General features: G+C 58.9%; 53 protein-coding genes, 1 tRNA gene and 3 pseudogenes (1 of these 57 running past the window's edge). 25 read left to right on the top strand and 32 right to left on the bottom strand.

What is annotated here, in order from left to right; all coding sequences use genetic code 11:
* From BUB53_RS19065 to BUB53_RS19045, 6 genes are all read right to left on the bottom strand, one after another.
* Positions 1-217 carry the start of a replication initiator protein A gene (locus BUB53_RS19065; RefSeq protein ID WP_073037140.1) on the bottom strand. It extends 956 nt beyond the left edge of the window, so only the first 217 of its 1,173 coding nucleotides appear in the window; it begins with the start codon at positions 215-217; its stop codon lies off the left edge, out of view.
* An 18-nt stretch (positions 218-235) separates the two neighbouring features.
* Entirely contained in the window at positions 236-517 is a 282-nt protein-coding gene (locus BUB53_RS19060) for a helix-turn-helix transcriptional regulator (RefSeq protein WP_011747831.1), read from the bottom strand.
* A gap of 137 nt (positions 518-654) precedes the next feature.
* Positions 655-1,050, bottom strand: a complete 396-nt coding sequence (locus BUB53_RS19055; protein WP_084729342.1) for a DUF2285 domain-containing protein — start codon at positions 1,048-1,050, stop codon at positions 655-657.
* Between the two features lie 70 nt (positions 1,051-1,120).
* Positions 1,121-1,429 (bottom strand): transcriptional regulator domain-containing protein, encoded by a 309-nt coding sequence (locus BUB53_RS23520; RefSeq protein ID WP_373285799.1) that lies wholly within the window; start codon positions 1,427-1,429, stop codon positions 1,121-1,123.
* A 107-nt stretch (positions 1,430-1,536) separates the two neighbouring features.
* The gene (locus BUB53_RS19050; RefSeq protein ID WP_073037136.1) at positions 1,537-1,806 is read right to left on the bottom strand and encodes a DNA -binding domain-containing protein; all 270 of its coding nucleotides are present in this window, start codon (positions 1,804-1,806) and stop codon (positions 1,537-1,539) included.
* Between the two features lie 99 nt (positions 1,807-1,905).
* Positions 1,906-2,154: a helix-turn-helix domain-containing protein gene (locus BUB53_RS19045; RefSeq protein WP_021120486.1), complete on the bottom strand. Its 249-nt coding sequence runs from the start codon at positions 2,152-2,154 to the stop codon at positions 1,906-1,908.
* A gap of 296 nt (positions 2,155-2,450) precedes the next feature.
* Between BUB53_RS19045 and BUB53_RS19040 the strand changes: the two genes are divergently transcribed.
* Complete coding sequence (locus tag BUB53_RS19040) at positions 2,451-3,326, top strand: DMT family transporter (RefSeq protein WP_073037134.1); 876 nt, start codon at positions 2,451-2,453, stop codon at positions 3,324-3,326.
* 80 nt (positions 3,327-3,406) lie between these two features.
* On the opposite strand, the gene BUB53_RS19035 is transcribed toward BUB53_RS19040, so the two are convergent.
* From BUB53_RS19035 to BUB53_RS19025, 4 genes are read right to left on the bottom strand one after another with little or no spacing between them, the layout of a single operon-like run.
* Positions 3,407-3,808, bottom strand: coding sequence for a GFA family protein (locus tag BUB53_RS19035; RefSeq protein WP_084729338.1), 402 nt, complete (start codon positions 3,806-3,808; stop codon positions 3,407-3,409).
* Positions 3,792-3,989, bottom strand: a complete 198-nt coding sequence (locus BUB53_RS23060; RefSeq protein ID WP_200797826.1) for a hypothetical protein — start codon at positions 3,987-3,989, stop codon at positions 3,792-3,794. Before BUB53_RS23060 ends, BUB53_RS19035 begins: the two co-directional genes overlap by 17 nt.
* 8 nt (positions 3,990-3,997) lie before the next feature.
* Entirely contained in the window at positions 3,998-4,384 is a 387-nt protein-coding gene (locus BUB53_RS23055) for a hypothetical protein (RefSeq protein WP_200797825.1), read from the bottom strand.
* Between the two features lie 35 nt (positions 4,385-4,419).
* Positions 4,420-5,304, bottom strand: a complete 885-nt coding sequence (locus BUB53_RS19025; protein ID WP_073037130.1) for a DMT family transporter — start codon at positions 5,302-5,304, stop codon at positions 4,420-4,422.
* Between the two features lie 195 nt (positions 5,305-5,499).
* Here BUB53_RS19025 and BUB53_RS19020 point away from each other — a divergent pair, with 195 nt between their 5' ends.
* Positions 5,500-5,961 carry an Lrp/AsnC family transcriptional regulator gene (locus BUB53_RS19020; RefSeq protein ID WP_073037128.1) on the top strand — a complete coding sequence of 154 codons (462 nt, stop codon included), beginning with the start codon at positions 5,500-5,502 and terminating at the stop codon, positions 5,959-5,961.
* Positions 5,962-6,207: 246 nt separating this feature from the next.
* On the opposite strand, the gene BUB53_RS19015 is transcribed toward BUB53_RS19020, so the two are convergent.
* Positions 6,208-7,623: an MFS transporter gene (locus BUB53_RS19015; RefSeq protein ID WP_073037126.1), complete on the bottom strand. Its 1,416-nt coding sequence runs from the start codon at positions 7,621-7,623 to the stop codon at positions 6,208-6,210.
* Between the two features lie 68 nt (positions 7,624-7,691).
* On the opposite strand from BUB53_RS19015, the gene BUB53_RS19010 reads away from it, so the two are divergent.
* Positions 7,692-8,102: a helix-turn-helix domain-containing protein gene (locus tag BUB53_RS19010; RefSeq protein ID WP_073037124.1), complete on the top strand. Its 411-nt coding sequence runs from the start codon at positions 7,692-7,694 to the stop codon at positions 8,100-8,102.
* Positions 8,103-8,220: 118 nt separating this feature from the next.
* Here BUB53_RS19010 and BUB53_RS19005 read toward each other — a convergent pair whose 3' ends face one another.
* The 3 genes from BUB53_RS19005 to BUB53_RS18995 all read right to left on the bottom strand — a co-directional run bounded on the left by BUB53_RS19005 (position 8,221) and on the right by BUB53_RS18995 (position 11,950).
* Positions 8,221-8,544 carry a DUF736 domain-containing protein gene (locus BUB53_RS19005; RefSeq protein WP_073037121.1) on the bottom strand — a complete coding sequence of 108 codons (324 nt, stop codon included), beginning with the start codon at positions 8,542-8,544 and terminating at the stop codon, positions 8,221-8,223.
* Positions 8,545-9,441: 897 nt separating this feature from the next.
* On the bottom strand, positions 9,442-10,914 hold the full coding sequence (locus BUB53_RS19000; RefSeq protein ID WP_073037165.1) for an RES family NAD+ phosphorylase: 1,473 nt from the start codon (positions 10,912-10,914) through the stop codon (positions 9,442-9,444).
* Between the two features lie 124 nt (positions 10,915-11,038).
* Positions 11,039-11,950: an ArdC family protein gene (locus tag BUB53_RS18995; RefSeq protein WP_073037119.1), complete on the bottom strand. Its 912-nt coding sequence runs from the start codon at positions 11,948-11,950 to the stop codon at positions 11,039-11,041.
* Between the two features lie 521 nt (positions 11,951-12,471).
* On the opposite strand from BUB53_RS18995, the gene BUB53_RS18990 reads away from it, so the two are divergent.
* From BUB53_RS18990 to BUB53_RS18950, 9 genes are all read left to right on the top strand, one after another.
* Positions 12,472-13,569, top strand: coding sequence for an AlbA family DNA-binding domain-containing protein (locus BUB53_RS18990; RefSeq protein ID WP_159437875.1), 1,098 nt, complete (start codon positions 12,472-12,474; stop codon positions 13,567-13,569).
* Positions 13,570-13,719: 150 nt separating this feature from the next.
* Complete coding sequence (gene dcm / locus BUB53_RS18985) at positions 13,720-14,988, top strand: DNA (cytosine-5-)-methyltransferase (protein WP_073037114.1); 1,269 nt, start codon at positions 13,720-13,722, stop codon at positions 14,986-14,988.
* Positions 14,981-15,439, top strand: coding sequence for a very short patch repair endonuclease (locus BUB53_RS18980; RefSeq protein ID WP_073037112.1), 459 nt, complete (start codon positions 14,981-14,983; stop codon positions 15,437-15,439). The genes dcm and BUB53_RS18980 overlap by 8 nt, the downstream gene beginning before the upstream one ends.
* Complete coding sequence (locus BUB53_RS18975) at positions 15,436-16,797, top strand: type II restriction endonuclease (RefSeq protein ID WP_084729334.1); 1,362 nt, start codon at positions 15,436-15,438, stop codon at positions 16,795-16,797. Before BUB53_RS18980 ends, BUB53_RS18975 begins: the two co-directional genes overlap by 4 nt.
* Positions 16,798-16,823: 26 nt before the next feature.
* Entirely contained in the window at positions 16,824-19,001 is a 2,178-nt protein-coding gene (locus BUB53_RS18970; RefSeq protein ID WP_073037110.1) for an ATP-binding protein, read from the top strand.
* Between the two features lie 157 nt (positions 19,002-19,158).
* On the top strand, positions 19,159-19,722 hold the full coding sequence (locus tag BUB53_RS18965) for a hypothetical protein (RefSeq protein ID WP_143163284.1): 564 nt from the start codon (positions 19,159-19,161) through the stop codon (positions 19,720-19,722).
* Entirely contained in the window at positions 19,719-21,089 is a 1,371-nt protein-coding gene (locus BUB53_RS18960) for a 7-cyano-7-deazaguanine synthase (RefSeq protein ID WP_073037106.1), read from the top strand. The genes BUB53_RS18965 and BUB53_RS18960 overlap by 4 nt, the downstream gene beginning before the upstream one ends.
* Positions 21,086-22,270 carry an XRE family transcriptional regulator gene (locus BUB53_RS18955; protein ID WP_073037104.1) on the top strand — a complete coding sequence of 395 codons (1,185 nt, stop codon included), beginning with the start codon at positions 21,086-21,088 and terminating at the stop codon, positions 22,268-22,270. The genes BUB53_RS18960 and BUB53_RS18955 overlap by 4 nt, the downstream gene beginning before the upstream one ends.
* A complete protein-coding gene (locus tag BUB53_RS18950; protein ID WP_073037102.1) occupies positions 22,248-22,865 on the top strand; it encodes a hypothetical protein in 618 nt (205 codons plus the stop codon). The genes BUB53_RS18955 and BUB53_RS18950 overlap by 23 nt, the downstream gene beginning before the upstream one ends.
* Positions 22,866-23,391: 526 nt before the next feature.
* Here BUB53_RS18950 and BUB53_RS18945 read toward each other — a convergent pair.
* Positions 23,392-25,131 (bottom strand): SulP family inorganic anion transporter, encoded by a 1,740-nt coding sequence (locus tag BUB53_RS18945; RefSeq protein WP_073037100.1) that lies wholly within the window; start codon positions 25,129-25,131, stop codon positions 23,392-23,394.
* Positions 25,132-25,431: 300 nt separating this feature from the next.
* Between BUB53_RS18945 and BUB53_RS18940 the strand changes: the two genes are divergently transcribed.
* On the top strand, positions 25,432-26,670 hold the full coding sequence (locus BUB53_RS18940) for a lytic murein transglycosylase (protein ID WP_073037098.1): 1,239 nt from the start codon (positions 25,432-25,434) through the stop codon (positions 26,668-26,670).
* On the opposite strand, the gene arsJ is transcribed toward BUB53_RS18940, so the two are convergent.
* The 9 genes from arsJ to BUB53_RS18895 all read right to left on the bottom strand — a co-directional run bounded on the left by arsJ (position 26,659) and on the right by BUB53_RS18895 (position 36,235).
* Positions 26,659-27,894 carry an organoarsenical effux MFS transporter ArsJ gene (gene arsJ / locus BUB53_RS18935; protein ID WP_073037096.1) on the bottom strand — a complete coding sequence of 412 codons (1,236 nt, stop codon included), beginning with the start codon at positions 27,892-27,894 and terminating at the stop codon, positions 26,659-26,661. The genes BUB53_RS18940 and arsJ overlap by 12 nt on opposite strands.
* Positions 27,895-27,917: 23 nt before the next feature.
* Positions 27,918-28,916, bottom strand: coding sequence for an ArsJ-associated glyceraldehyde-3-phosphate dehydrogenase (locus BUB53_RS18930; RefSeq protein WP_073037094.1), 999 nt, complete (start codon positions 28,914-28,916; stop codon positions 27,918-27,920).
* Positions 28,913-29,755 (bottom strand): arsenate reductase/protein-tyrosine-phosphatase family protein, encoded by an 843-nt coding sequence (locus tag BUB53_RS18925; RefSeq protein ID WP_073037091.1) that lies wholly within the window; start codon positions 29,753-29,755, stop codon positions 28,913-28,915. The genes BUB53_RS18930 and BUB53_RS18925 overlap by 4 nt, the downstream gene beginning before the upstream one ends.
* A gap of 50 nt (positions 29,756-29,805) precedes the next feature.
* Positions 29,806-30,543, bottom strand: a complete 738-nt coding sequence (locus BUB53_RS18920; protein WP_073037089.1) for a heparan-alpha-glucosaminide N-acetyltransferase — start codon at positions 30,541-30,543, stop codon at positions 29,806-29,808.
* A gap of 66 nt (positions 30,544-30,609) precedes the next feature.
* The gene (locus tag BUB53_RS18915; protein ID WP_229709593.1) at positions 30,610-31,056 is read right to left on the bottom strand and encodes a hypothetical protein; all 447 of its coding nucleotides are present in this window, start codon (positions 31,054-31,056) and stop codon (positions 30,610-30,612) included.
* A 140-nt stretch (positions 31,057-31,196) separates the two neighbouring features.
* A complete protein-coding gene (locus BUB53_RS18910) occupies positions 31,197-32,069 on the bottom strand; it encodes a sulfotransferase domain-containing protein (RefSeq protein WP_073037085.1) in 873 nt (290 codons plus the stop codon).
* Positions 32,062-32,895 (bottom strand): sulfotransferase domain-containing protein, encoded by an 834-nt coding sequence (locus BUB53_RS18905; RefSeq protein ID WP_073037083.1) that lies wholly within the window; start codon positions 32,893-32,895, stop codon positions 32,062-32,064. The genes BUB53_RS18910 and BUB53_RS18905 overlap by 8 nt, the downstream gene beginning before the upstream one ends.
* Positions 32,896-33,039: 144 nt before the next feature.
* On the bottom strand, positions 33,040-34,302 hold the full coding sequence (locus BUB53_RS18900; protein ID WP_073037080.1) for a porin: 1,263 nt from the start codon (positions 34,300-34,302) through the stop codon (positions 33,040-33,042).
* Between the two features lie 622 nt (positions 34,303-34,924).
* Entirely contained in the window at positions 34,925-36,235 is a 1,311-nt protein-coding gene (locus tag BUB53_RS18895) for an NAD(P)/FAD-dependent oxidoreductase (protein WP_073037077.1), read from the bottom strand.
* A 222-nt stretch (positions 36,236-36,457) separates the two neighbouring features.
* Here BUB53_RS18895 and BUB53_RS18890 point away from each other — a divergent pair.
* Positions 36,458-36,533, top strand: a tRNA-Thr gene (locus BUB53_RS18890).
* 345 nt (positions 36,534-36,878) lie between these two features.
* On the top strand, positions 36,879-37,724 hold the full coding sequence (locus BUB53_RS18885) for a hypothetical protein (RefSeq protein ID WP_229709594.1): 846 nt from the start codon (positions 36,879-36,881) through the stop codon (positions 37,722-37,724).
* Positions 37,725-37,760: 36 nt separating this feature from the next.
* On the opposite strand, the pseudogene BUB53_RS18880 reads toward BUB53_RS18885, so the two are convergent.
* Positions 37,761-37,880: pseudogene (locus BUB53_RS18880) on the bottom strand (GapR family DNA-binding domain-containing protein); the annotation flags it as partial.
* Positions 37,881-38,167: 287 nt separating this feature from the next.
* Between BUB53_RS18880 and BUB53_RS18875 the strand changes: the two are divergent.
* The 3 genes from BUB53_RS18875 to BUB53_RS18865 are packed head-to-tail and all read left to right on the top strand — an operon-like array spanning position 38,168 to position 43,686.
* The gene (locus BUB53_RS18875; RefSeq protein ID WP_073037073.1) at positions 38,168-39,601 is read left to right on the top strand and encodes a site-specific integrase; all 1,434 of its coding nucleotides are present in this window, start codon (positions 38,168-38,170) and stop codon (positions 39,599-39,601) included.
* Positions 39,582-42,968, top strand: a complete 3,387-nt coding sequence (locus BUB53_RS18870) for a VPA1269 family protein (protein ID WP_073037070.1) — start codon at positions 39,582-39,584, stop codon at positions 42,966-42,968. Before BUB53_RS18875 ends, BUB53_RS18870 begins: the two co-directional genes overlap by 20 nt.
* Positions 42,940-43,686 (top strand): hypothetical protein, encoded by a 747-nt coding sequence (locus BUB53_RS18865; RefSeq protein WP_143163283.1) that lies wholly within the window; start codon positions 42,940-42,942, stop codon positions 43,684-43,686. Before BUB53_RS18870 ends, BUB53_RS18865 begins: the two co-directional genes overlap by 29 nt.
* A gap of 254 nt (positions 43,687-43,940) precedes the next feature.
* On the opposite strand, the pseudogene BUB53_RS23050 reads toward BUB53_RS18865, so the two are convergent.
* Positions 43,941-44,240 (bottom strand): annotated as a pseudogene (locus tag BUB53_RS23050) (IS5/IS1182 family transposase); the annotation flags it as partial.
* Positions 44,235-44,405, bottom strand: a pseudogene (locus BUB53_RS23045) (IS256 family transposase); the annotation flags it as partial. The pseudogenes BUB53_RS23045 and BUB53_RS23050, both read right to left, overlap by 6 nt.
* Positions 44,406-44,715: 310 nt before the next feature.
* Here BUB53_RS23045 and BUB53_RS18850 point away from each other — a divergent pair.
* A complete protein-coding gene (locus BUB53_RS18850; RefSeq protein WP_229709595.1) occupies positions 44,716-45,687 on the top strand; it encodes a DMT family transporter in 972 nt (323 codons plus the stop codon).
* Positions 45,688-45,734: 47 nt separating this feature from the next.
* Here BUB53_RS18850 and BUB53_RS18845 read toward each other — a convergent pair whose 3' ends face one another.
* Complete coding sequence (locus BUB53_RS18845; protein ID WP_073037064.1) at positions 45,735-45,956, bottom strand: hypothetical protein; 222 nt, start codon at positions 45,954-45,956, stop codon at positions 45,735-45,737.
* A 214-nt stretch (positions 45,957-46,170) separates the two neighbouring features.
* Here BUB53_RS18845 and BUB53_RS18840 point away from each other — a divergent pair, with 214 nt between their 5' ends.
* From BUB53_RS18840 to BUB53_RS23040, 3 genes are all read left to right on the top strand, one after another.
* Positions 46,171-46,410: a FitA-like ribbon-helix-helix domain-containing protein gene (locus BUB53_RS18840; RefSeq protein ID WP_073037158.1), complete on the top strand. Its 240-nt coding sequence runs from the start codon at positions 46,171-46,173 to the stop codon at positions 46,408-46,410.
* Entirely contained in the window at positions 46,407-46,838 is a 432-nt protein-coding gene (locus tag BUB53_RS18835) for a type II toxin-antitoxin system VapC family toxin (protein WP_229709596.1), read from the top strand. Before BUB53_RS18840 ends, BUB53_RS18835 begins: the two co-directional genes overlap by 4 nt.
* Positions 46,839-46,905: 67 nt before the next feature.
* The gene (locus tag BUB53_RS23040; RefSeq protein ID WP_188745034.1) at positions 46,906-47,073 is read left to right on the top strand and encodes a hypothetical protein; all 168 of its coding nucleotides are present in this window, start codon (positions 46,906-46,908) and stop codon (positions 47,071-47,073) included.
* A 387-nt stretch (positions 47,074-47,460) separates the two neighbouring features.
* Here BUB53_RS23040 and BUB53_RS18830 read toward each other — a convergent pair whose 3' ends face one another.
* The 4 genes from BUB53_RS18830 to BUB53_RS18815 all read right to left on the bottom strand — a co-directional run bounded on the left by BUB53_RS18830 (position 47,461) and on the right by BUB53_RS18815 (position 52,646).
* Positions 47,461-48,117: a hypothetical protein gene (locus tag BUB53_RS18830; protein ID WP_073037061.1), complete on the bottom strand. Its 657-nt coding sequence runs from the start codon at positions 48,115-48,117 to the stop codon at positions 47,461-47,463.
* Complete coding sequence (locus BUB53_RS18825; protein WP_073037059.1) at positions 48,117-50,372, bottom strand: Mov34/MPN/PAD-1 family protein; 2,256 nt, start codon at positions 50,370-50,372, stop codon at positions 48,117-48,119. The genes BUB53_RS18830 and BUB53_RS18825 overlap by 1 nt, the downstream gene beginning before the upstream one ends.
* Positions 50,373-50,380: 8 nt before the next feature.
* Positions 50,381-51,556, bottom strand: a complete 1,176-nt coding sequence (locus BUB53_RS18820) for a ComEC/Rec2 family competence protein (protein WP_073037057.1) — start codon at positions 51,554-51,556, stop codon at positions 50,381-50,383.
* 589 nt (positions 51,557-52,145) lie between these two features.
* The gene (locus BUB53_RS18815) at positions 52,146-52,646 is read right to left on the bottom strand and encodes a hypothetical protein (protein WP_073037054.1); all 501 of its coding nucleotides are present in this window, start codon (positions 52,644-52,646) and stop codon (positions 52,146-52,148) included.
* Here BUB53_RS18815 and BUB53_RS22860 point away from each other — a divergent pair.
* The 3 genes from BUB53_RS22860 (at position 52,645) to BUB53_RS18805 (ending at position 57,579) form a co-directional block, all read left to right on the top strand.
* A complete protein-coding gene (locus BUB53_RS22860; protein WP_159437874.1) occupies positions 52,645-52,818 on the top strand; it encodes a hypothetical protein in 174 nt (57 codons plus the stop codon). The genes BUB53_RS18815 and BUB53_RS22860 overlap by 2 nt on opposite strands.
* A 117-nt stretch (positions 52,819-52,935) precedes the next feature.
* Positions 52,936-55,206 carry a type I restriction-modification system subunit M gene (locus BUB53_RS18810; RefSeq protein WP_073037052.1) on the top strand — a complete coding sequence of 757 codons (2,271 nt, stop codon included), beginning with the start codon at positions 52,936-52,938 and terminating at the stop codon, positions 55,204-55,206.
* Positions 55,207-55,215: 9 nt separating this feature from the next.
* Positions 55,216-57,579, top strand: coding sequence for a type I restriction endonuclease subunit R (locus BUB53_RS18805; RefSeq protein WP_073037050.1), 2,364 nt, complete (start codon positions 55,216-55,218; stop codon positions 57,577-57,579).
* The last annotated feature ends 92 nt before the right edge of the window (positions 57,580-57,671 follow it).

Below are 57,671 nucleotides of genomic sequence, written 5' to 3'. Positions count from 1 at the left end.
CCCAGATCGTGGCCATACCGTGATCGGGAACCGCTTCGACCCGGATGCTGACGCTGCCAGCGGCAAAGTCGATCGGTGCGACCCGTTTCGACTTGGCGAGAGAAAAGAAGGGGTAGGCCATGAGGTCCTGCGCATCTCTGGGGGCGAAATCCCCGGGCAGCGCGCGGAACAGATCGAGCTGCCCGCGCTCGGAACGGGGTCTGCGTCCATCGGTCATGAAGGTGTCGCCCCCGCGTCAGCGCACGAATCGGCCGGGCTGCGGGAGGTTGGCGAGCGTGCGGCGTTTCGCCGGCAGCACTTGCCCGCGCGGGTCGGATGTCGAGGTGACGGCGCCGCGTCCGACCCAGGCCTGCAGGTCCTCGATCGCATAGACCACGCGTCCGCCCAGCTTGTGGTAGGCGGGACCGGTGCCATAGGTCCGGTGCTTCTCCAGCGTCCGAGCCGACAGGCTGAGGAAATGCGCGGCTTCCTTGGTGCGCAGATAGCGCGGGGGAAGTTCGGTTGAGATGGCGGACATCGGGCGTCTCCCTGCTGTGTGTGACCAGTGCCGCGAAACAGCGGCGGATGACGGTCATGATGGCGAAGCGCGTCTCGTCAGATGCAGTGGGGATTTGGCAGGGGTAAATTCGCACACCGCGGCGCGGGATCGCCGACCTAGAGGCGGCGCTGGTGACGCAGGAGCTTGCGATAGCCGCCGGCGATCAGGTCACGCCCCTCACGAAGGAGACTGGAGACGGCAAAACGGGCTGAGGAGACCTGCCATTCATCGCGGTCCAGGCGACCGGTACGGAACAGCACATCGGCGATCTGCTTCTGGGTCGCGCCGTCGAAGGCGGCGTCGGAGGCCTGGAGGACACGCCGCAGGCGCGCTTTCTGCTGCGCGGTCAGGCGGGTGTCGCGCGGGATTGAACGACGTCGATGCTGGTCCGCCAGAAGCCGCTGGATCGCTTCGATGCGATCAAGGCCCTCGGGGCCGAGAGGAACAGTGGCAACAAGCCGTCCACAGTGCTTCAGAGGAGCAACGAGATGCAGGTATGTTCCGTCCGGCAACCTGTGCCGCAGGTGCTTGCCAATGGGGGATGCCCTGCCCTTCGGGGCGACTATCTCACCGCCGGGAGTATCAGTCTCTCCGGCGAGTGCCCCGGGGGCAACCGCGAGGATCACGGCGCTGGTATCGATTTCGGGGCGCCAGAATATCTCTGCGACAGTCGCGGTCAGACCGGGGCGAACCGGGAAAGCACAGACCCCATCGACGGCCGACCTGATCCCTCAGGTCAGCCCTGTCAGGTGGTCCCCCTGCAAGCTCTGCATAGTCATGTTGATATTCGGGATTGCGACGCAGGCATTCCCAGCCGAGTTCCGGCGCGGCCAGATCATCGAGATAGTCATAGGCCGCCTGGTTACGCCAATTCGAGCGGTCGGGTTGCATGGCATCGCCTCTCCCCTGGGTTGATCTCAGGAAAAGGATTCCGAGAGATCAATCACTTGGGAAGTCCGCCGCAAGGCATCAGGTGATGCGTGGGACGCATCACCTTCTCAGTTGGTTCGCCCCGCCGCCAATTGCCGGTAGCCTTCGGAACTCAGCCAGTGTGCGCGTTCAAGATGGGCGTCGTGGACCAGGCGCGCCCGCTCCGGCTCTTTCTGCGCATCGAGGCCAAGGATGATCTGCGCCGCCTCCTGCCAGCTCGCGCCCTCGCCCGCAGCATCGAGCAAACGCATATACTGCGCCATGTGGCGACGGTCATAGTCCGTCACCACGGCCCCCTGCGGCGGCACATCCTGCAAGCTGCTGATCGTCACACGCATCCCCACTGCGGCTTCTGTACATTCCTAGCACAGAAGGTTGACGTTTTCGTGAGCACGGCAATAGCGCAATTCCGTTCACCACGAAACCTGCCGGAATAGTCAGCTCTTAGCGACGGCCTTCGCCTGCACATGCATCACTCCAATCCCCTGGTCGGAGTTCAGGAGCAGAATGCCATTCGCTTCGAAAGCCCGTCGAACCTGATCGCGCGTGGTCTCATAGACCTCCAGCCCGCTTTCGGACTCGAGGCGTTTGAGTGCGGTCAAAGATACCCGGGCCTCATCCGCAAGCTGCTCCTGTGTCCAGCCAAGAAGCGCCCGCGCCGCCCGTGATTGTCGGGCGGTGATCATGCAGATCACCTCCCATCCGGCCCGGCGCGCACGCCAGAACTACGACTATTATAGTCGCATTCCTAGGCTGAACCAAGTTAATTGAGGCGAGATATCAAAGGGAAGACCGAAACACGGAAAAACTGATTCGTTCGCGCTTCGACGGTGGAGGCACGCGAAAGTGGCGGGTTGCACTCTTTTAGAACAACTCTAAAGTGGTCGCCAATCACAAGCGCCTTGATGCGCTTTTACGCAAGCCCAACATCCCGAAACTCAAATCGGCGATGGAGCCAGCATTTTGAGAACGGGCTTTCGACATGCACAACACAATTCCCCGCAAGGTAAACAGCGCAACGATCGGCCTCGCGCTCATGGCATCGGCGTCATTGATCGTCCCGATTGTGGACGGCATCGCGAAGCTGCTGGGAGAAACGCTGTCGCCCCTGCTGGTCGCCTGGGCAAGATATGCGGCGGCAACACTTGTCGTCTTGCCGATCGCTCTCGCGGCGCGGGGCCGAAGAGTCTTTCCACGACAGGGCATTACCATGCAGTTCTTGCGAACGCTTTGCCTGGTCTTCGCGATGACCCTCTTCTTCGTCTCATTACAATGGACGACCCTCGCCGCCGCCATTGCGGCCTACTTTTCCGGGCCCATCGTCGCCATGCTGCTGTCGGTTCTGTTCCTCAATGAACGGCTGACCATCGCGAAAGGCACGAGCCTCGTCCTTGCGGTCTTTGGCGCCTTGATCGTGCTGCAACCGTTCGGCGGTGGCAGTCTGGGCGCAGGCATCGCTCTCTTGGCCGGATGCTTTCATGGCGTTTACCTCGTCGTCACCAAGCTCTCCGCGTCCCGCAGCGACTCCCTTCAGACGCTGTGCTTTCAATGCCTTGTCGGAACGCTTCTGCTCAGCCCGCAAGCGGCCCTCACATTTGAAGTACCCTCCGTTGACCTGCTTTGGTTGATCCTGTCCATGGGGGCCATCTCCGCCCTCGCCCACTTCCTGACCATTCAGGCCTTTCGTTATGCAGAGGCCAGTAGCTTGTCTCCGCTGGTCTATCTGGAACTCGTTGGCGCGATCGCATTCGGTGCCGCGGTATTCGGCGATCTTCCCGGCCCAGCAACACTCATCGGCGGCACCCTGATCGCACTGTCAGGCCTGATGTTGCACAGATCGGAAACGGCGCGCGATTGACTAGATCGCGCGCGGACTTCGGGGGCCTGCGCCCTGACGGTCAGCGCCACGACACGCCCGCGCGTTGCAATTGGCAAGGGTCACCCTACTTCGAAGGAGCCCGCATCGGCAGGGACAGGGTAATAGTTCCCCTTACTGGCGACATAGATGTGCTTGCCGATGCGCAGTCCATTGGTGACATCCAGGCACCCCGCCGCGATCCCGATCCCACGTTCACCGTTCATGCGGTAGAATAGGCTGGAACCACATTTGGCGCAGAACCCGCGTTTTGCCGTCTCTGACGAGGCATACCACCGAAGCCCTGAATCTTGCGTGAAGGTCAAGTCGTCGAACGCCGCATGCGTCGAGGCCCAAAGATGTCCACTGGTCCGGCGGCACTGACTGCAATGGCAGACTGTGACGGTCTCCCGAACGTGTTTAACCTCGAAGGCCACCCCGCCGCATTCACATCTGCCCGTCAGCATTTCAATTTTCCCGGTCATCGCCAAGCACCTTTCTCATGATGGGCCGCGTGTCGGATCGCCGGGCGACCTCGGCAAACCCTGCCTGCCGGAACGTTCCCACGAACCCCGTCCAGGCATAGACCGACGGGTATTTCTGGCGCGGCGTGTCGATTGGGTAACCCTCGATAATGGTTGCGCCGCGGCTGTGCGCCCAGTCCACGGCCGCGTTCAGAAGTTTGAGCGAGAGGCCAGTGCGCCTGAACCGCTTGGCGATGAAAAAAGCAAAACGGACCAGACATCCAGTTCAGCCACCGGCTTGAGTACCCGTGAGGAGGCAAGACGCGGAAACAAGGCCCCGCGATCGATCTGGATCCAGCCAATGACGTCCGCGCCCGCCTTGGCGACAAGCCCGGGGGCCTCGCCCTTATCGAACAGTGCCTTCATCGCCGGCCGGTTTCCTTCGCCTTTCCCAGCCTCCATCTCCTCGGCCGTGCGCCGCCACAACATGCACCAGCAGCCGCCGCAGCCCCCTTTCTCACCCATGAGGGCTTCGAAATCAGCCCAGATTGCGGGCCGGATCTCTATCGCATTTGCGGTTTCAAAAGATGAGACCATGTCCGCACTCCCTTTTTTTCCTTTGCCTCGGCACTCTATGAACCGGCTTGTCTCTGGTCACGCAGGATGTTGAAGACGCCACTTGCGATGATGATCGCCGCGCCGAGAAATGTCATCGCGCCCGGACTCTCGCGCCAGATGAGCCAGCCGAAAAGCGTGGCCCAGAGAAGGGCGGTGTAATCCAGCGGCGCCACCACGACCGAAGGAGCGAGGCGGAAGGCCTGCGTCATCATCGTCATCCCGGCGGTGCCGAACAAGGCAATGGCGGCGAACAGCCACAGATCGCCCAATCTGACGGGAACCCAGACGAACGGCACGATCAGCGCACTCAGCAACGCCCCCGCCCCGGTCAGATACACGAGCAGGGTCCACACGCTTTCACGGGGGTCGACCCAACGGGCGCTCAGCATCAACAGGGCATAGACGAGTGCCGTCGCGACGGGCAGCAGCGCGATGAGCTGAAACGTCGCCGCTCCGGGGTGGATGATCACGAGCACCCCAAGGAACCCCGCCAGTACAGCCAACCAGCGCCGCCAACCGACCTCCTCCCCCAGGAAGAGGGACGAAATCAAGATAATGAAAAACGGGGCAACGAAGATCAACGCGGTGGCTTCGGCCAACCCGAGATAGATGAAACTCGTGAAGAACATCATTGTTGCGACGACCCAGAGCGCACCGCGCATCAGATGCGTAACGGGCCGGTACGAGCGCAGGGCCGACGGGCCGCCCATGACCAACGCAATGACTATGGTGATCGGCAGGGCGATCACATTGCGCAGGAACAGGATCTGCAGTGGCGAATAGCCGGAGGTCAATGTCTTCGCAATCGCGTCATTGGCGCTCAGACAGGCCACCCCCACACACATCAGCAGGATGCTTTGTGTGTAGGACCCCTGCGCACCGGACGTCGTATTACTCATTGTCATCCTCCCCGACAGTGCCTGCCCCTGCAAAAACGCCGTCCCATGGCATGCTCTGAGCCAGCTATCTGCGTTGACCGAACGATGCGAAGGATAGTCTATCCAAGATTTTGGGAATTCTCTTTGCTATGTTGCTACAAAACCCTCGACAACCAGCATGATGCAGCTAACCAACGCAAGAGGGAGGAATGAACCATGCACGATATTGACGAGATGGACCGGCGCATCCTGCGCGTCATGCAGGCAGATGGAGCGCTCTCGGTCACAGACATCGCCGACCGGATCGGGCTCTCTCAATCGCCGTGTTCGCGGCGCGTTTCCCGGCTCACCGAACAAGGGATCATTCTTGGCAAGACGGTGCTCCTAGACAGGAAGAAGCTCGGCTTCAACGCAATCATCCTGGTCCGGATTAAACTTACGTCGCACGGTCGCAAGTCGTTTGAGAAGTTCCAGCAGGCCGTGTTGCGCATTCCCGAGGTTCAGGTCGTTCAACTCATGCTCGGCGATTACGATTTCAACGTCCGCGTTGTGGTGCGCGACATGGATCATTTCCACGCCCTTTTGCGCGACCAGATCGTCTTGCTCCCCGGGGTTCACGAAATCCAGAGCTCCGTGCTACTGGATGAGCTGAAATACACGACGCAACTCCCGCTGTGAATGCAGCTCCTCCTTATGCGACAAGCCTGAAACGTCCCCAAGGGGATCTGCAAACTGCCTCGTGCGGCCGCCCGCTGCACAGTTGTAAAGCCGCCCTTTTCTCGACGCTGGAGCGGACCCGCGCACTGGTTTCCGACGGTCGGCGGTGACGACAGGGCGGGTCCGCGATGAGAACCCGCCCAGACCACATGGGCACCCCCAACAGCATACACCAAGGTCGCAATGCAGGCCCGTAGTGATCTATCTTCACACCGGGTCCGCAGGTGCGCGCGCGCGCCCGGAATGGGTCCAGAGCGCCAGGAACAAGGCGAGCAAGGCCAGGGCAGCGGCGGCGGAGAAGGTCATCGAGAAGGCATGTGAGACATCCGAGACCGGCGCCTCAGCCGCGTCGCCCGTGCCCATGACGGTGACGAACAGGGTCGACATCGCGGACGCCCCCGTCATCAGCCCAAGATTGCGTGACAGGCCGAGCAGGCCGGAAAGGCGTCCGCGCTGCTCGGGCGACGCGCCGGACATGACCGCGGTGTTGTTGGCGGCCAGGAACAGCTGGAAAGCCGGGGTCAGCACGATCAGCGCCGCGATATATCCGCCGACGCCGAACTGGCGCGGCAGAAAGGCAAGGCAGAGCAGCCCGAGCATGGTCTGCATCAGCCCCGCAAGCATCACGCGCCGCGCGCCGAAACGGTCGGTCAGCCATCCCGAGGGCACCCCGGAGAGCGCCGCGACAACCGGCCCGACGGCCAGCACCAGCCCGACCACGGCCTCGCCCAGGCCAAGCGAGAAGGTCAGGAAGAACGGGCCGACGACCAGGGTCGCCATCATGACCGTGCCAACCACGATGTTCATGGCGACCCCTGCCCCCGTTCTTTTGTCCGTGAGGACAGCCATCGGCACAAGCGGCGCGCTCGCGCGGGTCTCGACCATCACGAAGCACGCCGCCGCGGCCAGTGCCACGACCACGAGCACGGCCTGCGAGACAGGAACGCCCGTGGCGCCGCCGCTCGTGGCGAGGGAATAGGCCCCCAGCGCGGCAATCAGCAGGGCGGTTCCCGGCAGGTCCAGCGACCGGATCGACGCCCGCTCCCGCAGGCGGTCACGCCGGATGGCGAGAATAACGAGAGCCAGTGTCAGCCCGGCGACCGCTCCGAGCAGCCAAAAGGCCATCCGCCAGTCGCTCCAGGCGAGCACCAGACCGCCGAGCGAGGGCCCGAGCGCGGTTCCGGTGGCCGAGGTCGTACCCAGCAGTCCCATGGCCTTGCCGAGTTGCCCGGAAGGCACGAGATCGCGCGCGATCGACATCGTGAGCGCGATCAGGATCGCCCCGCCCACCCCCTGGAGAACTCGCCCGAGGATCAGCAGCCCGAGGCTCGGCGCGGTCGCGCAGAGGACCGATGCGGCAATGAAGACGCTCAGGCCGGCGATCATGACCCGGCGATGGCCGAACAGATCGCCAAGCCGCCCGGCGGAGACGATGGTGACCGTCACCGCCATGAGATATGCCAGCACGACCCATTGGGCTTGCGAGACGGTGACATCGAAGCTGCGGGTCAGGGTCGGCAGCAGCACCGAGGCAACGCTGATCCCAAGCGAAGCGGTCAGGGAGGCGGCGGCCAGCGCCGTCAGGATGGGCAGCGGCGCGCGCTCCGGGGCGGTATCGGACATGGTCGGATCTCTTGCATTGACGGTTGACGGCGGCTACCCTGCCACTTCAAGTCAACTTGAGGTCAAGCGTGAAACGGGTCGATATCGGGGTCCTGTCGGCAAAGAGTGGCGTATCGCCCTCGACGCTGCGCTATTACGAGGAAATCGGCCTGATCCAATCGGTCGGGCGGCATGGGTTGCGGCGGCAGTTCGATGCGCAGACTGCCACGCAACTTGCGCTGATTTCGCTGGGGAAAATGGCCGGGTTCTCGCTGGAGGACATCAAGGGGATGTTCGCCAAGGACGGCACCCCCCAATTGCCGCGCGCCGAGCTGCACCTGCGCGCCGATGCGCTCGACGCCCAGATCCGCGGCCTCACGCGGTTGCGCGACGCCCTGCATCACGTGGCGGATTGCCCGGCCGAAACACATATGGAGTGCCCGAAGTTCAAACGCCTTATGAACTTTGCCGCCCGTACGAACACCAGACACAAAGTGTGAGAGCGTCCCGCCGAACAACTTGGCCTATCAGTCGGCACAAGGCCAACGTCATGACCCGTTTCGGCCTTCAGACTGCTGAGTGAGGCCCCGACCTTTCGACTGGGACCTCGCGACGGCGTTATTCACCGCGGCGACCGTTGGGGCGGGACCAGATCAGCGCGTAGCTCTCGCCGTCCTCGTCGTCGAAGAGGTTGGCGTAGATCGGGGCGGTGAAGCTCGGATCATCGAGCTTGAGGCCCAGGTAGTCGCGGCCCTCGCCCGAGCGCTTGGACCAGGCGCCGCCGATCTCGGCGCGGCCAACCAGGACGCGGTGGCTGGGGGCGTTCTCGCCGGTGGCGCGGGTGTCGGGAACGATGCGCACGCTCTGGATCTGGACGCTGAGGGTGACGATTTCGCCGGTGAATTCGTTGCCGGTCTTCTTGAAGGTGCCGATGGTAGCCATTTTAAGTCTCCGTTTTCCGTTTCCGGGTCCGCACCATTGCGGCCCGATGGCGATCGACAGGCCGGAGACGACCGGCGGCGCACCCCCGGCGTGCCGGGGCCGGACAGCAAAGGCAGAACTTTCTTGTTCCGCGCGGAATGACGGCTTTGCCGGCAGGGGAAGAAAGTCATGACGGCGCTGTTGCGCCAATACGGTCGAGGCGCAGCCGGTCTTCGGCCAGATCAGGCCATTGAAAAGGGCCGTATGGCGCGGACACGGGGACGGCCAAGGAACGGAGACGAGTGCGACCCTAGGCGTCCATCAACGCGACCGGCTGTTCACCGGTTTCTTCACCCGCCGGCGACATGCCGATGCGAGTTCCCTCCCCGTCTGCCCTCACCGCGCCTGCCCCGGCCACCGGCTCCGGCCAGTCGCGTGATCGATCCGCCCCGTGCTTCCACCGACCGAGACATGGGTCTCACGCCGATCCGCGCTCATCACTCCCATACCCGCATCCAGACGACGAGTATGGCAATCCCGCCCTGAGCTACTCCTCCCGATAACCTCCGCGACGTTGCCAGACGCGCGCGAGGTTTCCATCCGAAAGGCCGACGGCGGTCATGCCCGCAACGCAGAGGAAGGCGGAAATTCCGACCGCGAGGGCGTCAATGACGGCGAACATCAATTACCAAGTCCAGGAGGGCATCAGGAGACGCGCCCAGATCGTTCGGATAAGCATGAGCCGGCCCAGACCAACCGCCAGGCTCAGCCCGGGCGCAAGGAGGCCGGTAAACGCCGCGCCGAACCACCCTACGCCAGCACCATGGACCCATCGACCGCAGATGAACTTGCACCGTGTGCGTCAGGTGTTTGATCCGCTGGCAGTTGGCTAGAAGGCCAGCTGTTGATCAATCCGTACTAGAAGTCGTAATCGCGTTTCTCGAAACGATGACGGCGCACCGAATGGCTTTGCGTATCTATCTGGATCGCGTTCACTTCGTGGACGCAAAGGGACTCGACGTCGATCCTGAGCGTCATCTCCCGCGGATCACCGTCAAACCACTCGTTCCAATCGTTCCCCAAAAACTCGAAGGAGCTGCGATTCTTGTCCTTGTCGCCCTCGGCGCAGTCATCCTCGACTGGCGGAACTTTCTCGCTGACCGAAAAATCAGGTTCCGGTCCATCTTCATACATCGAGTATGTCCGTGCCGTGATTTCTGTGTCGTCAGGGATTTCAAGCTCTTCGCAGCGAGATGCCTTGTGGAACAAGACGGCGTTGACTCCATTGCCACCAACTTGCACGGACGGAAACAGGATACCGTCCAACGGGATTTGCCCTTCAGTAGACAGGTAGTCTGCAATGGCCTGTGTCGGCAGGTACTCCATCTCCTGATCGTCCGGCATGACGGGCCGCGACATTCTACGGCTTAGCGTCCGCAAGAACATCATCCTTCCAAGGCGGTATGCATAATCGGGATCAAAGATACTCCCGCGCTCAAGGACATCTCCCAAGGCCGCAAGATCAAGCAGTCTCAAGGGCCGAACGATCTCGAATCTGGCGAGGGCGACGGAACTTCCAACGGGAGGTCGCACCTCTGCCAACGCAATCTCGGGTGTGGTTGCCCCATAGAAAACCGATATGCCTTTGGCATTCATCCGGCCTGATGCAGCCGCCCAAGCGGGCGGGGCGGACAATTCAAGATCAGGTCGCTGCATGGCCGTCCGCAAGGGGTCTTCCGACTGGAATACTCGCCCCCGATAGAGATGGGCGATTTCGGTGTCAGGTCCGGCGTCTTCAACGAGAGAGCGCCCATCAGCGGTGCGCATTTCATCAATACGGTCGAACAGCGCACTCAGGTGCGCGGCAGCGGCTCGACTGAAGAAACGCGCCTCGGTCTTGATCTGCTTCTCGAAGCTGTCCCACTCGTTCTGCCAGTGCTCGTCTCTCGGCATAATCTCTTCGTAGTGGGCATCCGCCGAGAACTCCGCTTCGATCCCCATGGTCGCCTCTTCAAAATCAAAGTGGCGATACTCCAAAATGGCCTGAATGTCGCGGGCAATGTCTTCGGAGATGTTGGCGGCGTCCATGATGGCATAGACCGTCTGCTGACCGTCTCGTTCCCAATCATAGTCAAGCTCTTTGTCGCGGAGCATCATCGACTCATAAAAATTTGGCTCATCAGATGTCCGAGAATAGTGCGTTTCAAATGCCGCCTCGATACGATCCGCCATGTCTTCGAGGGTGATGCAGGCAAGCTCTTTATCGCAGAACGAGCATTCGTCCTCCTGGCCCTCGGCTTCAACGCACGAAGAAAGATATGCCTCGCAGATGCATCCGGCACAAATCCTCTTTTCTTCAAGTTCTTCGCATTCTTCTTGGTCAACTGGCATCGTCGGCTCGCAATTCTCGAAAGTGATCAGACTACCGTTCTGCGGCATCACTATGCAAGTTGACCAACGTTGGGTAGGAGCGGCTGGCCGTACGGCCAGCCGCGAAATTAGGCAGAGCCGCCGCTTACGCGGCGACTCCTTCCTGCTGTTCGGGTTCCTTGATGACGGGCTGCAAGCCGTTCAGGAAATCCGCTGCACGCTGCGCATGGGCGGCGGCGCTGAAAATCGCGCGCTTGTCGTTCTTCAAGACCTTCAGCCAGCTCTGGATGTAGGCGGCATGATCGGTGCCAGACTCCGGCGTTAGGGCCAGATCGGCGCACAGGAAAGCCGCGCCCAGCTCGGCGACCAGCTCTTCGCGGGCGTAGCCTTCATCACCCCACCGCTTGCGTCCAAACTCACGGTCAAGGCGCTTTTCGTGCTTCGTCCAGTGAGTCAGCTCGTGGGCCAAGGTCGCATAATAGGCTTCGGGGCTGCGAAAGCTCGCGAAATGCGGTATCTGCACATGATCGCTGCCGCCGCTGTAATGGGCAGAATTCCCGCCATGGCGAATGTCTGCACCCGTGGCGGCAAAGAATTCTTCGGCATGTTCAATCCGCTGCGCGGGATCGATGACGGGTTCCGGCTTGCTGTAGAAATGTTCGGGCAGCCCTTCGATCTGCTCGACGTTGAACACGCTATAGCCCTTCATGAACGGGATTTTGCGCTCTTCCTCGCTGCCGTCGTCCTGCTCTTCGGTCTTGATGATGGTGTTGGCATAGACAACGAGGTTGCCGCGCTCGCCCTTGCGGACGTGTGCGCCGTATTCCTTGGCTTGGCGGTAGGTCATCCAGAACGGCGAGATATAGCCGCCTTCCATAGCCGCACCCCAGAGCATCAGCACGTTGATTCCGCTATAGGCCATGCCGTTATGGCGCAGCGGCTTTATGATCCGCCCGTCCATGTTTCCGGCTGACCATGGCTTGTGCCATGTCAGTTCGCCTTGCTCCAGATCGGCAATGATCTTGTCTGTAACTTTCTGATAAATATCCTGTTTCATTGGCCTTTTCTCCTTTCAAAGCCGGTTGCACATGCAACCGGACTAGGCCCGCGCCAATGAGCGGGGGGGAGACCGTCAGGACCGCAGACAGCGGAGGGGGATCACCCGTCCTGCACAAACGAAGAGCGGAAGGACGGGGAGACCGCTGGCTGCGCCCGCAGCATATGCGGAGGGCTTGGTCTTGACGGAGGACGGGGCCGCAGGCCCCCAACTGAAAAAAGAAACGTCAGCCCGTCAGGGCTGGCTATACCTGCGCAAGGGATCGCCGCCGGACGGCCACGACCGCCAAGGGCGGGCTTGGTTCACAAGGGCCCGTCCGCGCCAGCGGTGCGCCCAGAAAATATCTGTGGACCTTTGATTTTATGTCGGAAAAGAGTATGGATTTCCAGCAGGTTACGCCGCTATAGTCAGTTGACGGCGACGGAAGAATTATTGGGGTGGCGATGCTTTTCGGGAAGAACTTTGACGACATTGATACGTAGACCATCGAGGCTTTGGTCAGCGCTGGCGCTTCGGAGACTGTGCATCTCGAATTCAAGCAAGCGACCTATGGCACATCGGATGGCGACAAGAAGGAGTTGCTGAAAGACATTTCTTCGTTCGCCAACACTCTTGGCGGTCACCTCGTCATCGGAGTTGAAGAAGACAATGGAACAGCAATTGCCCTGTCGCCGCTCTCGGGCATGGACGTTGATCAGGAACTGCTACGCCTTGAAAACATCGCTCGCTCCGGTGTCGAACCGCCGGTCCTGGGCCTCAGAATGAAAAGGGTCGCCGTTACGGGTGGCGATGTAATCGCCATGCACGTGCCACGCAGCTACAACCCGCCACATCGCGTAATTTTCAGGAATTCGAACCGCTATTACGCCCGAAACTCGGCAGGTGCCTATGAGCCTTCTTTGGAAGAGTTGCGTCGTCTTTTTGGTGAGCAACGGACCATCGAAGAACAGGCCCAGACTTTCATAGAAGAGAGGTTGCTTCGCATCCAAGCTGGTGATGCGCCGATGCCCATTCCTGTTGAAAAGGGCGTGACAGTCATGCACCTCGTTCCCCTCCCCGATTTAGGTGCAGGTCGGCGGATCGAGATTCCGGCGATGCGCGAGCAGCACCTTGCATTCATGCCGATGGGTGCTTCGGGAATGTCGTGGCGGGTCAACCTAGACGGATTCAATCTTTTTCGTGGCGGAGAAGTGTGCAACGGCTACACTCAGGTATTCAGAGACGGCTCTCTAGAAGCAACAAGCACAAGCATGATTGCGGATCGAGATGGGCGCAGGCTTCTGCCGTCTCTGGCCATTCCGGAAAGATTTATCCAGTCGCTGTCGAGCTACATAGGCGGGTTGCGCGCGCTCGAAGCATCGCCGCCGGTACTCCTTAGAATTTCGTTTACAGGGATGAATGGAGTCCGGATGGGTGTCGATCCCATGCGGGTTATGGATGAACCACCATCCTACGAACGGGAGGAACTGCGTCTGCCACATACCGTGATCTCGGAGTACCGTGATGACGGGAACTACGAGCAGGTAATAGCTGAGCAGATGGATTTTCTCTGGAATGCATTCGATTTTGACCGCTGCTTTTACTTCGATGAGGACGGGAACTGGGTCGGAGGCCACTAGACCGTCTCGGGCGGGGGCTGCCAACCCTCTGGGGTGCGGGAGCAACTGCATACGGGGCGCCGGTACGGGATAACCCCAGGATATCGTTTACGTTCTCTTGATGTTCTTTTGACAGCATGTCAGAATGATTCCCAGAGAAACGAGGGCAGCATGAACGAATTTTCCAGACTGAGGCAGGAAGCGGGCTACTCCATCGCGCAGGCGGTCGAGAAGCTGGGCTACTGCGAGCGCACCATCTACAGGTGGGAGACCGGCGAGAGCGCGCCGCGCAAGGCCGCGCTTGAAACGCTCCGTGCCATCGCGAAGAGCAAACCGCCCGCACAGGGCGCGTTCCGCTTCATCGATCTGTTCGCGGGGATCGGCGGGATGCGTAAGGGCTTCGAGTCCATCGGCGGCAAGTGCGTGTTCACATCGGAGCGCGACCGGTTCTGCGTCGAGACCTATCTCGCGAACCACGAGTGCGACCATGACGTGGCCGGTGACATCACGACCGTTCCGGTCGGCGACATCCCCGAGCATGACGTGCTGCTGGCGGGCTTCCCCTGCCAGCCCTTCTCGATTGCGGGCGTGTCGAAGAAGAACTCGCTCGGACGCCTGCACGGCTTCCGGTGCGATGCGCAAGGCACGCTGTTCTTCGATGTCGCGCGCATCATCGAACATCATCGCCCGAAAGCTTTCCTGTTGGAAAACGTCAAGAATCTGGTCAGCCACGACAAGGGCCGCACCTTCGAGGTGATCCGCCGCGCTCTTTCGGAAGAGCTGGGCTACCACATCCAGACGCGCATCATCGATGCGAAGTCGTTCGTCCCGCAGCACCGCGAGCGGATATTCATTGTCGGGTTCAGGGAGAATAACGGCTTCTCGCTGGATGATCTTGTGCTGCCTGATACGGCGAAAGGCCCGAAGATGAGCACCATCCTGCACCCGCAGGACGGTAGCGAGGATGCGGAGCTTCGCTACACCGCAGGACCGAAGGCGAAGGTGCTCGATAAATACACCCTCTCCGATCATCTTTGGGGCTATTTGCAGGGCTACGCCGAAAAGCACCGTGCCGCCGGTAACGGCTTCGGTTTCGGTCTTGTCGGGCCGGACGATACCGCCCGCACGCTCTCGGCGCGCTACTACAAGGATGGCTCGGAGATTCTGGTCAGTCAGGGGCCGCGCAAGAACCCGCGCCGCCTGACCCCGCGCGAATGCGCGCGCCTGATGGGCTTCGATGGCCGCGACGGAAAGCCGGTCAAGATTCCGGTATCCGACACGCAGGCCTACAAGCAGTTCGGCAACGCTGTTGTCGTGCCGGTTGTCGAGGCCGTCGCCCGCCACATGCAGCCCTTCATCACCGGCACAGCCGGAACGGAACAGAAGGCACAGCCGACGAAAGCCAAGGCTGCGGCGGAGGAAGAGAAGGTCGTTGCCTGATATCGTAGACAGGGAAACGCGCAGCCGGATGATGTCCGGTATCAGGGGCAAGGACACAAAACCGGAGCTGATGATCCGCAAGGCGCTCCACGCGCGCGGCTATCGCTACCGGCTCCATTCCCCTGCCATTCCTGGCAAGCCGGACCTCTTTCTGCGGCGCTATCGTGCGGCGGTCTTCGTTCATGGCTGCTTCTGGCATGGCCATGACTGCCACCTGTTCAAGATGCCCTCAACGCGCACGGCATTCTGGCAGCATAAGATCGACCGCAACCGCGCCCGCGATGCCGAAGTTGAGACCGCCCTGCGCGATCAGGGCTGGCGGCGGCTCGTGATCTGGGAATGCGCGCTTAAGGGGAAGACTCGGCTTGAATTCGGGGCGCTGATGGACCGGCTGTGCGAATGGCTCGCCACCGGCCGCGAAACCGGTGAGATTACAGGGAATATTGTATGAGTGAGCAGAACGAGTTTCTTTTTTCCGAACCGGCCAACGACACCGATCTGCTTCTCGCCCTGTTTGAAAAGTCAGACCAGTTGTTCGTGAAGAAGCTCTCAAACAACGACCGTGACTGGGCGCGTTTCGAGAACAAGCACCAGGCAGGAATCTACATCCCGCATGAGCACCGCGACGGCGGTTTCTTTCCCGCACTAAAGGTCAAAGAGCGCGACGATCCCGATGCCGACGAAATCAGGGAACGATTCTTCGGGGTCGTCTGGCCGCAAGCCTCGGACGAGCCGAAGGACACGCGGCTGGTTCACTACACCAGCAAGGGTCAGGAAACGCACCTGACACGGCTTCCGAAGGCGCTGTTCTCCGATCTGCTGCCTGCTTCGTTCCTTGTGATGGGACGTATCGAGGGCGAGCCGGAACCGCTGTACGAGTGCATGACGATAGACTCCGGCTCCGATGATGCGGCTTACCTGACGGAATTGCTTGCCCTCGGGCCGGAGTTCATTATCGGCAAGTTCGATCCTGCGGGCCTCATCGAGGATGAGCGCGAGCGCATTCTCGATTTTGCCGAACAGGTCATCAAGGCTTGGCTGGCGGGCGAGATCATCCCGTTCGCGGCCGCCAACGCGGCGATGCCGAACACCACAGATCTGGCGGGCATGGCGCGAGGCCAGTTTCTTGAGCGCCACGGGCTGACCACCCTGAATCCCTTCGAGATCGGCAATCCAGGCGACGCGCTACGCGAGATCAGCAGAAGCATCGAATGGGACTTGTTCCGCGAGTTCCAGCGCCGAGAGCGTGCGGTGGCGCTTGTCCGGATCGTTATGGGCGACGATCCCGTCACTGTCGATGCGGCACACGTGATCCGCCGTCTGGTGGACGAGTTGCCGGAGATCGACCGCCTGTTGCTATCGGCCAGCCAGCAGCGGAAGTCCCGCGCCGGTTATTCCTACGAGCATCACATCGAGGCCATGCTCACGGGCGGCGGTATCCCCTTCGAGAAGCAGGTAATCATCGAAGCGCGCAAACGGCCCGATTTCATCCTGCCCTCCCTCAAATTTATCAACGCCAAGAAACCCGAGGCCGAGACCGGCCTGATCCTGAGCGCGAAGACAACGTTGCGCGAGCGCTGGAAACAGGTCGAACGGGAAAAAGGCAAACGGGCGCTGCACCTGACCACTGTTGACGAGAACATCGCGGGCAATGCCATCGAAGACATGGCCTCCTTCGGCGTCCATCTGGTCATCCCCGAAAGCCTGAGGGACAAGAACGAGACCGAGTACAAACATCACAAAAATGTCCTGAGCTTTCGGGAGTTCTGTGATAACGTTGTCGGTCCCAATATCGAAAAATGGCAATAAGAAAATTTGAGAGTGAGCTATAATAGATGACCACTACCGTTTCAGTGAATATGAAGAATTGCTACGGAATCGACGCCCTGGAGCATACCTTCGATTTCTCCAACAACAATATGCCTGTTCTTGTCTATGCCCCGAACGGTGTCATGAAGACTTCGCTGGCGAAAACCATGCGCCAGTACGCAAGCAACAAGGAACCCGAAGATATATTCTTCCCCGAGCGGAAAAGTGAATTTTCTGTTGTCGATGAGACCGGCGAGGCAATCGACCGCGAATCCGTGTTCGTCATCGACTCTGTTGACGAAAAATACCAGTCCTCGCGCATTTCGACGCTTCTCGCCAGTGAAGAGCTCAAGGCGCGCTACGACGAGATTTTTGGCAGCATTGCCGAAAAGAAGGAGAAACTGTTCAAGGCGCTGAAAAAACCTTCTGGACTAAGCAAGGATATCGATGCTGCTATAGCCGGAGCCTTCAAGGTCCGGAAGGAAGACGTGCTCGTGGCACTTGCGCGTCTGGAGCGCGAGGTCAAGGAAGGAGCGCACTCCCAGTTTTCCGGCCTGAAATACAAGATTCTGTTCAGCGACAAGGTTCTGGAATTTCTCCAGAACTCTGACGTAAAGACCCTAATCGACGACTACACGAAAATCTATGAACAGATTCTCGATAGCTCGCTTTACTTCAAAAAGGGTGTGTTTAACCATAGCAATGCAGAGACGATTGCAAAGAACCTCAAGTCCAACGGCTGGTTTGACGGCGGGCATTCGGTCAACCTGAAACACGGGGACGAGCGAAGCGAGATATCGACGGAAGCTGAGCTGATTGACGCAATTGAAGCAGAGAAGCAGAAAATCCTCACTGACCCGAAACTTGCCGAAATGTTCCAGAAGGTGGACAGCACCCTGACCACCGCCGAACTCAGGAGTTTTCGGGATTATCTGATCGAGAACCCATTCGTTGTTGCGGAACTGTCGGATATCGACGCCTTCAAACAACGTGTCTGGATTTCCTATCTGGTCGAAAATGGCAGTGAATACTTCGACCTGATCGAGGAATATGACTCCAGCAAGGAGAAGATCAAGGAAATTATTGGCAAAGCCGAAAAAGAACAGACGCGGTGGGAGTCTGTGATCAGTCAATTCAATGACCGGTTCTCCGTCCCCTTTACAGTCAAGGTTGAAAATAAGGGTGATGCTGTCCTGAATGTATCCGCGCCACAGATTACTTTTTATGTAGAGGATCGGGACAACGGAGCACCAAGAAAAACGGATAGGAACGTTCTGGACAGAGGCCTCAGCAATGGGGAAAAGCGCGCCCTATACATTCTGAACATCATCTTCGAGGTTGAGGCGCGGCGCAAGGCCGGCATCGAGACGTTGGTTGTACTCGATGATATTGCCGATTCTTTTGACTACAAGAACAAATACGCAATTATTGAGTATCTGAACGATATGCGCGCCGAAGAGAGGTTTCACCTCGTCATTCTTACTCACAACTATGATTTCTATAGAACGGTTCGTGGCCGTCTAAGAATCTATGGCGACAACAAGCTCCTATGTAATCGACTGAACGGGGCACTCCAGCTAATCCCCGACAGCATCAGCGACAACCCGTTCGAGAACTGGAAGAACAATCTCGAGACTCCGGTTGTGCTGGTGGCGTCGATCCCTTTTGTCCGGAATCTTGCCGAGTATGTTGGCAATGAAGCAGCGTTCCAGACGCTGACCTCGTTGCTCCACGTCAAGGAACAGACACAGGCTCTCACCGTTCAAGACCTCCTTACCGTGTATCAGTCGGTGCTGGCCGAAGGATCATTCACGGATTTCAGCGGCATCGGCGGAAACGTTTTCGATCTGGTGATGACGGTGTGCGGCCAGATTTGCGAGCTCGACGATGATAACCTGACGCTTGAGCAGAAGATCGCGCTGTCTGTTGGCATCAGGCTCGTAGCCGAACAGGTCTTGATCGACGAGATAAACGAACCCGACTACGTCGCCACAATTGGGAAGCACCAGACTGGCAAACTGATCCGCAGGTACGAGAGGTCGGGAGATTGCGACGAGAAGGTCTTGCGCGCGGTCAAGCGGGTGGCCCTGATGACTCCGGAGAACATCCACCTGAACTCCTTCATGTTCGAGCCGATCCTCGACATGTCGGGTCATCATTTGAAAGCGCTGTTTGCTGACATTAAGGCCTGCGCCGAGGCTTGAAATTGACATCCATGCGATACCTCGCGGAACTGCCCACCCGACAGGGTCAATACTAATCCTTTGAAAAGACGACATTACTAGGGCTGACGGTCCAGATATACGCCGAATTTGACATTGTCAGACCTTTGCTCCATTATACCTGACATGGAGTGAAGTGATGAGTGATGGACCGCACAGAAGTTTGCCATTGGGCAAGCACTGGAAGAACCTGGCCGAGCGCGCCGACAAGGCCGCGTACTCGGCCAGCGAGGTGTCCGAAGCGCTGCCGGTTGCGCTCCGTCGAGAGTTTCGTGATGCACCGTTCGAACAGCTAAAAGAGGCGTTGGGTGTCGGCGATCAGGCGGGGTTGTTCGTGGCGGAACGGCCTGAACAGCTTGATGCGCTTCGATATGCCTGTGCGGGCTCGGCTGCCGGAAACGCCCTGATCGACTGCGCCAAAGAGGCGCTGGCTGACGGGCTTACGGGTGAAGCCGCCTGTCAGCGTGCTGCGGAGGGCGCTCTCGAAGAATGCGCGCGCGCCAATTTCCGCAGCATCGAAGAACATTACTACCGGAAAGCACTGGCCCATAATGCCCGCCACGTGCGGGGGCGGATGGAAGAAGCGCGGCATGGCTCTGACTTCTCGGCGCTGGCAGGGAGCCTGCTGGAAGGCTCCGGTAAACGTGGACCTTCCGAAAAGCTGGTCAGGCATGACGGCATCGATGCGGGGCCGGAGCTATGATAATCGACGCGCCAAACCCCGCCATTTCCCGCAAGCTGTCCGTCGAGGTTGTCGAGTCGGACGCAAAACGCGCGAGTGCTGACCATACGCTCGTCCTCGGACGGGACATCCGGTTTTCGACGCGGGACCTTGAATCCTACGCCAACGCGAACTGGGAACCCGTCGTGTTCGACGCGATGGTCGTTGCGGCGGCGGTGGAGTATTGCGACCGGAGCCTGCGTCGCTCGGTGCGGGAATGGGCGCGCGACTTTCGTCTCCGGCTGCCGGTCCATGAACCTGATCGCTGGAGCACGCCCGAGGTTCTGGACGCGTTGCATGACGCGCTCGGCTTCCTGACGGGGGATCGCTGGCATTTTACGTTCGTGAAGCGCGTTCACGCGGAGCCTTCACCGCGCCAGCAATCCCTCGACCTGCCGCCAGATGCAAAAGCAACGCTGGCTTTCAGCGACGGGATGGATTCGCGCGCAGTTGCCGGACTGGTCGGTGCCGATGCCCGTCAGGCACTGGTCAGGGTCCGGCTTGGCACGAAACGCTGCGACCGACCGCGTCGCGGCCAGCCTTTCACGGGCATTCCCTACAAGCTCGGGAAGTCGGCCCCGAATCCGGAGCCGAGCGCGCGCAATCGCGGCTTCCGCTTCGCGCTCGTCAGCGGGCTCGCTTCATACATCTGTCGGGCGGAACAGATCATTATTCCGGAAAGTGGTCAGGGCGCACTTGGCCCCGTTCTGGTTCCTGTAGCGCACGCCTATCCGGATTACCGCAATCATCCGGCATTCCTGCGCCGAATGGAGCGCTTTCTCGGCGCATTGTTTGGCCACAGTGTCGAATACACCTTCCCCCGCATCTGGCACACGAAGGGGCAGACGCTTGCCGCCTATCTCGGTCTCGGGATCGATCACGGCGAATGGAAGCGCACGCGCTCCTGCTGGAAAGGCCCGCAGTGGAGTTCGGTCGATGGACAGTACCGGCAATGCGGCGCGTGTGCCGCCTGCATGTTGCGCCGCCTGAGCGTTCATGCCGCCGGTCAGACGGAAGCCGCCGATACCTACATCGCAGCGGACCTGTCGGCTCCCGAGCTGGAAGCCAGCGTTCCAGCGACCTTCCGGAAGGCAAACAGGTCGTTCAGGGAGTACGCCATCGCAGGCGTCCTGCATCTGGACCACCTTGCCGATCTCACGAGGGAAGACGGTCGTCCCGTCCTGCGGCGGCAGGCACTGGTCCTCGCCGAGGCACTTGGTATGTCGGCGGTCCAGACAGAACAGAATCTCAAGGCAATGATCGCGGAACACGCGGGCGAATGGCGCGCGTTCGTCGCTTCGCTCGGCGACGGATCGTTCCTTCACAACTGGGTGCGAGGCAGTCGATGAACAATGATACGAAAGACAGAATTGATGATCATGCCGTGGGCGAGCGGCTTCGGCTCGCGCGCGAAGGCGCGCGGATTACGCAGGCCGATGCCGCCGCGTCCATCGGCGTGGCACGAACGACGCTTGTCGCAATCGAGAAAGGCCAGCGCCACATCCGCACGGGCGAACTTCAAAAGCTGGCGGCGCTCTACGGATCATCGGCTAACGCTTTCCTGCGCAGCGAAGCCGTGCATCTCGATCTGGTGCCGCGCTTCCGGAAGCTGACGCAGAGCGCCGAAGATGACGTGATGGAGGCGGTCGCCCTGCTGAACGATCTTGTGCGAGCGGAAGTCGAGCTGGAAAACGCCCTCGGCGTGACACGCCAGCAAAACTATCCACCGGAACGCCCGATCCTGCCAGGGAATGTAAAGGCGCAGGCGGAACAAGATGCGCAGGAGCTGCGTGACTGGCTCGGGCTGGGCTCCGGCCCGTGCTTCGATATCATTTCCATACTGGAGCTACAGATCGGCATTCGGGTGTTTCTGCGGCCTCTTCCGCCGAAGGTTTCCGGCCTGTTTGCCTATGATGAGCAAGCCGGGGCCTGCATTCTGCTGAATTCGAAACACCCTCCAGAACGGATCATCCAGACGGCCCTTCACGAGTTGGCGCATTTTGTTTCCGCACGGCGTCAGCCGGAAACGGTCATGCTTGAGGCGGGCCATTCTTCCCGCGAAGAAATCTACGCGAATACGTTCGCACGCTGTTTCCTGACGCCTGCGCGCGCCGTGCGGCAGCGATTTGCTGAGCTGACTGCGGGACAATCGCGCCTGACGCGGCGACATATCATCCTGCTCGCGCACGCTTTCGGCGTTTCGCGAGAAGCGATGACGCGAAGGCTGGAAGAGCTGGGCTTGGCAAAGAGAGGGACGTGGGACTGGTTTGTGGCCAATGGCGGGATTTCCGATGAACAGGCCCGCCAGGTGATCGGCGACGAGCCGAACCGATTGGCCCGTCTTTCGCCGAAACGCGGTCCGATCCCGCCACGCATTGCGCTGCTGGCGCGGGAAGCATGGAAGCAGGACCTTTACAGCGAAGGTCAGCTTGCCAGACTGCTCAAGCTGAGCCGTTTCGATGTGCGTGCTTTGGTTGAGGATGTTGATAGCGAGGAAAGCGAGGCCGATGAGTTGTTCAAGCTTTCCTGATCCCGCCGGTCGCCTGTTCGTGGCCGATGCCAGCGTTCTGATCAATCTCGACGCATCCGGTTTTGCCGAAACCATTATCACGTCATCCTGCGGCGTCCTGCACGGCACAAGAAACGCCGTTGATGAAGTCATCGAAGGCGAACGACGCGGATACGGCAATGCGGGCTCGATGCACTCGCTGGAAAAGCGCGGCCTGCTGCGCGTCGTGGAAATCGGCGACAGGGAAGAGCCTATCTACAGGGCGCTTGTGGAAGGCTCGGCGGCGCGCACGCTCGATGACGGTGAAGCGGCAACTATCGCCTATGCCGTCGAAAACTGCGCGGTTGCGCTGATCGACGAGAAGAAGGCGCGGCGCATTTGTCTAGACCAATATCGCGGAACGCCGGTGGTGACCACGACAGATATGATGCTGCACTCGGGCGTGGCGGCGGCACTGGGCGATCAGCATATGACGGCTCTGCATGCATCGCTCGTCCATGCGCGTATGCATGTGCCGCCTCATCTCGTCGAAACCGTTGTCGCGCTGCTGGGTAATCAGCGTTCACTGGAATGTCCGAGCCTGCCGCGCCGGATCGTTGCACGGGCAGCGCAATAGCGACATGCGGCAGGCTTCTGATTGGGTTCGCCACGATTGATATCTACCCTGTAGCCCACGCGCGCGTCGCGGCCAACGTTGAGAACTTGCATGATCATGGGGAAACCTCCGCGACGGGCGCCGGAAGCCTCTCCTCCAGCCCTAACGCGGCATGGACACCCCAACGGCGCTCTCACCCTATCGGCGGGCAGTTGATTAATCAGGCGTCTCATAGCGAAGCCTTGCGCAAACGCGGCAAGCATCATCGGTTCAGGCGAGCAATTGGGTTCATACTCGCGTCACGTCGCAAGAGCGAAAAGGAAAAATGACGAGAACTTCCGCGTGCAATTCATGCACACCACCCCCTATAACTAATTGTTATTTAAATAAAATAAACCCAATCCATCATCGGTGCGACGGAAAGCTTGGCGTGGCGGGTTACGTTCATGCGGTCGGTTCGTCAGGGCGCGGGGCGGTGCAACATATCACGAACGCCCCATATATCCCAGTTGCGCCATTGTGCAACCGTCCCCCGACGGCGCGAGGCTCAGGCGCGGGCCGCCGCGCCCGATCGCCCGCCCGTCAGCGCCATCCATGCGTCGTACTGGCTGAGGAACACCTGACCGTTCAGCTCCCGCAGGAAATGCACCATTTTCAGCCGGTCCATCACCGGGCCTTTCACCTCGCTCAGATGCAGCCCGATCCCCGACTCGCCAAGGCGGCGGTTGATCGCTTCGAGGCTTTCGAGCGCGGAGAAATCCACCTCGTTCACCGCCGAAAACATCAGGATCACATGCCGCAGCCCACCGCCCCTTGCGATACGGTCCTGCACCAGATCCTCGAGGAAACGGGCATTCACGAAATACAGGCTTTCATCCACCCGCAGGGTCACCACGCCCGGATCGGTCAGCACGTCATGGCGATGGATATTGCGGAAATGCTGCGTGCCGGGCACCAGCCCCACCTCGGCCACATGCGGTCTGGACGTCTTGTAAAGATGCAGCCCAACCGACGTGACGACCCCCGCCGCCACCCCGGTTTCCACCCCGAGCGCCAGCGTCAGGACGATGGTGATGGCCACCGCCAGGAAATCGCCCCGCGAATAGGCCCATGTCCTGCGCAGGATCGACAGATCGACCAGCCCCAGCACGGCAACGATGATCGTCGCCGCCAGCGTGGCCTTGGGCAGGTAATAGACCAGCGGCGTCAGCGCCACGGCGGCAATCGCCAGCCCAAGCGCGGTGAACGCCCCCGCCGCCGGGGTCTCGGCCCCGGCATCGTAATTCACGACCGAGCGCGAAAACCCGCCCGTCACCGGATACCCGCCGGTAAAGGCCGCGCCGATATTGGCCGCGCCCAGCCCGATCAGCTCCTGATCCGGGTCGATCCGCTGACGCTTGCGCGCCGCCAGCGTTTGCGCGACCGAAACCGATTCCACGAAGCCGATGATCGAAATCAGAATCGCCGGAACCAGTAGCTGCCCCAGCAGATCGGGCGACAGTCCCGGCACGGTCAGCGGCGGCAACCCCTGCGGCACCTCCCCCACGATGGCCACGCCGCGCGCCTGCAAATCGAACGCCCACACCGCCAGCGTGCTGAGCACCACGGCCAGAACCGGGCCCGCCTTGGTCAGCGTATCGGCCATGCCCGGCCCCACCCCAAGCGCACGCAGGCGCGGCTTGAGCCCCTTACGCACCCAGAACAGGAACGCCATGGCGCCCGCGCCGATCGCCACGGTCGGCCCGTTGATCTGCCCCATATGCGCCAGCAGGGAATTGACCATGGCGAACAGGGTATGCCCATGCGCCGGCACGCCCAGAACATGCCTGAGCTGACTGGCCGCGATCAGGATGCCCGAGGCCGCGATGAACCCGGCGATCACCGGATGGCTCAGGAAATTCGCCAGAAACCCCAGCCGCAGCACCCCCAGCATCACCAGAAACCCGCCCGACATCAGCGCCAGCGTCAGCGCTGCCGCCGCGTACCCGGCGGTGCCCTGTTCGGCCACCTGTCCAATGGCCGAGGCCGTCATCAGCGACACCACCGCCACCGGCCCCACGGCCAGCGCCCGGCTGGTGCCGAATATCGCATAGAGAACGATCGGCAGGATCGAGGCATAAATCCCTGCCTGCGGCGGCAACCCCGCCAATAGCGCATAGGCCAGAGATTGCGGGATCAGCATGATCGTCACGATCACGGCCGCCAGCAGATCGTTCGACAATGCCGCACGGTTATAAGACCGGCCCCAATCGAGAATGGGCAGATAACGGCGCAAAAGCGGATGCATCGGCAAGCTCTCCTTCGGGCGGGCAATCAGAGATGGGGAACAAGACCCGGCGTTTCGGTTTCGTTACCGTTCGACATCCGGAGTGTCGCCCCCCGCGCAGGAACATATTGCACAATCGGAATACGTCCACCACCGGAACAATCACATTGCCGTGCCATCTGCTGATGTCGCGCATGTCGCCGCCACGGACCGGCGATCAGGGCAGAGCGACATCATCCGGCAGGCGGACCCACCCGTTACCTGCTGGCGCTCGGGGGGCGGTTGCGCCATGCTGGCCGCGTCCCGATACCGGAGCTTGCCATGCTGCGCGCCCTTCTTTTGCTTATGGCCCTGGCCACCCTGCCCGGCCCTGCCATCGCGCAGGACCGCGCCGCCATCGAGCGGCAGTTTCGCACATGGCTGGAGCAAACGATCTGGCCCCGCGCCCGTGCCGGGGGCGTCAGCCGCGCCACCTTTGACAGCGCCTTTTCGGGTGTCCGTCTCAACTGGGACTTGCCCGATCTGGTTCCGCCCGGCAGCGCACCGCGCACCCCGAAAACGCAGCGGCAATCGGAATTCGGCGCGCCCGCGAAATATTTCAGCGCAGGCAACCTGAACGCGGCCACCAGCACAGGGCGGACCATGGCCAGACGCCACGCCACCACCCTCAGCCGCGTGGAACGCGCCACCGGCGTGCCGGGGCGCATCATTCTGGGCATCTGGGGCCGCGAAAGCGCCTATGGCCGCGCCGCGATCCCGCACAATGCCTTTCAGGTGCTTGGCACCAAGGGGTTCATGAGCACCCGCGCCCCCTATTTCACCGATGAACTGATCGCCGCGCTGCAAATCGCGCAGGCGGGCCATGCCCCCGGCGCGGCGATGAAAAGCAGTTGGGCGGGTGCATTGGGCCAGCCGCAATTCATGCCGTCGAACTTCCTGAAATACGCCGCCGACGGCGATGGCGACGGGCGCGCCGATATCTGGCGCTCCGAGGCCGACACCATCGCCTCCATCGCCACCTATCTGGCGCGTCACGGCTGGATCGCCGGGCGCGACTGGGGGTTCGAGGTAAACGTGCCGCCGCAGGTCTCCTGCACGCTGGAAGGCCCCGATCAGGGCCGCCGGATCGCCGAATGGGAGGCGATGGGCATCGCCCGCGTCTCGGGCCGCCCCTTCCCGGCGCATGAGCGGCGCGGCCAGGGGTTTCTGCTCATGCCGGCGGGCCGTCACGGCCCGGCCTTCGTCGTCACGCCGAATTTCTACGTGCTGAAGGATTACAACATGAGCGACCTGTACGCCCTCTTCGTCGGTCATGTGGGCGACCGCATCCAGTTCGGCAGCGGCGATTTTCAGGGCCGGTGGGGCGATGTGGGGCGCATGTACCGCTCGGACATCGCGGCGATGCAGCGCGCGCTGATCGGCATGGGCCATGACGTGGGCGGCGCCGACGGATTGCCGGGGTTCAGGACCCGCCGTTCCATCGGCCGCTGGCAAGAGGCATCGGGCCATCCCGCCACCTGTTTCCCGACCCCGGCGATGACATCCGCGCTATCCCGCTGAGACCGGGCGCAACCGCCCCGCCGCCAGCGCCGACAGCGCCACCATCACCGCCGCCACTCCCAATGTCAGCGCCAGACCGCCCGCCTGATAGGTCAGCCCCGACAACACCGTGCCGATCAGCCGCCCGCCCGCGTTGGCCATATAATAAAATCCCACATCCATCGTCACCCGCTCGTCCCGCGTGAAGGCGAGGATCAGATAGGAATGCAACGATGAATTGACGGCAAAGATTGCGCCAAAGGCCAGCAAACCGGCCACCAGCACCACGGTCAGCCACCCGGCGGGTTGCGGCGCCAGCCATGCCGCCACGGCCAGCCCCCCCGGCACCACGCACAGCACCAGCGCCCAGCCCCGTGCCACCGCGATCAACGCGCCCTCATCCCGGCTGGCGGCGCGCAAGACACGCGGCGCGGCGGCCTGCACGGCCCCATACAGGATGATCCACACCGCCATGAAACTGCCGATCAGGAAGAACGCCGCGCGGTTCCCGGCCTCGGACCCGTCCGACAGAACGGCGTAGAAATAGATCGGGATGCCCACCACGAACCACACATCGCGCGCCCCGAACAGGAACACCCGCGCCGCCGACAGCCAGTTCACATTGGCCGAATCCGAAAACACCTCGGAAAACTTCGCCCCCTTGCGCCCGCGCGGCAGGCCCGGCGGCATGGCCAGCGCCACCGCCAGCAGGATCGCCGTCAGCACGGCGGCCATCACCCAGACCGCACCGGCAAAGCCGAGCCCCGCCAGCAGCGCCGCGCCCAGCAGGAACCCCACACCCTTGACCGCGTTTTTCGACCCCGTCAGCACCGCGACCCAGCGAAACAGCCCGGCCCCCTCGCGCGGGGCCAGCAGCTTGACCGCCGATTTCGACGACATCTTGGCCAGGTCCTTGGCCACCCCCGAGGCCCCCTGCACACACATGACATAGGCGACCGAAACGCCGATTGCCCAGCCGGGATCGAGCTGCGCCAACGCCAGCAGCGCCAGCACCTGTATCCCCAGCCCCGCATAGAGCGTCGCTGTCAGCCCGAACCGCGCCGCGATCCAGCCCGCCGACAGGTTGGTGATCATGCCCGCGATTTCGTAAAGAACGAACAGATAGGCCAGTTGAACGGGCGAAAACCCAAGCGTGTGGAAATGCAGCAGCACCAGCATGCGCAGCGCGCCATCGCTCAGCATGAAGGCCCAATAGGCCGCCGTCACGGCGATATAGGCCGACATCCCCTCGGGCCGCGCCCGTGCCGTCACAGGCTGCCCCCCACCATCAGCGCCACGTCGATCAGGCGATGCGCATATCCCATTTCGTTGTCGTACCACGCATAGACCTTCAGTTGCGTGCCGTTGATCACCATGGTCGACGGCGCATCAATGATGCCCGAGCGCGTATCGTTGGTGTAATCCGCACTGACCAGCGGGCGCTCCTCATAGCCCAGAATGCCCTCCAGCGGCCCCTCAGCAGCAGCCCTGAAGAGCGCGTTCACCTCCTCCGCCGTGGTCGCGCGCTCCAGTTCGAACACGCAATCGGTGATCGAAGCGTTCAGCAACGGCACCCGCACCGCATGGCCGTTCAGCCGCCCCTTGAGCTCGGGATAGATCAGCGTGATCGCCGTGGCGCTGCCGGTGGTCGTGGGGATCAGCGAATTCAGCGCCGAGCGCGCACGCCGCAGATCCCTGGCCGGGCGGTCCACGATGGTCTGCGTATTGGTGACATCGTGAATCGTCGTTATGGACCCGTGCGTTATGCCGATTTCCTCATGTATCACCTTCACCACCGGCGCCAGGCAATTGGTGGTGCAACTGGCCGCCGTCACGATGCGATGCTGCGCCGGATCGTAGGTCTCCTCGTTCACGCCATAGACGATATTCGCCGTCGGCCCGTCCTTCACCGGGGCCGAAACCACCACCTTTTTCACGCCCGCCTCGAAATACGGGGCCAGCCTGGCCTCGGTCTTGAACGCGCCGGTACAGTCGATCACCACATCGACACCGTCCAGCGGCAGGTCCGACAAGTCGCGCGTCCCGATGAACGGAATGCGCACCCCGTCGATGGTAACCGACTGATCGTCATGGGAAAATTCCGCATCCCACCGGCCATGCACCGTATCGAATTCCAGCAGGTGGGCATGCATTTCCGCATCGCCCACCGCATCGTTGATCCACGCCACCTGCGCGCCGCGCTCCAGCAAGGGCCGCAGCGCCAGCTTGCCCATCCGGCCAAGTCCGTTCAGCGCATAGACGGTCATGCCGAACCCTCGTCATCGCGGGCGATATCATCGACCGCCCGCTGCAACGACAACCGGTCAAGCGAGTCGATGGGCAACGAGACAAACGCGGTAATCCGGTTCAAAAGCGTTCCGTAAGCCGCCTGAAACGCAAGGCTTTTCTCGGCATCCGATCCCTCGGCCTGCACCGGGTCCGGCATCCCCCAATGGGCGCTGACAGGCTGCCCGTCCCAGGCCGGGCATTCCTCGTTCGCGGCCTGATCGCAGACGGTAAAGACGAAATCCAGCCGCGGCGCGTCCGCCCCCTGAAACTCGGTCTGGTTCTTGGAGCGCAGCGCGCCGATATCGTGCCCCTTGGCTTGCAGCACCTCCAGCGCAAAAGGGTTCAGTTCGGAATAGGGCCGCGTCCCCGCCGAATAGGCGTTGAACCGGTCCCCCGCCACCATACGCAGGATGGATTCGGCAAAAATCGACCGGGCGGAATTGCCGGTGCAGATGAACAGAACATTGTATTTCCGGTGGTCCATGGTCTCTGGTCCTTCTGGGGAAAACAGGGACACGGGCGAACAGATATCCGGCCGCCCGCGACAACAATCCATCAGCAGATAATCGAACGTGCGTCGCACCTCTGTCATATCCGGCGCGTATCGCAGCGACGTACCCGCGCGATCCTGCGTGATCAGCCCGGCCTGCGTCAGGGCCGACAAATAGGCCGATAACGTGCTGGGCTTCAGCCCGAGGGCCTGCGCCAACTCCCCCGCCGGCACACGGTCGGGATAGCGGCGCATCAGCAGCCGGAAAATCGACAATCGTTGCGGATGACCCAAAGTGGCGAGGCGGGAGGTGATTTCTTTTTCCATATTTCATGAATATTGGAAATATAAATGAGTCGCAAGCCTCATCCTCCCGATCAGCGGATAAAATTCACCCAGACATAGACCGCGCCGAACAGCACCGGCTGATGAATCAGGTAGATCGCCAGACTGTGCCGCCCCGGCCACGCCATGGCCGCGTGCACCCGCCCCCCGCGCAGCCTCCAGCGGCTGAGCGCATCCAATCCTCCCAGCCGGGCGGTCAGTTGCGCCGCGCCCAGCCCGGTCAGGAACACGCCCGTCCATGGGAAAACCGGCTCGAAATCCATGGTCGGACGGTTCAGGCCGGACAGGCCCAGCCAGACCGGCCAGTCCGGCGACAGCCCATAGGCGCGAAACACCGCAGGCAGCGCCAGAAACAGCGCCGCAGCCAACAGCGTGACCACACCCGGTGCGCGCAGGAATGCCAGGCCGATCACGCTGGACACCGCGATGGAATGCAAAATGCCGAAGAAAACAAAGAAATCGGGCATCATCACCCAGGTCGCCAGGCTGACCGCCCCCGCCGCCAGCCCCACCAGTGCCAGCCGCCGCAAAAAGGGCCGCAGCCGCAGCCCCTCCCCGTGGGCCAAAAACAGGCTGACCCCGGCAAGGGCCAGAAAACTGCCCGCCACCAGCCGCGCGAATTCGCGCCACATACCTTGCGAGGCCATCCCCGGCGGCAACGCCCCGAACACCGTCAGATCATAGGTGAAATGATACACCGCCATCCCAAGCAGCGCGACGGTCCGCGCATAGTCTATGGCGGCGATCCTGCCGCGGGGTATTGCCTGCATCCTGCCATGCCTCACCATTGCCTGCCCGCAGGATAACAGGTTTCGGACAGGCCGACAGGCCCCGGCCTACAGCCCCGCGCCCGGCCCCGTCGGTTTGAACTCGACGATCATCGTGCCGGTTTCGTCGCTCTCATTGGCAACGACCTGTCCGGGAATGCGCACGGTTGGCCGGCGCGTTTCGTCTCCTGCGCGCCACGGCCGCTCGGTGATCACGCATTGCGCCTCGGCCCCGCCGTAATCGGCACGCGGCTCGACCTCGCGCATGAACACCAGCCCACGCACAACGGCCTCTTCGCCCAGATATACCGCGCCGCTCCCCAGCACCTTGCGCTCGACCAGCTTGGTCAGGATGGATTGCTGACGGCTTTGCGCCCAGACCCCGCACACCATCGTGCGCCCGCCCTGATTGCGAAGATCGGTGGCCACGGTGATGCCCCCGCCCGAGGTATAAGTCCCCCCGCCAAGCACGGGATCGCTGCCCAGCCGGGCCACCCCGGCGGGTTCCGGACTCACGCAGGCAGCCAGCCCTGAAAGGCAAGCCACTGAAATTGCTTTGTAAATGCTCATGTCACGGCCTTTCCATCCTTCCCAAAGATCGGGGCGTCTGTAACACAAGGTAATACATCCGGCTGCACGCGCAAGCCGCCCGTACCTCAGCCCGCGGCGGCGAACGCCTCGGTCTCGGCCAGCATCTCGGGATACCATTGCTCCAGCGTCGGCAGAAACGCCTCGCGGATACGCCCCACCTGCGCCGGAGTCAGATCCTCGCGCCAGACCCCGGCGCGCCCCTTGGCAAAGAACCGCTCCATTCCCGGCGGGCGTTCGGCGAACCCGAGGGTGTCTTCCTGCTTCTTCATCGCGTCGAAACTGGTGGACTTGATCGCATAGGTCAGCTTCTTCGTATCCACCGGCACTTTCAGGAACTTGCCCAGCAACGCGCGCATGGTCGGGCCGGGTTTGGTCAGCAAATCCTCATAGCGCACCACCTGCAACGGCAGGCCGGGGGCCTGCGTCCAGACATTCACATGATCGTCCCAGCTGCCCAGAATCTCGAAGATGCCCGCATCGGTCTTGGTCATCATGCTGGTGTTCATCATCCGGTCGATGGCCGTATCGATGTCGCAGGACTGATGGCGCGCGAAGGACGGCGCCAGATCGAACGGGTTGCGCATCACGTAGATCGCCGCCGCGGTCAGTTCCGGCGGGATCACATCCTGATCGAACATGCGGATCGTCTGGCAGTGGGTCTTGACGAAGTGATGATGCGGCTTTGACGCGGCGATCAGGCGCAACGCCTTGGAGCGCACCCGCATCCATTCCTCTTCGCTGTCGGTCTGGAACGGCACGCCGCCATTGGCGCGCTTGAAGAAATCCTTGCGCACGTCGCCGGTGGTGAAATTCGGCAAATGATTGATGTCCGGCGCATGCTCCACCGGCATGAAATAATGCGCCAGAAGGCTGCGCATCCACGTATTGCCCGATTTCGGATAACTGGCCAGCCAGATGATGCGCCGCAGATCACTCATCGTAATACCCGTATTTTTTCATGACATCCCGGTTGCCGCGCTTGATTTCCTTGATCACGCGGCGGCTCAATTCATCCTTCCACAGCCCGCTTTTCCCCTTGTTGAAAAAGCGATCCGTGTATTCCGACCCTTCGATAAACCCCTGCTCGTCCTCCTGCCGCTTCAACTCGTCAAAGCTGCAATGCCGGATCGCGCGGTCCAGCCGCTCCCGGTCCACGGGCAGACCGAATTGCTCGACGACCCTGGTGAATTCCACCTCGGGTTGCGCCAGCATGTCCTCGTATCGCAAGACCAGAACCGGATAGGGCAAACGCTTCGTCCAGCTTCTCACATGTTCCGACCACGAGCCCATGAAGGTGGCGACATTCTTTTCATAAGGCGACGTGCCGTTATGCGGATGGCAGATTCTGTGCGCGGCCTCTTCCACCGTCAGGCCGAAATGGCGCGCATAGCTCGTCACCATGTCCAGCGGGTTTCGTATGATGTAGATGGCCGAGCGCGTGACCTCGACCGGGATCAGCGGAATACCATAGACATCGCGATTGATATTATGCGTCTTGACCAGGTTCACGTCGGCATTGTTCGCCACGATCCCGCCCAGAACACGCCCGCGCAACCTGACCGATTGTTCCACATCGTTCAGGTCGAACTGTCCGCCCCCCACGCGGCGATACATCTCGGCAATGTTATCGCCCACGCCGAACTTGTGGATATCATTGATTCCGATGGGTTTTTTCGCATTGGCCAGATAATTGGCCAGAAAGGCCCGGGTCCACGTGTTGCCCGATTTGGGATAGCTGGCCAGCCAGACAATGCTCTTCTTCATGATCTCGCGTCTTTGGTTTGTGCTTGGCGGTCGCCTCGGGCGACATCGCAGTCGGGCCATGTCTATGCGAAAACCCCGCCCTCCGAAACAAGAAAGAGCGGGCACAAGGCCCGCTCTTCCCTATAGGTCCTGCTAAACTTCAGATTAGAAGTTCAGGCGGATACCAGTACCGATCGTGGTCGCATCGACCTTCACCTTCGACACGCCCGGTGCGAAGAAGCTCGGTGTGTTGACCGACAGCGAGCTTTCCGACTGGATCGCATAGATGCGCCATGCAACGCCTGTACCCAGTTCACGCTCTGCGCCGATCTGGTAGGCTTCGTATTCGCTCTTCGCGCGCGCGCCAGTTGCCGGGTTGAAGTTACCTTTACCTTCACCCTGGTAGGTGTCGAAGCCGATGGTCCACGGACCGGCCAGGTCATAGGTCACGCCCGCGCTCCAGCCTTCGCTGTCGCCAACGCCGAACGCTGCGCCGCTGCTGTTCTCAGTATACGAACCGCCGAAGGTGAAGCCGGCAACGCCGATGCGTGCGCCAACACCCCAGGTTTCCGGATCGCCCGGCTGAGTAATGGCCGGGGTGAGAATGTCGTCAGACGTACCGAGAATACCGTCCAGACCAGGTGCCACAGCGGCAAAGACCTTACCTGCATCGGCTGTACCCCAGCGTGCGGCCAGTTCCAGATCGACACTGCCGAAGGTCTGGCTGTAGTTCACACCGATGTCGAAGACATCGTTGAGAGTGGTGTTGCGGTTCGTCATGCCGGCGTTTGCGGCGTTGTTGGCGTTACTACCATTCGGCGCATACGACACACCCAGGGTCAGGCCGTTGAAGCTCGGCGTGTAGTAGCTGATGCGCTGCACGTCGTTGTTGCCGGCAACTTCAGTGAACGACGAGACCATTGCGGTCCGACCGGCCAGACCAGGAGTACCCAAGGCCGGGAATACCGCCGAGCCACCGGCCGGCGAGAATGCGGTCGGGTGATAAGCCGACGGCGACGGCGAGTTGATACCGAAGCCAACCGAAGGTGCGCCGGTCATCAGCTTGAAACCAGCCGAGTTTTCCGAACCCACTTCAACGCGACCCATGGTGTCGCCCTCGATGAACATGTACGATTCATCGATGCCGTCAGTACCACCGCCACCGTTCAGGGCTTCCATCTCGATGTGAGCACCGAAGGTCAGGCCGTTATCCAGCGTAACCGACGGGGTGAAGTGAAGTTCACCGTTGGTGAAAACGGTAGAGCCGTCCAGATCGGCAGCGGCCGGAATACCATTACCGCCCACGTCGCTGAACAGAACGTCAACGTTGTAATAACCGCCCCAGTCCAGGTTCCATTCCTGGGCTGCTGCGGGTGCAGCTGCGACGCCGAGAGCGATCGCGCTGGTGCAGAGAAGTTGCTTTTTCAAGGTGTCCCTCCATCAAAGCAGGAAGTTTCATGTTCCACCGCCGCCCAAGATGGACACGGCTTGGATGATGGAATGCTCCAAACACCCCTCAGGTGTCAACGAACCCGCCCCCGCCCGTGGCGTTGTTGTCCGGTCTGTGACGTTTAAACCACACACGCCCCGGACGGGCCTGCCGCTTATCCTTGAAAAACAGGCATGTTGCAGGTTTTCCGGGGGTTTGAACGCCATATCGCCCGCATGGACCGGTTTCCGCCTTCGGGCCTCACTCTTCCCCTCTATACGGCGAACACACCGCCCGAACCGGGTGATTCCATGCCCCGGTTGCCGCCCGGCCACAGCGCGCCGCAGGGTCTTGCGCCCAGGCGGGCAGGCCATCGCCACCTGCTCGCACAGGATCGCCAGCCATGCGATGATCGGGTCAGGTATTTTACAGATGGTCAAAACAGTCCGGTCCTTTCGCGGGAATCGTCACCGCCTCATCCTGCCCCGGACTGTCTTGCAATCAGGTTAAAGCCCCGCGCGCCGCCCCGGATTGCGTCCATGCTGGACACATATGGCCGTCAGCCCCCGAAGTTTCGTACAAAACGCGCGTACACTTCGTACAAAACGTACGAAACGCGCCTCAGCGCCCCTGCCGGGTTTCCCGGCGGTCCACCCATTCGCGATAATAGACATCCGCCGCCTTCAGGAAATGCGGCTTGCGGAACGGGTGCAGCACATGGCGTTTCAACGTTGTATCGGCATAAGCCGTCTCCCCCCGCGCATCGCCCAGCGCCTTATACGCCGCCTTGGCCCCCAGATAGGGCGCCATCACCGTCCCCGACCCGGAAAAGCCCATCGCATAATACACCCCGTCATGTTCGCCCACCTTGGGCATGTGATTGAAGCTGAATCCGGTAAAGCCTTGCCATGCATGGGAAATTTTCGCGTCCCGCAGCTCGGGCCAGATCTCGCACATGGTCTGGCGCAGCCGCTCGGCGGCACGGTCCGGGGGCACTTCGACCATCGCCGCACGCCCCCCGAACAGCACCCGTTTGCCATCCGGTGAGATGCGATAATAACTGTGCCGCGCCCGCGTCTCGACCATCATCCGCCGCCCCGGCGCGATATGCCCGATCAGGTTCGAGGGCAGTTCCTCGGTCGCGATCATGTAGCTCGACAGCGGAAACACCCGCGCCATATGCCAGCCAAAGGGTTTGGTGGTGTAGCCGTTGGTGGCCAGAATCACCTTGTCCGCCTGCACCCGGCCCTTGGCGGTCGTTGCGTTAAACCCGCCCGCCGCACGCGCCAGCCCGGTGACCGCCGCCTGCGTCACCACAGGCACACCGCGACGGCGCACCGCCTCCAGCAATCCACGGTGATACTTGGCCGGATGCAAGGCGCCATGTTCCGGGAAAAGCAGCCCACCGAAATAGCTTTCGGTCGCGATTTCCTGTTTCAGATCAGAGCGTTCCACCATCCGCACCGCGACATCGCTCTTGTCGCGCACGCTTTGCGCCAGTTTCTTCTGGTTCTCGAAATGGCCCGCCGTCCAGGCCAGTTGAATGCGGCCCGTCTGCTGGAAATCACAGTCGATTCCCTCGCGCTCGATCAGACCGCGCGCCCAGTTAAGGGCCGGGCCGGCCTCGGCAAACAACGCATCCGCCGTCTGCGCCCCGAACCGGCGCTCCAGATCCGCCCAGCCCAGCCGGGGATGCGCCCCGAACATGCCGCCATTGCGGCTCGACGCGCCCTGCCCCGGCACCCCGGCCTCGACCACCACCACCCGCGCACCGCAATCATGCGCGGCAATGGCCGCGGACAGCCCGGTATACCCCGCACCGATCACCAGCACATCGCACGTTCCCGGAAGATCGTCGGACTCCGCCACCGGCGCCGCCGCCTCCCACCACCAGGGCCGCCCCGGTTCCGCTTCGCTCGTCCAGATCGTCATGTCCCGTCATCCCCGTCTCGCGCCCGCCCCGTCCGGCACAGGCAACCGCGGATCAATCTGCGGGAACATCCCGCCTACCACAAGCCCCAACCATCCACAGACCCACCAGGCACAAACCTGCATTCCGGGTCGAAAAAGATATCGACACGGCGATCCGACTATGACAATAAGCGACCGCGAAAACAGGCCTGCCCGGCTCAACCGATCCGGATCAGGCGGTTTGCCCCTATAGCTCAGCTGGTAGAGCAACTGATTTGTAATCAGTAGGTCCGCGGTTCGAGTCCGTGTGGGGGCACCATAAACAACTGTTTTCATTGAATTACCCACCAGGCCAGACAGTCGGGCAATCAAGAAAACGACACCGGGATGCCTTTGGTTTTCCAAATACCTGCCTCTTTCGGTGAGTAACTTCCCATTCTGTGGCGGAAATCCGGCCTGCCCCGATGCGATTGGCGAAACCCGTTGCGCCTCCGGTTGCCCGGACATATGCCATCGAAGAATCGCGCGCCCTCATGGGCCGTTCGATATGCAGGCCGCGCTGATGTCAAAACGGTTTAACCACCTGAGAAACCGCTTATATTAGCCGTGTTTCAAGCAGGAGATAAGGACAGGAATGCACGTCGTTTTTCACGCAGGTGCGCACATGACCGATGAGGACCGGTTGATAAGATGCCTCGGCGCCAACAGTGACATACTGGCCGAAGCAGGCACTTTCGCACCGCCCCCATCCAGCTATCGCAAACTGATCCGCGACACCCTGCAAGAGGCGCAGCATGGCGGCCTGTCTTCCGAGGTCCGCGAAGTCCTGCTCGATTCATTCCTGGAAGACGACAGCGCAGACAGGATCGTGCTCTCCAATCCCGGCTTTTTCGGCACGCCCAAGATGGCCGCATCCTCCGGGGTGTTTTACGGCGCGGCCGACCAGCGGCTCAGAACGCTGGACAGGATCTTTCACAAGGACCAGTTGGAACTGTTCCTGGCCATCCGCAATCCGGCCACCTTCCTGCCCGCGATTTTTCAACATACCCCGTTCAAGACATTCCCCGAGTTCCTGCGGGGCAGCGACCCCGCCGGCTTTCGCTGGTCGGAAATGATCGCGCGCATACGCACGGCCTGCCCCGATTTGCCGATCACGGTCTGGTGCAACGAGGATACCCCCCTGATCTGGGCAGAAGTCGTTCGGGAACTGGCCGGGCTGGACCCGACCAGACGTTTCAAAGGTGAATTCACGTTGTTGTCGGAAATCATGACACAGGCAGGCATGAAACGCTTTCAGGCCTATCTGAAAAGCCATCCCGACATGAGCGAAACGCAGAAAAGGCGTGTGATCGCGGCATTCCTGGACAAGTTCGCCGATGAAGAGGCTATCGAGGAAGAACTGGACATCCCCGGCTGGACCGAGGAATTCATCCAGCACCTGAGCGACATCTATGATGATGACGTATTGGAAATTCAGCGCATTCCGGGCGTGACGCTGATCACACCGTGACCGGGATCAAGGCGAAGCCGCAGGAACTGCCGATGATCAGCTCATCCCGAGCGCTTCCTTGTACATTTCAAGAACGGCCTCTTCCTCGGCGATATCGTCACGGTCACGCTTGCGCAGCGCAATGACCTTGCGCATGACCTTGGTGTCATAGCCTTTTACCCCCGTCTGACAAAATGTATTGCAGGGCAGATCATCACTCCATACGCTGAAAGTATGGTCGAGATCGCGAACAGCAAAAGACATCACCACACAGAGACACGCTCGAGAGAAGCGAGCGCGCCAAGCGTGGAGCCCTCAAATAGCTCAAGCGCTTGGCGCGCGTCTACGCTGCCACCCGAATCCGTTGAGCGGCCCGGCCATTGCAGGAACGAGCTAAGTGAAAAGTTCGCGAAATCTCAGCTCATCGGCCTTCGGCTGAAGAACTTGGAACTACTGGTGCCTTCATGAAAGGCGGCAGGTATCCTTTCGCAGTTACCGTCACCTTGGCCGTCAAAGACGTCGCTCTTTCCGCGGTTCCAGTGATTTTCCACGAAAGTTCGGATGGCTCGACCGTAGAGCTGGACCCGCTGGCATGCTCCTGGGCAATCAGCCTGTCGCAGTACGTGAAGTTCTCAACCGTTTTGCGAAGCGTCCAAACCCTGTGTCGGTTCATTAACTTCTCAAAACTTTTCGGAGATGGATCGCCCCAAAGCGTCGATGAGCAGACAGCACTTATCTTCACATATCTCGACTACCGAAGAGCTGGCACCGAGAACATGGCAGCCGGACACCCTCTTCGTCCCCTGGAATGGAAACCAGTCTCGCGAAATACTATCAGGATTGAGTTCACCGACTTGATCCGTTTCTTCCAGTTCATCGAAGAGACAGGAGCCGGTGAAACACGTGCCCTCGGCAACAAGATCCTCTCTCTGCCTCGTGCCAAGCTCTCCACTCTTGCGAAGGCTCAGTTGTCTTCGAGAGACATGTTGGTGCACCTCAACAAATCTCGCTCGTTTTGGGAAAAACATCGCTCGACTTCCACAATGCAGATGCCATCACGCGGTCGCATCACCCCCACATTGAGAACAGTCCGACCTTTCCCGCCGAAGTCAGAAGTTGACCTCATTATCGAAAGGGAAGCGAACCCGGCGTTCCGCGCACTTTGGCTCGTTTTGGCCTACGGCGGTTCACATCGTGTGTCCGAGATGCTCAACTTATGGCAAGCCGACGTTTTGCCCGGTGAGTATCGTAGCGAATTTTTCGGCTCCTATTTCGGCGATGAAGGGTCCTTAGTGCTAATCGCCCACCCCACCGATAGCACCTACTTGGGAGACTTTCAGAACAAAAGAAAACTGACCCGTGAAGCCTTCATGATCGAACGATATGGGTTTCGCCCGCGCAGCACATTACCGAATAGACATAAATTATATGCAGGCTTTAAGACCAAAGTGCTGTCCGGTCTACATTCTACGGCTGATACATATTGGTTGAGCAAGAAGGCAGCTCAACAGTTCGACGAATGCGCTGATGAAATTCGGACCTTTCACCTACACAACCGAACAAGCCGACATCACCCGTATTTCTTCGTGAACATGCTCGCCAGGGATTCGCACTACGGCACACCACTAAAAAAATCGCGTGTTGACGCTGCCTGGAAAGCTGCATGCAAGCGGGTCGGAATCGAGCCCAATGTTCGGGGAAGAAATATTCAAGGACTTCGCCACTTTACTAAGGCCTACGCCGAAGGGCTGGGGCTCTCCCCTCGATTGATCCAAGTCATGAGAGGAGACACCAACATACAGTCTCAAGAAGATTACGGTATCAGCATCGACGCACTACGAACAGCTCTGAAACGCGACTTTCCGCAGGAGAGAACAAATGACTATTCTGGAATCTGACGACGGGAAGTTTGTCGTTAATAGCGGGCGAGAAATCTTTATCCGCCGAAAAATTTCATATGATGACGTGATTTGCGCAATAGATGCCTCGGAGCAGCTTTATAGGGAAGCTCTGTATTCTACCCTATCGGGGCCAGCGCAAGAAGCACACAGTCATCCCTTTAACTCAGCCAAACGAAAACCAAAAACCGAAGGGAACAACGAGAAGCTCATCCGGTCATCCACAGAGACCAAAAATACCAGAAAATTCCTCTACATAAAGAGCTTCGCGTTTAGCAAGGATTGGTTACAACAAGAAGGATATCTGCCATCCAGTAATTTCCGAGGCCAACCCCGCAGTCGTCTACCCAAGGGCTTCCCCGTTGCTCAAACCTTCTTTGATATGCCTGATGCGGAAATAGATTCCTTCCTGTCGAGACACATTCTTGAACCCGATACACGCGTCGGGCTTTCAGCTGGAATTTTTGAATCCAGCCTGGAGATAGACTTCGAAGCGGTCGTTAAAGACCTTGAAAGGCAGGAATCCAATCGGACTGATATATCGACGGCTCTGAACCACCTACTGGAAGGCGCGCTCACGGCGGAGAAGGGAAAGAATGAAAAACGCGGGTTCAGTACGATCCGCCGTGCTCAATTTCACATCTTGCATTACCTGGCTCACGACGGACAGATACTGCTGCCAACTTCAAGAATGGCGGATACTCGGAGAGCGGCATCATTTCTTTATCCAGCCATTATGCGAGGACCAGTAATTCTCCGCATGACCCGCCAGAGAACGTCTGAGTTTCTTCATGCGCACCAGTACTGTAGAACTAACCACCCCAACCGCTCAGTATCTTCACTTAACAACTTTTCTATTTTCTGCGGGACGACTTACTTTGATAGCTCCGGATTTGAACCTGAATATCTCTATATGACCAGAAATGTGATGACGGGGGAAAAGCACGACCTCAGTCTATATCTGAGTGGATGCGCGGACTTCCATGGGATAACCTCGGACACGACCCGACAGTGGATGCAGAAGTTCAAAGAGCGTAAATCAAAATTATTTATGGAAGACCCCCTCGCCTTCTTCACCGAGGAGCCACAAAAGATAAAGATTGCTATGCCGGTCCAAGTTCAAAACTTCGAAGAAAAGACCGGAAAGAATTTTCCTAATTCATTCCCGCCCGAGATAATATCTTGGGCTTATGATCTTGACAGGTTGGTGAAGTTGACACCGCGCCGAAGCTTTGATGAAATTTACCGGTCCTGTCGGCTTTGGCTAATGTATCTTTTCATGCATAGCAATCCGCCACGGGATTTTTCCGAAGTAGTTAGGTCCGAACACATATCCGACCACTCCGGGAAAGGGAATTTCACATTCAAGGCTGCTTTGGAGCAATGGGAAGTTACAACTCGCGGACCGCTTAGGAGCATGCATCAACTCTTCGACTTGTGGGCAGACGAGCAGAAGGGCGAGCATCGCAATCCAATACAATCCGGAAGGGATTGGAAGAACCCACCCAAAAAGTTTGGAACAACTCGAAAATCCATTCCATCTTTGATCGTAGAGACGCTAATCGAAGAGAATGCAAAGCCCGACGATGATGGATTGCCATACGCCCGGTACAGGCGCTGGAAGTCCGGAACCAGGGGCCGTTCACTCATTAACCTTGACGGAAAGCAGCCTGAGGAAATCATTCCCGCAACGGCGGGTGCACTCGACTGCATCCTAAATTTGGGCATGCGCAGTTCATCGGCCAGATGGATGGATTCGGGGCAAGGAGACGAATTCAGGGTCGACAAGATGAGCCGCACCCTTGTTCAGAACGCTCACATCAGCGCAACGAAAGGTAGGCGAGCTGGAGCCATTCAAATAATGGATATATCTGATGATAGTCAGATTTTCTCACTGCTCCTATTGAAGACCAAGAACGATCAACCGCTTGAGATTCCTTTCCTTCCGGATGACTTACACGGGCGGCTCGAATACATCGCAGATATACAATCACGCCACAACCCAATCTCGGAACCCGTGGCGGCTGTAGATGAAAAATCCTCCGCAAGCCTTCAGGCGAACAACCTGTATATCTACCCTCTCTTCTTGAACCCGCTAACTGGTGAGCATCCAATCTCCGCTAACTCTCTACATTACTGGTGGCATGAGCTGCTCAAGGTATGTGAGGACATAGTCCACGAGAAGCGGGTCAAAGAGCTCGGGCCGAACGCGGTAAGGCTCACGTTCTTCGACAAGTCAGGAAATCCTATTTGGGACATCCACAGCATTCGCGTGGCTGTAGCCACGGCACTGTTGGACCAAGGAGTGCCGCCTACTGTTGTGCAGCATTTCTTGGGTCACGCCTCACTCGTAATGACGCTACATTATCATGCCTACAGTCCTGAACGGGTGCACGCTGAGATCAACGCCGCACGCGAAGCACGACGTGTGAAGGCCGCCCGAGCGCTGTCTGAAGCGGAGAGCGAAGATGAACTCGATTCGATTATCGAAGGGTTGTTCGGCGGGCTCGCGGCTCAAGTCGGATCGGGGGAAGGTTTGCAGCTCGCCAAAGAGCTAATCACCAAGCGCGGCCCCCTGGCAAACTCCCCAGACGCCATTTCTGTGTTTAGCCATGGCATATGTCCCGGTGCGTCGTGTTCGTCCGGCGGAGAGAAGAAGGGCAGCTACAACTTCGGAGTTCATCGTGACAAGGCATGCTCGCGGTGCCGTTTCCGACTGACAGGACCTGCATTCCTTAACGGACTGGTAATGAACGCTAACATCTTGATACTGGAGATTGGCGACTCCGTTCGCAAGGAACAACAGCTGAACACGGAACTCTTAAACGCCAGCCGTGCAGGCGAGCCTGTAGGCATCATCGAAACCAGGATCTCCCAGGAGCGGAGCTTTCGAGACGAACTCTGGGCGGACTGGGCGGCTGAGTATAAGACTATCGACGAATGCGTGAAGCTACAGGAACAAGAGAATTCATCGATGCCTGTCGAGCTCGGACACGTTTCACATGGCATCAGAGAGGGAGACCTTTTTGACCTCGTGCAGACGATCGTTTCAAATACTGATGTGATCTTTGGTGCACGCATGGACATGCCAACCGGCTTGGTCGAACGAAGAAATGAGATGCTCTGGGAGATTGCGGCGCGCAACGGCGACGTTGGACAGTATCTGCTCTCATTGCCAGAGAGCGAGCGAAGAGAGGCCATGGACCGTTATGGGGCACTCATAGCATCCGTGCCTGAAAACCGCCGTGCAGAAGTTTCGGTCAGCTCTCTCCGAGAGCAATTGGAGACCATGCCTCCACCTTCCTTGAGCCCACCTACGGATGAAGCGGTTGTAGATCATGAACCCAACAACAAGCAGTGTTATTGAGGCGCGCCTAAGAAGCGAAGCACAAGAATTCGCACAACCAGAGCGGCGTATCGCAACGATCGATAGATTGACAGTCGCTTGCAGCGCTATTGCGCGCGGCGAACTTGTTAGAGCTCAGGGCGGAAGTCAAAATCGCCACGACCCAAGATTGCTCCGCATTACCGCTCAGAACATTGCAGAGTATGCTAAGCGCCAAGGTTGGAGCGGACCTACCAGGACTTTCCTGAGCAACAGAAACAATGGCCTTATAGAATATATTCGCGCTCGAGAAAATGAGCGTGAGGCTGTTCGTGAACAGCAGAAGAGTAAGCCGAAGACGCAATATGAAAGTCTTCTGGATCAGATTGAGGATATCGAAACGCGGCAGTTTTTCAGACACCAAATCGAGCTCAGAAAGAAAATCGAGCAGGAATTAAATATGATCAAGAATGGATTGAAACGCATCCCGCAGATCGACCTTCAGACATTGCTATCGGCAGCACGCACGCCGGGCACTGACAGGACGTTTCTTCACTCAGATATGTCGAACACAGACATTGCGGAGGAACACCTGTCGTCTATCCGCAGTATGCTGAATCGTTTCGACGACACAGATACGCTACGCCACCTCGGACTGAAGGTGGACCAAGGCGACATTCTCAGCTTCAGCAACTCCCTCGTCGTGTCGAAGTCTGAATTGGACGCGCTTCGATCAATCTTAGGTAGATCAGGTAATTAAGCCCAACTTCGGTCGCTATAGCTTTGGCCAGGAGTGTTGGCCTTGAGGAGATCACTCGTAACCGGAAACTGGCCGATGTAGGCGCGCGCGTAGTGTTTCGCCACGCCCCTTGAGATTTGAAAGGGTTAGACCATCGTCTGTGCGTAAAGAATTTCGCAGACTACGCACAGAGGTTTTCGCCGTCAGGTTTCAACGTGCACCAGCGTTGTTGCATTGCCTCGCGCGAGTCGTGACGGCCCCTTGCCCCACGGACTTCATACCACGCGAACGATCTCGGCGTTACCGATTTCGTTGAACCGGTTCATGAGGCTACGCGGATGTGGATTTCGGCGGTCTGGCGGTCGGGGTCTCTCGCGGCGATGCGCTCGCCGAAGGCTTTCAGGCGGCGCATCCTCGCCTTAGTCCGGCGGCTGGGCGTGGTATCCGGACCAGCGTTTCCATAGCGCTCGTCCATAGTACCGGGTGGCACGCAAGGTTTCGTTGCGAGCGCGTGCGGCCGGGCAGTTCTCCTTCCAGAAGCGTCCGTTCGTGCGGATCAGGATGATCGGGGTGCCGTCACACCGGCCGTAGCGAAGGCAGTCGAGAAAGCTGGCCGGTTCCTCCTGGAACGCGGCCTCGATGGTCGCGCGGATGTTGGTTCTCAGGCGCTGCTCGATCGGGTCGAGGCCAGCCTCTTCGACCAGTAGCGCAAAGCTCGCGGTGTTGGTAATTTGATTCATAGCGTGATCTCCTTGGCAGTTGCCGCCGGTTGAGTGGGTGTCAGTTCACGCGGGGACTAAGCCGCCTTCGAATTTTCAATACTTCCGAGACACGACCAAAGAAGATACTTGAATAAACGAGTGTCTTGTCTGTCGTTCAATGGGGCGCACCCCTTGACCAATGGCCACCCGAACCCCTACCTATCGGTCATGCGTGATGCGATGGCGTCGCTTTCCGATACGCATCTATCCTGAATCTGAAATCTTGTCCTGAACGCCCGGACATCACTCGCCCGAAATCTTCGGGCCTTTTGCCATTGGAGTGATGACCATGACCTTTGATGTGACCACGCCCCGTCGTCCCGCGCTCTTCGAGAACAGCGCGGTGACCGGCATGATCTGCATGGCGGCCGCAATGCTGCTTCTTCCTGTCGGGGATACATTCGCCAAGATCCTGATGGGGCATCTTTCCGCCATTGAGGTGACCACAGCTCGGCTGCTGGCCCAGGGCCTCTGCCTCGCTCCCATCGCGCTTGTGTTGCGCCACCGTCTGCGCGGGCCGATGCTCTCGCCGATCGTGGCTCTTTCGGGCACTCTGGTCATGGTGACCCTGACCAGCCTGATCTGGGCGTTCTCGGTTATGCCGATTGCCACGGCCATAGCGATCTTCTTCGCCGAGCCACTGATCCTGACGGCGCTTGTCGGGCCCTTGCTGGGCGAACGAGTTGGCCCGCGGCGTATGATCGCCGTCCTCGTCGGTTTGATCGGGGTATTGATCATCATTCGGCCCGGCGGAGGTTTTGGTCCAACGGCTTTCCTGCCGCTGCTGGCAGCTCTGTGCTACGCGCTGAACATGATCGTTCTGCGCAAAGCCTCTGGGACCCGGTCGAGCCTGACGGTCCAGTGCGGCGCTACTTTCTATGCTTGTCTGGGCATGATCGGGATCTCTCTGGGCCTCGGCGCGACAGGGCAGCTCGAGCCCTCCTTTGCCAGCCTGCCAGGCTGGGCGTGGGGCGCGATTCTGGCGTCGGGCGGTCTTGCCGCCGCGAGCTTCATCCTGATTGCCGAAGCCTTCCGCCGGGCTGAAGCAGGAATGTTGGCGCCGTTCCAGTTTCTCGAGATCATCGGAGCCACCGCCATGGGCTATCTGGTGTTTGCGGAATTCCCGGACGGCCTGACCTGGCTGGGCATCGGAATTATCCTGAGTTCTGGTCTGTATGTGTTCTGGCGGGAGCAGGTCCCGGCCAATCGCGCCAGCATGCGTCCGAGACGCCGCCGGACACGCCGTATCAGATCTCGCTGATCTCGCGCGTCAGTCGGCACTCGCATGTCGGCTGGCGCGGCACGCGCCTATTCCGTTTTCTTGGCGGTCTCTGCGCGCCCGGCTTCATCAAGACAGCCTTCACCGCGCTCAGCGGAGAGGCGCGCAGCACTCTCGATGAACCTTTGCACAGCGGCTGGATCATGCGGGCGGTCTCGCCCGGCGTGCCGGACCGCATGAAGGACATAGAGAACCCCCATGGCGGAAGCGATCACGGAACCCACGGATATGTAGATTTCGACAGTGGTCATGCTGAGCCTTCTCTGTCTGACGCCATGGGATCATACCGCAAATCGAACGATCAGACGACTGCGGAGGGGATCCGATATTCCAGCGGCCGCTGCTGCAGGGTTCATCAGAAAGACGCCATCAACCGTTTCCACGCTCTCTGTCTGTTTTTCTTGAATATTTGCCGCGGTGCAAGCATAATGCATGCATTCTGCCTACACGGGGGGGGGGGTTGAAGTGGCTCAACTGACAGTTCGAAATGTCGATGACGAAATCGCCGCCGCACTCAAGGCGCGAGCGGCCAAGGCCGGACGCTCCGCCGAAGCCGAGCATCGCTTGATCCTCCAGGAGGCTCTGCGTCCTCGACAGCGAGGAGACTTCTTCCAGGCAGCCCGAGCGCGCCGGATCAAGCTGCCTGAAGGCCAGACGACGACAACGGAAATCCTGCGAGAAGATCGGGATCGGGCTGGGGCTTGAAGCTGGTCGTCGACACATCGGTCGCGATGAAGTGGCTCATCGATGAGCCCGGAAGCGAGATCGCTCTGAATTTGCAGGGCCATGATCTCGTTGCCCCTGCCCTACTCCGCATCGAAGCTGCGAATGTCTTCCGGATGCTCGCAGCGAAGAATGCCGTTGAGGCTGACGCCGCTGAAGAGCTTTTCAACCTGCTTCAGCAAGCCCCCATGAATATTATCGATGCAGACGATGGGCTCGAGGAGCGCGCCCTCGATCTCGCGCTCGAACTGGGGCACCCCGTCTACGATTGCATCTACCTCGCAGTCGCTGAACGGATGAATCGGTTCCTTATAACGGCAGATATTCAATTCATTGAATCGATTTGCCTTACGAAGCACGCTCACCGGGTCATCTCCCTGCATGAACTCAGCACGGAGGCGTTCGAGTGATACTGGGATTGAGGCACGTTTTGGTGCGAGCAATGTTTGTTTCTGCAATGATTAACTGAGTGAACGCATGAACCCGACAGAAATTTTCGAGGCGCTGGAGGCTATCGCCAAGGCCCCCTTCGATCCGGCAGAACACAGGCTTTTCCTTGCAGAGGCACCCGACAATGCCCAGGCGACAGTCTCGAAGCTTCGTTGCGGGGCATTGAACAGGTCGGACATCGAGGCGGTGTCCTGATGAACCTCTGACTGGCCTCAATCCAGCAAGCGATGCGCACCATATCTTCCCTTAGGCGCTGCTCGGCCGCCATGGTGCGTTCGATAGCAGCGAGGTCTTACCCAATCACAGCTTTCTGCCTGAAGGTTCGTGATCTCTGATCGACCGGGCGAGTATGTCCAGGCCATGGTCAGAGACCGGATGTTCCTTGCGAAGGCGTCAAAGTCGCCGATGTCTTCGCAGCCGGTCAGGTCGCCGTCCACCGTTTTCTGCTGTCATCCATCGTCTTACTCATGGCTACGTTCTCCGTTGTAGCATGAGCAGGATTTCACTGGGTCGATACAAGGGCCCGAAAAATGACGCCCCTTAGCATCGAAAAGACTATGCCCGGATTTTTTCAGCGGCCTTCTAAGGGACTGTTTTTGCTGAGGCTTGCGCCAGTACGTTCTGAACAAAACGTACCGAATACGTCTGGGCCGACAAAGACATCAACAGGAACGTGACAATCAAGATGATACCGAAGGTGATGGCATTTTTTCCATTTTGGGACACCCAATAGACAACTGGGGTAAGGATAAACAAAAACAGGATTGCCATAGTCGCACAATCACGTGCCGCAAGATAGGACCTGTGAGCATCATCCACCCCAGCGCTTCCATCAACCGATTTGTAGATGCGATAGAAGAGCCGTCCTTGTTCCGCCTCTTCAATGGGTAACGTACCGTGGTCAGACGCAAGTTTTACCAAATCGATCCTTTGGTCATTTGGACCGATCTTGGAGAACGCTTTGCTGCCCGGTAGTGGGTTTTTGATCTTCCAATGAACAATTTGGTCACGAAGCCGAGGTGGCAGGAAGCCCAAAAGCCAAAGTTTGGTGATCGAAAGAACCACCAGACCAAAACTTGCAGGGCCAAGTGTATCAGTGAACCGGGCCGCCAATGTATCCCATGAGTCCGCGCCAATTGAAGGCACGCCATAGCAAAAACAAAAGAATAGCATTCCGACCAAAAGGATAAAGCCTCTTAGAAGCCACGCATTCTGATCTTTAAGTGTCTTGTCGCTCATCAAATTCCCTTTGAAATAGCATGAAGTCGTGTTGGTGTCGCAATCAACAAAACAGAAGGCGGCGGTCGTCCTTTGGCCAAGTCCGCCGCTGTCGTCCAGTCAAGTGATGATGGACCAACTTCCACGACGTGAGAATGCCACGTTCCAAGGTCCAGAAGCTTCTCGCCACTCTCTTGAAAACGTCTCTCAATAGCTTTCTTCAGCCCCTTTTCCCCCAAGATAAACTTCGCGGCTGATCGTTCACTGTCTTCAGGTGCAGGGATAGTATCAACAACGCATATTGTTCTGAGCCGGGAGCTGCATGTGCCGACAATTACGCCACCGGTCTCAACGCCGGGAAACGCCTCCATCTCGACGCGAATCCGTTCCAAGACGGCTTTGGATACTCTTAGCTTCCACCCATCGGAGCCTGCTATCGGAATAATTTCGAAGGCTGGAACCGTCCAGGTCGCCCATTGGGTATTCAATCTATCCGAACCGTTTCGGAACCCGAAAACAATTTTTCCTTCGTTCGTTTTGCTGTCATTTAACTCCAATAGTTCTTCGACCATAGTTCCGGTCAAGATGCTAAGACGCATGTCTGACATCGGCATCGACGCGGAGTGGCAACCCTGTCCGATCTGTACTTCAGAAAGACCGAATTCGCTGTCATGGAGCAGCTTGAAGGCTGTTGGTGAAATTTTTTCTGCGTGGAATGAAGCCATAAGATCGCAAAGGTTCGGATTTCCCTCGGGCGCTTCAAGTAACATTATTCCTGCCTCCCCGTGTCCAAACAGCGCAATTTCTGATACTCTTGCCTTTCGAAATTTTGGCTTCCATTGACACAGGGCCTCACGAACACCAAGAGAAGCGGTCGTGTTAAGGATCAGCTGGGTTCTTGGGGGGATGATTGTCTTTCTTCCATCATCGGTCGACAATCCCGTCAGGATATCAGCAGGATAGGTCCGTGGACTCTGATCAAGTGTCGCAAGTTCCTTTGCGAGCTCATTTGCCTTTTGTCCCCCGAGATTATCGCGCACCAAGGCATGCCTCGCCATGTTGTGAGCGCCGAAGTAGTCACTGTCGCTTACACTGGTAATCGTTCCACCAGTCCGTGCCAGATGGAACGCGGCTTTGGATCCCACGCTTCCACAGCCCAGTATGGCAGTTCGTGGCGGCATTTTGGTTCCGCTTACGGAACACAGAAGCTCTTTGCTGATGGCGTCAATCTGGGCCGCAGGATACGCCTTTGAGGAACCACCACCTTCCAAGATACTCTTTCTGCCATCTGACGGAAAAATCTCGAAAATGTATGGTATGAGTTCGATATCGGTTTCCATGCCCGTGAGCTTGAACGGACGTCGAATGCAGAAGATCAAACCTACTGGAACCCTTTGATTCAGATAGGCTTTGTCAAAATACCTGGAAATGTTGGTGAGCAGGCTCTGGATCAAAGCATAGCACCCGAGTTGCTTTCCTCGAGCAAGAATGTCTTCAAAGTTTTCTATGTATTCGGCGTAATGTTCTGTCTCCAGCCTCGGCTTGCCGGTCGGAAGTTTTGGTGGCGAAACAACCGCAACAACAGTGTTGCCAGAGGCATAATCTTCAATCCATTTTGCCGTGAAAATATCTGGCTTGTCCTTTTTCAATGGAATTTTATTCGCATCAGCACTCAGAAAAAACTGAGGCTCTTCAGTTTTGCTCGACCTGAGATATCTTCCTGACAGTAATGAAATGCCACCGCCGGGCCTGACAAGCTGACGGCAGTAAGCAGCATTCAGAGTGATTGAGTTCGACACTCCAGCACGAAGCACCGGCTCCCATCCGTGTGCTGCATTGTTAAGTTGATCAGTGGCAGCTTTCTCAAGCCACGCGATCAGCTGGTCGATGAGTTGGAGCAATCCGTTTTCATGCAGGTCGAACTGCCGGAAAAACTCATCCTGGTGACCATCAACCAAACAGGGCTGTGGTGGATGAGATTTTCCGATGGGTTGGAGATGCGGAAGATTTCGGGGGAAATCATCACGCAGGTTGAACCTTGGAGATTTCCAAGGATAATTCTGCGGAATTTTTGCCGTTACGGGTTCCTTAGTTCTTATGCCGTTTGGGCTCTGGCCCTTCGCCTTCATCGGCAAGGGCATCTCAACATTTACCAGAATTTGTATTTCAGGTTCGCCTCCGGCATCAGAGATAACTCGCCCGTCAAAAACTTCTGGATGAATTAGCAGTATTTGAACAATCGCCTCTGCGAGTTCAGCGCTTGTTTTTCCCGGCATTGTTACCCCTACCCATGCGGCCGGGCCTGAGCGGCGGTTGCTCCAATTCCAAGGCTTTTTGTCGCGATGGCAGCTGCCTTCCCACTCCGTTTTTTCAGAGTGCCTGAAACAATGAATTCAAGCGGCTGCGCGCTCTTTTCCCACTCTTCGTCGGTACAATAAAAACGGGTTTCGGCGTCGCCAACCATAGAGATGTACTCTTCTTTCGCCCGGTGGTGTGGGGGGTTGTCAGCATCGGCTTTGATCGCCTTGGAGCTTGCCACGATGACCGATCCGTCCCGCCCCTGTGACAATGCGGAGCGAGCATCTTGGTCAACCTTGGCGTCGTTGCCCTTTTCTTTCCAGCTGTCAAAACTCAGGCTTCGCCACGAGCAGTGGTGCGGTGTCTGAAGTATATCATACTCCAGCCAGTCCAGATGGTCCGCTTTATGCTTGTTCCAAAGGCGCTTCCAGATTTCGACCTCAGCATCCCCACCAGTCAGGAACAAACACCTTCCATGATCATCACCGATGTGGAGCGAGAAGCGAAGTATAACCGACGAACGGTTCTTTACCAGTGTTCCACGATCTTCGTCGCCGGTCGCCGGAAGCGGTCCAAGCAATCGGGCGCTGAAGCCACCACCACCGCCGACGCGGTTTGACTGCGAAATCTCGGTATCGATCTTGGCGACAATACCGGGGATGTCGTCTGTTTTCCCGTCGCGATCTTCACCCAAGATCATAATGCGCTCACCGTCCCCAACAGTGAGTCCTACCTCGCGATAGCGCTGTACCCGCCGTTTTGCTTCCTTGTTCCAAGCCTTCGCATCGTCGCACAGAGTGTTGGCGCTGCTGGCGCGCCGGAACACCGTTGGCGAAGACCACATTTCGCGTATGATAATTTTGTCATCATCCTCGGACCAGTTATCGATTGGCCCCAAGTGAAAGTGCTTTTGCAGGCCCGCAACATGGTCTTGATCAGGATGAGTCAAACAGAATGTATCGACATAGAGACGCCCCTGTTCATCGCGCCCGCGACTTTCCAAGCGCTTTCTCAGCTGTGATCCGACATCGGGTTTGTCACCGTCCTCATCATCCGCAGTACTTCGGATGTTGATGTCGATGAGGATGCATTGATCGTTGTCCAGCTCGATGAGGTTCATGTCACCGTTGGAGACCGGAAAGAAAATTACGTTCGCTGTCATGGCTGACTCAATTCGCTGTTTGGAGTAGTTGCAACCTTGGCAGGAAACAACATCGTGGGGATGTGGCAGGATATGTGCACTATATCCGGATGTTCAAGTGTATGTGAAGGCTCCGTCGCCCAACGGAACGATTGCTCAGCAGGCCGCTGAAAAAGGTCTCAGCCGCGCGTCTGGCGGCCCGCTCGTCAAGCTCCATTGCACTGGATTTTCATCAGCTCGAACAGAGAGTTCAAAAATGGCGCCCCTTAGAGTCGAAAGGGCGATGACCGGACTTTTTCAGCGGCCTGTTAACGACGCTCAGTGCAGTTCAGTCGGTATCCCGCGAGTTTGGCGTGTCGTCGCCTGCAGTATTGCTGTCTTTCGTTCAGGAAGCAGCGAAAGACCGCTTACCGCCCATGCTGTAGATTGCTGCGCTGTCCACAAATGAGCAACGTGGGCCTCGAAACGGACATGCGACGTCGCAGCGGGTCGGGGCCTGACGTTCAGCAGTGACCGTCGCTCCCGGCCCAAACCTGTCGTGCGCACATCGCGCCGCGAACGCCAGCTTGCCGTGAGTCGGCGCTGTCTCGGCCGCGTAAACTGGTTTCACTTATGGGGTTGCGATCTGTGCCCTGAGAAAAGAGACATTCAAGGCCAGTCCCGGCAAGAGCCACTGAAACAACTGGACGACGGATAGAACGTCGTCCAATTCTGCATCCGCTTTTGCCGCGTCCCGGAGGGCTCTGGACGTCAGCCCCGCGGGGTTGGGCAAGGCAATGGCCATGTCGATAGCGACCCGGTGGACGTGCTCGACCGCATCGGCGTAGCCTGGCCCGGTCAATGCACCTTTCAGGTCTGCCCAGGCGGGGGCAAAATAGCTCGGCCAGCGGGCAAAGGCACGGTAGTCGGTATTGACGAAGTGCAACCCCAGCGTCTCGCGGATGTCCTCATACATCGATGCCATCGTCGGATCGGCGTGATGCGCTTCCATCAGAGCGGGCTTCGGACTGGCGTCGGCCGACGTTTGCCGGGTTCCGGTGGAGGCTTGTCCTTGCCACGCATGGCCCTCCAGCAGCAGCCGGGCGAGCGTGGCCATCAGCAGATAAGGCATGTTGCCATCCGAGAATACCTCATTGCAGGCCCGGATCTCGTCGATCTCGCGGTTACCGTACACGAACTACATCAAGACGGACGCCAACGGGGTCACGCCTGCGATGCGGTTCGGTCTGGCGCGCGGGCCGGTGAAGTTCGAGGACATCCTCTATTTCTGGCCTTGGAAATAATGGCCTGGTTGCTTCGGCGCATCCGCCTGCGAACTCATATCACCATAAGGCGTTTTGCTGGGTTTTCGCGCATCGCTTCGTTGCGTAGGGTGCCCGGTATAAGAATAAGGGTTTGAAATGACTGAAGATCAGAAGAAGAAGCTTGAGCAGAAGCTATGGAGCATCGCGAACGAGCTCCGTGGCCGAATGGATGCGGACGAGTTTCGTGATTACATCCTGGGCTTCATCTTCTACAAGTACCTCTCGGAACGGCTGCACATCTACGTTGATGGCATCCTCAAGAACGATGGCCGGACCTTCACGGGGCTCGATGCCTCGGACCCTGACGATCGTGAGATCCTTGCAGCCGTCGAGGATGCCTGCATCGAGGCTCTGGGATACTTCCTGAAGCCCGAAGAGCTGTTCACGGCCGTTGCACAGAAAGGTGCGACGCCCGGCAACTTCATCCTGGAAGACCTGACCGAGATCCTGAACAACATCCAGCGCTCGACGATGGGCACGCAATCCGAGGAGGATTTTGACAACCTCTTCGAGGACCTGGACCTGACATCGACGAAGCTCGGTCGAACCAACGAGGCGCGGAACACCCTCATTTCCAAGGTCCTTGTTCACCTTGACGGGATCGACTTCCAGCTCGAGAGCGCGGACTCGGATGTCCTCGGCGACGCCTATGAATACCTCATCGGCAAGTTCGCGAGCGGCGCCGGCAAGAAGGCCGGCGAGTTCTACACGCCCCAGCAGGTCTCCACGGTGCTTGCCAAGATCGTGACCACGGGCAAGACCCGCCTCCGCTCGGTCTATGATCCGACATGCGGCTCCGGCTCCCTGCTCCTGCGCGTGGCGAAGGAAGTGAAGGATGTGGGCGACTTCTACGGACAGGAGATGAACCGGACGACCTACAACCTCGCCCGGATGAACATGATCCTGCACGGGGTCCATTATCGGAACTTCGACATCAAGCAGGAGGACACGCTCGAACATCCGCAGCACGAGGGCATGTTGTTCGAGGCGATCGTGGCCAATCCGCCCTTCAGCGCGAAATGGTCGGCGAACAAGATGTTCGAGAGTGACGATCGGTTTTCGGAATACGGCAAGATCGCACCTGGGTCGAAGGCAGATTTCGCCTTCGTTCAGCACATGCTGCATCACCTCGATGAAGATGGCACAATGGCCGTCGTTTTACCTCATGGCGTCCTTTTTCGAGGCGGAGCGGAAGGAATAATCAGGGAGTTCGTGGTCAAGCGTAACTGGCTCGATGCAGTAATCGGCCTGCCAGCCAATATTTTCTACGGCACGGCCATACCAACATGCATTCTGGTTCTTCGGAAATGTAAGGAAACTGAAGACATTCTATTCATCGACGCATCTTCCTGCTTCTTGAAAGGTAAAAACCAGAACAGTCTTCGGGACGAGGATGTCGATCAGATCGTTTCGGCCTATCGGACGCGAGCGGAAGTGGATCGATTCAGCCACCGCGCAAGTCCAGAGGAGGTTGTCGATAATGAGTTCAATCTGAACTTGCCAAGATACATTGACATTTTCCAGCCGGATCCAATTGTCGACATTGCTGCTCAAAGCGAGTCTTCAAAACAAATGCAAAAGGTGATCGAGCTTGTCGATCGCACAATTTCCAGTCTTTGCTCGGAGCTGGGTGTTGATTATCCATCTGCCCCAAATCTTGCAATATTGCAGAACTTCAAGCGTGGACTGATGCAGAAGCTGTTTTCTCAGGAAATGCGCTTTTCACGAGAGGATGGCAGTGAGTTTCCAGATTGGAGCAAAGAAAAGTTCGGTGACCTCTTCGTCTGGGCAAAAACGAATAGCCTCTCCCGCGAACATCTCACCGAAACCACTACAAGCGGCGTGCAGAACATCCATTACGGAGATATTCACAGCAAGTTCCGGGCGCTTTTCCGTCAGTCGGCAGAAGATGTGCCGTTCATTACGGAAAACGCGCCGTTGCGGCGCATCACCGACGAGGAATATCTCCGTGAGGGTGATATCGTCATCGCCGACGCCTCGGAAGACTATGCGGATATCGGCAAGTCAATCGAGATCATGGAGGTTCGTGAACGCTCAATGATCGCAGGACTTCACACCTTTATCGCAAGGCCAAGTGACGGTGCAGTCGTGCCAGGTTTTGCCGGCTACCTATTGCGCAGCGAACCGATGCGACGCCAGATCACAAGGATTGCCCAAGGCATTTCAGTTCTCGGTGTGTCGAAGAAGAATCTCGAAAAGCTCACATTATGGCTTCCGCATCCGGACGAGCAGGAAAAGATTTCTGGGATTCTGATGGCCGTTGACGCCAAGATCGACGCCGTGTCCGGCCAGATCACCCACATGGAGGACTTCAAGAAAGGCCTCCTTCAAAAGCTGTCCGCGTAAGAGGCTATCATGACCGCGGTGCAATCCGAAGCTCAACTCGAGTCCGCGCTGATCAAACGCCTGGTCAGCCTTGGCTGGAACCAGATCGAAATCAAGGACAGCGCCACGCTGGAGCGAAATCTCAAGGCACAACTGGAGGCGCACAACGGTACGACATTCTCGAGCGATGAGTTCCGGCGGATCCTGAACCACCTCGAGAAAGGCAGTGTCTTCGAGAAGGCGAAAACCCTGCGGGATCGCATGACCCTGCAACGGGACGACGGCACGACCAGCTATGTCCAGTTCTTTAACGCCCAGGAGTGGTGCCGGAACCGATACCAGGTCACCTCTCAGGTGACGCAGGAGGGGAGCTACAAGACCCGCTACGATGTGACCCTGCTGGTCAACGGCCTGCCCCTCATCCAGATCGAACTGAAGCGTCGCGGCATGGAGCTGCGCGAGGCGTTCAACCAGATCAACCGATACCATCGCCACAGCTTCTGGGCCGGGAACGCCTTGTTCCAGTATGTGCAGATCTTCGTCATCTCGAACGGCGTAAACACGAAATATTATGCCAACAACCGGCACCAGGATTTCAAGCAGACCTTCTTCTGGGCGGATGAAGACAACGAGCCGATCACCCGCCTCGAGGCATTTACGGACGCTTTCCTCGAGAAGTGCTTCGTGTCGAAGATGATCGCGAAATACGTGGTTCTGCACGAGAGCGACAAGGCACTTATGGTGCTGCGCCCCTACCAGTATTACGCGGTGGAGCGGATCCTGGACCGGGTGATGAAGGGTCGGAAGAACGGCTACATCTGGCACACGACGGGGTCTGGCAAGACGCTGACCAGCTTCAAGGCATCCCAGGTCATCGTCGAGAATCCCAAGGTCGCGAAAGTCGTCTTCGTGGTGGACCGCGCGGATCTCGATTACCAGACGACGAAAGAGTTCAACTATTTCTCACCCGGCTCGGTCGATGGGACAGACAACACCAAGGCCCTGGTGGATCAGCTCTCGGATCCGGACACGAAACTCGTCGTGACCACGATTCAAAAACTCAATACGGCAATCACGCGCGAGCGCCACGAAGCCGACATGGCTGGGATCAAGGATGAGCGCGTCGTCTTCGTATTCGATGAATGCCACCGGTCCCAGTTCGGCGACACCCACAAGAATATCGTGGCCTATTTCTCGAAGGCACAGCTCTTCGGATTCACCGGAACGCCGATCCTGGTGGAGAACGCCATCGGGAAGCGCACCACATCCGATCTCTTCGAGGATTGTCTCCACAAGTATGTCATCACGGACGCCATTCGCGACGAGAATGTCCTGCGTTTCTCGGTCGAATACTGGGGCAAGCTGCGTAAGAAGGACGGTACCCTAATGACGGACGAGGAGGTCGCCGGCATCGACCTCAAGGAGTTCTTCGAAAGCGAGAAGCGCGTAGACGGTGTCGTTGACTGGGTGATCGAGAACCACGATCGGAAGACCCACAATCGGCAGTTCTCGGCGATCATGTGCACGGGATCGGTCGATGCGCTGACGAAGACCTACGAGGTATTCCGCAGGAAGAAGGCGGAAGGCAAACACGATCTCAAGGTCGCCACGATCTTCACCTTCGCCGCCAACGAAGAGGACGAGGATGCCAACGGCCTCATCGGCGAACCTGATGTGACAGGCGGCCCGGTGAACGTGACGACCCAGCACAGCCGGGACAAGCTGGCGTCCTATGTGGCGGACTACAATGCCATGTTCGGGACCAACAACAGCGTCGACAACGGCAAGGCCTTCTATGTCTACTACAAGGGCCTGGCCAAGCGCATGAAGCAGCGCGACCGGAAAGACTTCGTCCCGGAGCAGGGCATCGACATCCTGCTGGTTGTGAACATGTTCCTGACGGGATTCGACGCGAAGACCTGTAACACCCTCTATGTCGACAAGAACCTGCGCTACCACGGCCTGATACAGGCGTTCTCGCGAACGAACAGGACCCTTGGGCAGAAGAAATCCCAAGGCAATATCGTGTGCTTCCGAAACCTCAAGGAGAAGGTCGACGAGGCGATCGCGCTGTTCTCCAACAAGGAGGCGCGGGACACCATTCTCATGGAGCCGTATCAGGCCTATGTCGATCAGTTCAACGAGGCCGTCGTCGAGCTGATGAAGATTGCTGCGACCCCGGGCATGGTGGACAAGTTGGCATCCGAGGAGGATATCCTGGCCTTCGTGAGGGCGTTCCGGGAACTGATCCGGATCCGAAATATCCTGACGAGCTTCACCGAGTATTCCGATGACGACCTGGCGCTCGATCCCCAGCGTTTCGAGGACTTCAAGAGTAAGTATCTCGATATCCACGACCGAGTGAAATCGAACCAGGAAGATTCCGAGCACTGAATCGTCCCGGTTTCACCGGAGACCTTTAGCTTCATTTCACGCGACCATATCGAGCACGTCGCGCTGTGCATAGAAGTTCTCTTCAGCCTCTG

This window comes from Roseovarius pacificus, assembly GCF_900142665.1.
GTDB lineage: Bacteria > Pseudomonadota > Alphaproteobacteria > Rhodobacterales > Rhodobacteraceae > Roseovarius > Roseovarius pacificus.
The sequence above is the reverse complement of the archived record's forward strand: the minus strand, read 5'-3'. Positions and strand labels throughout refer to the sequence as shown.

Coding starts and splice junctions, on each gene's coding strand:
- BUB53_RS18930 (WP_073037094.1), bottom strand. CDS start 28,916: ATGACCGTCTATGCGCTGAACGGACTTGGCCGGATGGGCAAGCTGGCG.
- BUB53_RS18820 (WP_073037057.1), bottom strand. CDS start 51,556: ATGACAGCGAACGTAATTTTCTTTCCGGTCTCCAACGGTGACATGAAC.
- BUB53_RS22860 (WP_159437874.1), top strand. CDS start 52,645: ATGTTGCCATCCGAGAATACCTCATTGCAGGCCCGGATCTCGTCGATC.
- BUB53_RS19020 (WP_073037128.1), top strand. CDS start 5,500: ATGCACGATATTGACGAGATGGACCGGCGCATCCTGCGCGTCATGCAG.
- BUB53_RS19050 (WP_073037136.1), bottom strand. CDS start 1,806: ATGCGTGTGACGATCAGCAGCTTGCAGGATGTGCCGCCGCAGGGGGCC.
- BUB53_RS23040 (WP_188745034.1), top strand. CDS start 46,906: ATGAACCCGACAGAAATTTTCGAGGCGCTGGAGGCTATCGCCAAGGCC.
- BUB53_RS18845 (WP_073037064.1), bottom strand. CDS start 45,956: ATGACCACTGTCGAAATCTACATATCCGTGGGTTCCGTGATCGCTTCC.
- BUB53_RS19040 (WP_073037134.1), top strand. CDS start 2,451: ATGCACAACACAATTCCCCGCAAGGTAAACAGCGCAACGATCGGCCTC.
- BUB53_RS18810 (WP_073037052.1), top strand. CDS start 52,936: ATGACTGAAGATCAGAAGAAGAAGCTTGAGCAGAAGCTATGGAGCATC.
- BUB53_RS18940 (WP_073037098.1), top strand. CDS start 25,432: ATGCTGCGCGCCCTTCTTTTGCTTATGGCCCTGGCCACCCTGCCCGGC.
- BUB53_RS19035 (WP_084729338.1), bottom strand. CDS start 3,808: ATGACCGGGAAAATTGAAATGCTGACGGGCAGATGTGAATGCGGCGGG.
- BUB53_RS18920 (WP_073037089.1), bottom strand. CDS start 30,543: ATGCAGGCAATACCCCGCGGCAGGATCGCCGCCATAGACTATGCGCGG.
- BUB53_RS18865 (WP_143163283.1), top strand. CDS start 42,940: ATGAACCCAACAACAAGCAGTGTTATTGAGGCGCGCCTAAGAAGCGAA.
- BUB53_RS19060 (WP_011747831.1), bottom strand. CDS start 517: ATGTCCGCCATCTCAACCGAACTTCCCCCGCGCTATCTGCGCACCAAG.
- BUB53_RS19015 (WP_073037126.1), bottom strand. CDS start 7,623: ATGTCCGATACCGCCCCGGAGCGCGCGCCGCTGCCCATCCTGACGGCG.
- BUB53_RS18805 (WP_073037050.1), top strand. CDS start 55,216: ATGACCGCGGTGCAATCCGAAGCTCAACTCGAGTCCGCGCTGATCAAA.
- BUB53_RS18875 (WP_073037073.1), top strand. CDS start 38,168: ATGAAAGGCGGCAGGTATCCTTTCGCAGTTACCGTCACCTTGGCCGTC.
- BUB53_RS18830 (WP_073037061.1), bottom strand. CDS start 48,117: ATGAGCGACAAGACACTTAAAGATCAGAATGCGTGGCTTCTAAGAGGC.
- BUB53_RS18945 (WP_073037100.1), bottom strand. CDS start 25,131: ATGCATCCGCTTTTGCGCCGTTATCTGCCCATTCTCGATTGGGGCCGG.
- BUB53_RS19005 (WP_073037121.1), bottom strand. CDS start 8,544: ATGGCTACCATCGGCACCTTCAAGAAGACCGGCAACGAATTCACCGGC.
- BUB53_RS18825 (WP_073037059.1), bottom strand. CDS start 50,372: ATGCCGGGAAAAACAAGCGCTGAACTCGCAGAGGCGATTGTTCAAATA.
- BUB53_RS18850 (WP_229709595.1), top strand. CDS start 44,716: ATGACCTTTGATGTGACCACGCCCCGTCGTCCCGCGCTCTTCGAGAAC.
- BUB53_RS18995 (WP_073037119.1), bottom strand. CDS start 11,950: ATGAAACAGGATATTTATCAGAAAGTTACAGACAAGATCATTGCCGAT.
- BUB53_RS23520 (WP_373285799.1), bottom strand. CDS start 1,429: ATGCAACCCGACCGCTCGAATTGGCGTAACCAGGCGGCCTATGACTAT.
- BUB53_RS18950 (WP_073037102.1), top strand. CDS start 22,248: ATGAGTTGTTCAAGCTTTCCTGATCCCGCCGGTCGCCTGTTCGTGGCC.
- arsJ (WP_073037096.1), bottom strand. CDS start 27,894: ATGTCGGCCTATATCGCCGTGACGGCGGCCTATTGGGCCTTCATGCTG.
- BUB53_RS18955 (WP_073037104.1), top strand. CDS start 21,086: ATGAACAATGATACGAAAGACAGAATTGATGATCATGCCGTGGGCGAG.
- BUB53_RS18885 (WP_229709594.1), top strand. CDS start 36,879: ATGACCGATGAGGACCGGTTGATAAGATGCCTCGGCGCCAACAGTGAC.
- BUB53_RS18870 (WP_073037070.1), top strand. CDS start 39,582: ATGACTATTCTGGAATCTGACGACGGGAAGTTTGTCGTTAATAGCGGG.
- BUB53_RS23055 (WP_200797825.1), bottom strand. CDS start 4,384: ATGGTCTCATCTTTTGAAACCGCAAATGCGATAGAGATCCGGCCCGCA.
- BUB53_RS18815 (WP_073037054.1), bottom strand. CDS start 52,646: ATGCCTTATCTGCTGATGGCCACGCTCGCCCGGCTGCTGCTGGAGGGC.
- BUB53_RS18965 (WP_143163284.1), top strand. CDS start 19,159: ATGAGTGATGGACCGCACAGAAGTTTGCCATTGGGCAAGCACTGGAAG.
- BUB53_RS18970 (WP_073037110.1), top strand. CDS start 16,824: ATGACCACTACCGTTTCAGTGAATATGAAGAATTGCTACGGAATCGAC.
- BUB53_RS19045 (WP_021120486.1), bottom strand. CDS start 2,154: ATGATCACCGCCCGACAATCACGGGCGGCGCGGGCGCTTCTTGGCTGG.
- BUB53_RS19000 (WP_073037165.1), bottom strand. CDS start 10,914: ATGCCAGTTGACCAAGAAGAATGCGAAGAACTTGAAGAAAAGAGGATT.
- dcm (WP_073037114.1), top strand. CDS start 13,720: ATGAACGAATTTTCCAGACTGAGGCAGGAAGCGGGCTACTCCATCGCG.
- BUB53_RS18910 (WP_073037085.1), bottom strand. CDS start 32,069: ATGAGTGATCTGCGGCGCATCATCTGGCTGGCCAGTTATCCGAAATCG.
- BUB53_RS18975 (WP_084729334.1), top strand. CDS start 15,436: ATGAGTGAGCAGAACGAGTTTCTTTTTTCCGAACCGGCCAACGACACC.
- BUB53_RS19025 (WP_073037130.1), bottom strand. CDS start 5,304: ATGAGTAATACGACGTCCGGTGCGCAGGGGTCCTACACACAAAGCATC.
- BUB53_RS18925 (WP_073037091.1), bottom strand. CDS start 29,755: ATGGAAAAAGAAATCACCTCCCGCCTCGCCACTTTGGGTCATCCGCAA.
- BUB53_RS18895 (WP_073037077.1), bottom strand. CDS start 36,235: ATGACGATCTGGACGAGCGAAGCGGAACCGGGGCGGCCCTGGTGGTGG.
- BUB53_RS18905 (WP_073037083.1), bottom strand. CDS start 32,895: ATGAAGAAGAGCATTGTCTGGCTGGCCAGCTATCCCAAATCGGGCAAC.
- BUB53_RS18960 (WP_073037106.1), top strand. CDS start 19,719: ATGATAATCGACGCGCCAAACCCCGCCATTTCCCGCAAGCTGTCCGTC.